Origin of the sequence: Isoptericola sp. NPDC058082 (assembly GCF_042885055.1) — a bacterium.
GTDB lineage: Bacteria > Actinomycetota > Actinomycetes > Actinomycetales > Cellulomonadaceae > Isoptericola.
Map to the genome: position 1 here is coordinate 285410 of NZ_JBHVSQ010000003.1, position 45176 is coordinate 330585.

Below are 45176 nucleotides of genomic sequence, written 5' to 3' on the forward strand. Positions count from 1 at the left end.
GGCCGGCACCGTGCGCGCCGCCCACGCCGCCGGGGAGCTCCCCGCGGGGGCACCGCACGTCTTCCTGCACGGCGAGGCGGGCATGGTGCGCGACCTGCGCCGCTGGGTCCGCACCGCGCTGGACGTGCCGCGCGAGCTGCTGTCGGCGTCGGGCTACTGGCGCCGCGGCAGCGACGACGAGGACTGGCGCGCCCGCAAGGGCGAGTGGAAGGCCGCCGTCGACCAGGACGATGCCGCTCTGGTCGGTGGAGCGGTCGGCTGACCGTTCAGAGCCCCAGCGCGGCCCGGAGGTCGGCCTTGATCCGGTCGAGCTTCTTGTACGCCGCGACGCGCAGCCGGCCGACGTCGACCGCCGACGCGTCCGCGGCCACGGGCTCCACGACCTCCAGGTAGCACTTGACCTTCGGCTCGGTCCCGCTGGGTCGCACCACGACGCGCGTGTCGTCGGCACCCAGGAGCACGACGCCGTCCGTGGGCGGCAGACCGTCGATGCCGTCGGACAGGTCGAGCACGTCGGCGACGCCGGCCCCCGCGAGCGTGCGCGGCGGCGACGTGCGCAGCCGCGCCATCGTGTCGGGGATGCGTGACAGGTCGTCGAACCGGACGGAGAGCTGGTCGGTGACGAACAGGCCGTTCTCGCGGGCGACGTCGTTGAGCGCGTCCACGAGCGTGCGCCCGGCGGCCTTCTCCCGGGCGGCGAGCAGGGCCACGAGCACCGCGGTGCTCAGGCCGTCCTTGTCGCGCACGCGGGCCGGGTCCACGCAGTAGCCCAGCGCCTCCTCGTACCCGAAGACCAGCCCGGGGGTGCGGGCGATCCACTTGAAGCCCGTGAGGGTCGTCGCGTGCCCGACCCCGTAGCGGACCGCGATCGAGGACAGCACCCGGGAGGACACGACCGAGGAGGCCACGACCGGGCCGACGCCGGAGCCGTCCGGCGCGGGCACCTCGCCGCGGGCGATGCGGCGCACCGCCTCCCGCCCGAGCAGGGCGCCCACCTCGTCGCCGTGCAGCATCCGCCAGCCGTGCGAGCGGGCCGTCTCCGCACCCTGGTGCGTGCCGTGGCTCGGGTCGTAGACGGCGACCGCGCACCGGTCGGCGTCGGGGTCGTTGGCGATCACCACGTCGGCGTGCGCCTCGGCGAGGGCGACCGCCATGTCGATCGCACCGGGCTCCTCGGGGTTGGGGAACCGGACCGTGGGGAACGCCGGGTCCGGGTCGAGCTGCTCCTCGACCGGCAGCACCCGCGTGAAGCCGGCGTCGGCCAGCACCCGGGCGAGGACGCGGCCGCCGACGCCGTGCAGGGAGGTCGTGACCACCCGCAGCGCCGCCCGCTCCTGCGGCCCGGTGGACGTGCCCGCCCGCTCGGCCAGGTCGTGCACCGACGCGACGTACGCGTCGACCACCTCGCGGCCGAGGACCCGCCAGCCCGACTCCACCCGCGGGACCCCCGACGGCGGACCGGCGGCGGAGATGGCCTCGGCGATGCGGGCGTCGTGGGGCGGCACGATCTGCGCCCCCTGGCCGGCGTCGGTGACGACGCGGCCGCCGAGGTACACCTTGTAGCCGTTGTCCTGCGCCGGGTTGTGGCTCGCGGTGACCATGACGCCCGCGTCGGCGTCGAGATGGCGCACCGCGAACGCGAGCACCGGGGTGGGCAGGGCGGAGGGGAGCAGCAGCACCTCGTGGCCGGCGGCGGTGAGCACCGCGGCGGTGTCGGTCGCGAACGTCGACGAGCGGTCCCGGGCGTCGTAGCCGACCACCACGCGCGCCGTCACGCCCCGGCCCAGCACCGACGTGAGGTACGTGCCGAGGCCGGACGCCGCCGTCGTGACGACCGCGCGGTTCATCCGGTTCGGGCCCGGCGCCATCGCGCCGCGCAGCCCCGCCGTGCCGAACTGGAGCGAACCCGCGAACCGGTCGCGCAGGAGCGCGACGGCGTGCTCGCGCGTGCTCGGCCGCTCGGACGACGTCTGCTGGGCGAGCCGGGACAGCTCCGCCTTGTCGTCGTCGTCGACGTCGTAGCGGATCCAGCGCTCCACCTCGTCGAGCAGGGTGGACAGGGCGGTCGCCGTCGCGGCCGGCTCGAAGGCCGGGTCGTCGGTGTCCAGGCTCATGGCGGATCCCTCCGTCGGGTGCTCGGCTTACAGGGCGGTGACGATGCGGGCGAGGAGCTCGCTGATGCGCGGGCCGGCGGCCTGGCCGGCCTCCAGCACCTCCTCGTGCGACAACGGCTGCGGGCTGATGCCCGCGGCGAGGTTGGTCACGAGGGACACGCCGAGCACCTCCATGCCGGCGTGCCGGGCGGCGATGGCCTCGAGCGTGGTCGACATGCCGACCAGGTCCGCGCCCATGAGGCCGGCCATCTTCACCTCGGCGGGCGTCTCGTAGTGCGGCCCGGGGAACTGCGCGTACACGCCCTCGGGCAGCTCCGGGTCGACGGTGCGGGCGATCTCGCGCAGGCGCGGCGAGTACAGGTCGGTGAGGTCGACGAACGTCGCGCCCTCGAGGGGGGACGTGGCCGTGAGATTGAGGTGGTCGCGGATGAGGACCGGCTGGCCCGGGCGCCACGCGATGTGCAGGCCGCCGCAGCCGTTGGTGAGCACGACGCTCTCGCATCCGGTGGCCGCCGCGGTGCGCACCCCGTGGGCGACGCGCCGCACCCCCTTGCCCTCGTACAGGTGAGTGCGCCCGCCGATGACGAGCGCGTGCCGCACCGCGCCGTCGGGCCGCTCCACGCGGATCGAGCGGGTCGTCGCCGCGTGGCCCGCCACGGCGGGCCGGGCGAAGCCGGGGATCTCGTGGGTCGGGATCTCCGCCACGACGTCGCCGACCAGCTCGGCGGCGCCGCCCCAGCCGGAGCCCAGGACGAGGGCGACGTCGTGCCCCGGCACCCCGGTCGCCTCGGCGATGTGGTCGGCCGCGGCGCGGGCGACGTCGAACGGGTCGGTGGTCGGGTCGTCGAGGTCCCCGACGCTGCGGCTCGTGGTGCTCATGGTCCCGAGGGTAGTCCGGGCGGGGGCACGCCGCCGCGCCGGCACCGGGGGCCCGGCGGCCTGACACAATGGCCCCCGTGCCCTCCGTGAACACCCCTTCCCCGGACACCTCGGCCTCCACCGGCGCCGCCACCCGCGGCATCCCCGAGGCCGACCCGCGCCCCCCGCACGTCGTCGTCGTCGGCGGCGGACCGGGCGGCTACGAGGCCGCCCTCGTCGCCCGCCGCCTCGGAGCCCGCGTCACCGTCGTCGAGCGGCACGGCCTCGGCGGTGCCGCCGTGCTCACCGACGTCGTGCCCTCCAAGACGCTCATCGCCACCGCCGAGTGGTTCACCACGGCCGAGCAGGGGCCCGAGCTCGGCGTCCGCGGGGAGGCACCGGCGGGCGAGCGCCGCGACCTGGTCGACCTCGAGGCCGTGAACGCCCGCGTGCTCGCGCTCGCCGACGCGCAGTCGCGCGACATCCACTCCCGCCTCGAGCGCGAGGGCGTCGAGATCGTCGTCGGCGAGGGTCGGCTCGACGGTCCGTCGCGGGTCGTCGTCGACACGGGCACGGACACCGACCCGGGCACGACGACGCTCCACGCCGACACCGTGCTGCTCGCCGTCGGCGCCACGCCGCGCACGCTGCCCACCGCCGTCCCCGACGGGGAGCGCATCCTCACGTGGACGCAGCTCTACGGCCTCGCCGAGCTGCCCGAGAAGCTGATCGTCGTCGGGTCCGGCGTCACCGGCGCCGAGTTCGCGGGCGCCTACCAGGCTCTCGGCTCGCAGGTCGTGCTCGTCTCCTCCCGCGACCGGGTGCTGCCCGGCGAGGACATGGACGCCGCCGAGCTGCTCGAGGGCGTCTTCCGTGCCCGCGGCATGACCGTCATGTCGCGCTCGCGCGCGGCGTCCGCGGTGCGCACCGAGGACGGCGTCGCCGTCACGCTCACCGACGGCCGCGTCGTCGAGGGCTCGCACGTGCTCATCGCCGTCGGCGGGGTGCCCTCCACCGCCGGGATCGGCCTCGAGGAGGCGGGCGTGCGCCTGGCGGCGAGCGGGCACGTCGAGGTGGACCGCGTGTCGCGCACCTCCGTGCCCGGCGTCTACGCCGCGGGCGACTGCACCGGCGTGCTGCCGCTCGCGTCCGTCGCGGCCATGCAGGGCCGCATCGCGATGTCGCACGCCCTCGGCGACGCCGTCGCGCCGCTCAAGCCGGGCCGCGTCGCCGCCAACATCTTCACCGCGCCGGAGATCGCCACGGTCGGCCTCAGCGAGTCGACGCTCCGCGAGCGGGGCTACCGCTACGTCACGACGACGCTGCCGCTGGCGCGCAACCCGCGCGCCAAGATGCTGGGCATGCGCGACGGCTTCGTGAAGCTCTTCGCCCACCCGGACGCCGGCGTCGTGCTCGGGGGCGTCGTCGTGGCCCCGCGTGCCAGCGAGCTGATCTTCCCGATCACCCTCGCCGTCGCGCACCGCCTCACCGTGGACGACGTCGCCGACTCCTTCACCGTCTACCCGTCGCTGTCCGGGTCGGTGGCCGAGGCCGCGCGCGTGCTGCACGGGCAGTCGGGGGAGGGCGCCGCCGTCTGACGGTCGCGCCTGGCCCCGCCGAGAGGCTGGTGGTCAGGGGCGGCCGTCGAGCCGCGCCCGCAGCGCGGGCCACGCCACGGCGAACGCGGGCAGCAGCGGGAGGGTCGCCACGTCGTCCACGGCGACCCACCGCACCTCGAGGCTCTCCGGGTCGGCCGCGCCGGGCGTCACGCGGGCACCCGGGGCGACGTCCGCGAGCACGGTGGTGTAGGCCCACGGGCCGTGGTCGAGCACGTGCGTGCCCAGCACGTGCACCGCGCGCGGCTCCACGGCCGCCTCCTCGAGGCTCTCGCGCAGAGCGCCGTCCACGGGCGTCTCGTCCGGGGCGAGCGCGCCGCCCGGGACGCCCCACGTGCCGCCCTGGTCCGACCAGACCGCGCGGTGCTGCAGCACGACGTCGGTCACCGGGCCCGGCGCGGTCGAGGACGGCGCGCGCCGCGCGAGCAGCAGCCCGGCCGCGCCGTACAGGCCCCAGTGCCGGTGGTCACCGCAGGCCACCCAACCGTCCCCGGGGTGCCGGTGGAGGGTCTCGCGCGGGGGAAATCGGCTGGGCACGCGGTCAGGCTACAGGCGACGATGGGACGGTGAGCGCGCACGGCACCGATGAGTTCCCCGACCCCGCACCGTCACCCACCACCATGGACGACCTGCCCGACGAGACACCCGACGAGATGCCCGGCTGGAAGCGCAACGTCGCGATCTTCCTCACCGGCCAGACGATCTCGCTGCTCGGGTCGATGCTCGTGCAGTTCGCCGTGATGTGGCACCTGACGATCGTCACGCAGTCGGGGTCCGTGCTCATGCTCAGCATCGTGTTCGGCATGCTGCCGCAGGCGTTCATGTCGATCTTCGGCGGTGTGTGGGCCGACCGGCACTCCCGCAAGCTGCTGATCATCGGCGCGGACAGCGCGATCGCGACGATCACGCTCGCGCTCGCGCTGCTGATGCTGTCCGGCGTCGACGACCTGTGGCTGATCTACGTGGCGCTCGCGGTCCGCTCCACGTTCGCCGGCATCCAGACGCCCGCCGTGAACGCGATGGTGCCGCAGATCGTGCCGGCGCCGCAGCTCATCCGCATCAACGGGATCAACCAGTCCATCCAGTCCGGGATGATGCTGCTCGCCCCCGTGGTGGCGGCCGCGATCTACGCGAGCTTCGACATCGTCGCGGTGTTCTTCGTGGACGTCGTCACCGCGGTGCTCGGCATCGGCATGCTGCTGCTGGTCACCGTGCCGCGCCTGGTCCGGCACGACGACGCCGCGCCCGAGGACGGGGCGCCGCAGAAGCCGAGCTACTTCGGGGACCTGGCCGCGGGTGTCCGCTACATCCGCGGCCACGGCACCGTGAAGTGGCTCATGACGATCTTCGCCACGACCATGGTGCTCATCGGCGCGCCGTCCTACCTCACGCCGCTCATGGTGACCCGGACGTTCGGCGAGGAGGTCTGGAAGCTCACCACGAACGAGGTGTTCTGGGCGGCCGGCATGCTCGCGGGCGGGCTCGCGATGGCGTTCCTCGGGACCCGCGTGACCAACCGTGTGGCGCTGATCGTCGGGAGCACCCTCGCGGCAGGGGTGTTCACCGCCGGGCTCGGCCTGTCCACGAACATGTGGGTCTTCTTCGTGCTGGGACTGCTGATCGGCGTCACGTTCACGCTGATGTCCGCCCCCAGCATGGCCATCCTGCAGGAGACGGTCGAGCCCGAGATGCAGGGCCGCGTCTTCGGCTTCGTCGGCATCGTCATGACCGTCGCCATGCCGCTGAGCATGGTCGTCTTCGGCCCGCTCGCCGACCGGTACTCGGTGCAGGTGCTGCTGGTCGTCGCCGGCGCGCTGCTCGTCGCCTTCGTCGCGGCCGTGCTGTCCGTCCCGTCCGCGCGGCGGTCGCTCGCCGCCATCGCACGACCGGCGACGGACGAACCCGCCGAGGTCGTACCGGATCCCGCGAGGTAGGACTACCTCGCGGGGACCCGTGCTACCTCGCGGGGACCCGTGCTACCTCGCGGGGACCCGTGCTACCTCGCCGAGGGGGTGCTCCCTCGGGTCAGTCGACGATCTCGCAGATGGCGGCTCCGGCGGTGACGCCGTCGCCGGGCGCGGCGGACAGCGAGCGCACGGTGCCGGCCTTGTGCGCCAGCAGCGGCTGCTCCATCTTCATGGCCTCGAGCACGACGACGAGGTCGCCCTCGGCCACCTGCGCGCCGTCCTCGACGGCGACCTTGACGATGGTGCCCTGCATCGGTGAGGCGAGGGTCGCGCCGCTCGCCGCGGAGGACGCGCGGCCGTTGCCGCGGCGGGCGGGACGGCGGGCGGCGCTCGCGCGGCGCGCGCGACCGGCGGCCACGCCCAGACCGGCGGGCAGCACGACCTCGAGGCGGCGGCCGCCGACCTCGACGACGACGCGCTCGGCCAGCTCCTCGGCCGGCTCCTCGGCGTCGGGCACCGGAGCCGCGGCGGCCGGGGCGAGCCTGCCCAGCTCGTCGGCGAAGTCCGTCTCGATCCAGCGGGTGTGCACGCGGAACGCCGATCCGTCGGTGGGGACGAAGTCCTCCGCCTCCATCACCGCGCGGTGGAACGGCACGACGGTGGGGATGCCCGCGACCTCGAGCTCGCGCAGCGCGCGGCGGGCGCGCTGCGCCGCCTGCTCGCGGGTGGCGCCCGTGACGATCAGCTTGGCGATCATCGAGTCGAAGGCGCCCGAGATCGTGTCGCCCTCGACGACGCCCGTGTCGACGCGCACGCCAGGGCCCGACGGCCAGCGCAGCGTGGAGACGGTGCCGGGGGAGGGCAGGAAGCCCGCGGCCGGGTCCTCGCCGTTGATGCGGAACTCGAAGGAGTGACCGCGCGGGGCGGTGCTGTCGTACCCGAGCGGCTCGCCCGCCGCGATGCGCAGCTGCTCGCGCACGAGGTCGATGCCGGTGATCTCCTCGGTGACCGGGTGCTCCACCTGGAGGCGGGTGTTGACCTCGAGGAACGACAGGGTGCCGTCCGTCCCGACGAGGAACTCGCAGGTCCCGGCGCCGACGTAGCCCGCCTCGGTGAGGATGGCCCGCGAGGCGCGGTCGAGCTCGGCCTCCTGCTCCGGGGTGAGGAACGGCGCGGGCGCCTCCTCGACCAGCTTCTGGTGGCGGCGCTGCAGCGAGCAGTCGCGGGTGGAGACCACCACGACGTTGCCGTGCGCGTCGGCGAGGCACTGCGTCTCGACGTGCCGGGGGCGGTCGAGGAAGCGCTCCACGAAGCACTCGCCGCGACCGAACGCCGCCACGGCCTCGCGCACCGCGGACTCGTACAGCTCGTCGATCTCGTCGGCGCTGCGGGCGACCTTGAGGCCGCGGCCGCCGCCGCCGAACGCCGCCTTGATCGCGATCGGCAGGCCGTGCTCCGCGGCGAAGGCGTGGACCTCGTCCGCGCCGTTCACGGGGTCGGACGTGCCCGGGACCAGCGGCGCGCCCGCGGCCTTCGCGATGTGCCGCGCGCTCACCTTGTCGCCGAGGGACTCGATCGCCGCGGGCGGCGGGCCGATCCACACCAGGCCGGCGTCGAGGACCGCCTGGGCGAACTGGGCGTTCTCCGACAGGAACCCGTAGCCGGGGTGCACCGCGTCCGCGCCCGAGCGGCGCGCGACGTCGAGCAGCTTCTCGACGTCGAGGTAGGTGTCGGCCGCGCGCTGGCCCTGCAGCGCGAACGCCTCGTCGGCGAGCCGCACGTGCAGCGCGTCACGGTCGGAGTCGGCGTAGACGGCGACGGAGGCGATCCCGGCGTCGGTGCAGGCACGGGCGATGCGGACGGCGATCTCGCCGCGGTTCGCGACGAGGACCTTGCTGATGGTGGGCACGGCTCACGGTAACGCGTGCGCCGCCGTCCTCCGGCACCTGCGGGACGCCCGCGCCGAAGTCTGTGCCGGGTACCAACGACGATCCGGGCCGTTTGGAGGGATCCCACATGGACCCGGGCGGTAGGTGGTGCCGGATGCTCCCGGAGTTGGTGGTTTCGACAGTGGATTCGACAGGCTCAGCGGGGGTCGCGGAGCGAGCGCCAGGGGACCTCCAGCTCGCCCAGCAGCTCGCGCAGCAGGGGCAGGCTCAGCCCGACGACGCCGTGGTGGTCGCCCTCGATCCGGTCCACGTACGGGCCGCCGAGGCCGTCGATCGTGAACGCGCCCGCCACGTGCAGGGGCTCGCCCGTCGCGACGTAGGCGTCGATCTCGTCGTCGTCGACGTCGGCGAAGTGCACGGTGGTGGACGACGAGGCGCCGAGCGTGCCGCCCGTGCCGCCGTCCTCGGGCGCGCGGAGGTCCACGAGCCAGTGGCCGGTGTGCAGCACGGCCGCGCGGCCGCGCATCGCGCGCCAGCGGCGGCGGGCGTCCGCGGCGTCGGCCGGCTTGCCCAGCACCTCGCCGTCCAGCTCGAGCATCGAGTCGCAGCCGAGCACGAGGGCGGACACCTCGTCGTCGTCGTCCTCCTCCAGGCGCGCGCTCACGTCCTCCGCCTTGGCCTGGGCCAGGACGAGGACGGCGTCCGCGGGCTCGAGGTCGCCGCCGAACCCTGCGCGCGCGGCGTCGAGCACGGCGGGCTCGTCGACGGCGGAGACGACGACCCGGGGCGTGACGCCGGCCGCGGCCAGCGTGGCCAGGCGGGCGGGGGACTGGGAGGCGAGGACGAGGCTCACGGAAGGCACGGGTCGCACCCTACCGATCGGACGGCGGCCGGACCGGCGACCGGACCGGCGACCGGACCGGCGACCGGACCGGCTCAGCCCGTGTGCAGCAGCAGGGACGACACCAGCAGGACGACCGGCGAGGCGACGGTCGTGACCAGGATCGTGTCGCGCGCCAGCAGCTCGCCGGTCCGGAAGCGCGCCGCGTAGTTGTACACGTTCTGCGCCACGGGCAGCGCGGCGAGGGTCACGGCCGAGGCGACCTGCGCGGCGTCCAGCCCGAACGCGTACCGCGCGAGGACGAACGCGACCGTCGGCATGACCGCGGCCTTGAGCACGGACGCCACCACGACGGCCGTCCGCCCGCCGGGCTGCTGGAACGGGCGCGACCCGTGCAGCGACATCCCGAACGCGAGCAGGATCATCGGCACCGCCGCGCCGCCGAGGATCTCCAGCGGCGCGAGCACGGGCGCCGGGACGTCCCACCCGGTCAGCGAGACGACGGCGCCCGCGAGCGACCCGAGGATGATCGGGTTGCGCACCGGCTGCGCGAGCACGAACCGCACCGACACCCGCCCGGACGTCTGGGCGTCCAGCACCAGCAGCGTCACGGGGGCGAGGATCAGCAGCTGCAGCAGGATCACCGGCACGACGACGGCCGGGTCGCCCAGCACGTACACGGCCACGGGGAGGCCGATGTTGTTGGCGTTCACATAGCCGGCCGAGACGGCGCCGATCGTCGCCTCCGCGGCGGGCCGGCGCAGCCACAGCAGGTTGGCGACGACGAAGAGCCCGGCGACCGCCACCGCGGAGAGCGCCTGCACCAGCAGGGGCGCCTGGAAGAGCTCGCCGACGTCGGCGTCCGCGATGACAGTGAACAGCAGCGCGGGGCTGGCGACGAAGAACCCGATGCGGTTGAGCGCGGTCCGGGCGTCGGGGCCGCCGAGGCGCAGGCGCGCCGCGACGTACCCGACGGCGATGACCACGCCGATGATCGCGAAGCCGGTGAGGATGCCTTCCATGCCGGTCGACCTGCGGGGCGGGGGCGCGCCGCGTCAGCGGGCGTCGCGCAGGGCGCCGGTCAGCACGTCGAGGCCCACCGAGCCGAGGCTCAGCGCCCGGGCGTGGAACGCCCGCAGGTCGAACTCCTCGCCGCGCGCCCGCGCCGCGGTCCGGGCGTCGTCGCGGGCCTGCTCCCACAGGCGCTGGCCCACCTTGTACGACGGTGCCTGGCCGGGCCAGCCCAGGTAGCGGTTGAGCTCGAACCGCACGAACGACTCGGGCATGTTGACGTTCGCCTGGAGGAACGGCCACGCCTTGTCCGCGTCCCACACGCCCCCGCCCCAGCGCTCGGGGGCGGGCTTGCCGAGGTGCACGCCGATGTCGAGCACCACGCGGGCGGCGCGCATCCGCTGCGCGTCGAGCATGCCGAACCGGTCGCCCGGGTCGTCGAGGTGGCCGAGGTCGGCCATGAGCCGCTCGGCGTACAGGGCCCAGCCCTCGCCGTGCCCGGAGACCCAGCACATGAGGCGGCGCCACGAGTTCAGGGTGTCGCGCGCGACGACGGCGGCCGCGCACTGCAGGTGGTGGCCGGGGACGCCCTCGTGGTAGACGGTCGTCTTCTCGCGCCAGGTGTTGAACTCCGTGACGTCGGCGGGCACGGACCACCACATGCGGCCCGGCCGCGAGAAGTCGTCGCTCGGGGGCGTGTAGTAGATGCCGCCGGTCTGGGTGGGGGCGATGCGGCACTCGATGGTGCGCACGGGGCCCTCGATGTCGAAGTGCGTGCCCGCGAGGTCCTCGATCGCGGCGTCGGCGGTCTCCTGCATCCAGCGGCGCAGCGCGTCCGTGCCGTGCAGCGTGCGGGCCGGGTCGGCGTCCAGAGCGGCGACCGCGTCCTCGACGCTCGCGCCCGGGCCCGCGATCTGCCGGGCCACGGCCTCCTGCTCGGCGACGATGCGGGCGAGCTCGTCGAGACCCCACTCGTACGTCTCGTCGAGGTCCACCTCGGCGCCGAGGAACTCGCGGGAGAAGCGCGCGTAGCGCTCGCGGCCCACGGCGTCGCGCTCCGGCGCCTGCGGCGCGAGGTCGCGCTCGAGGAACTCGGCGAGGCGGGCGTAGGCACCGCGCGCGGCCGTCGCGCCACGCTCCAGCTCGGCGCGCACGAGGCTGCACGCGGCCGACTCGTCGAGCACCGCGGCGGCGTCCTCGCCGCGCACGAGGCCCAGGAAGAAGGAGTCCTCGCCGGCGAGCTCGCGCGACTGGGACACGCCCTCGCGCACCTGCCGGATCGCGGCGACCTGGCCGCGCCGCGCCGCCTCGGTGAGCGACGCGACGTAGCCGTCGATCGCGTCGGGCACCGCGTTGAGCCGCGCGGCGACGTTCTCCCAGGCCTCGACCGAGCCGGTGGGCATGAGGTCGAAGACGTCGCGCAGCTGCTGCACCGGCGACTCGATGTTGTTGAGGCTCGCCAGCGGCTCGCCCGCGTCGTGCAGCTCGAGCGCCAGGCCCACGCGCTCGCGCATCGCGGCCAGGGTGACCTGGTCGACGGCGTCGAGCCGGCCGCCGTCGCGCTCGGCCGCGTCCAGCTCGCGCAGCACGGCGCGGTCGGACTCGGCCCGGGCCTCGTGCCCGGCGGGGGACAGATCGGTCATGCGGTGGTCGTGACCCGGCAGGCCGATCGCCGTGGCGAGCAGCGGGTCGAGCTCGGCGGACCGGGCGACGTACGCGTCGGCGACGGCGTCGACCGCGGATGGGGTGCGGGGCGGGAGGGGGGTGCTCGAGGTCACAGGACGCACCCTATCGACCCGGCCCGAGACGGCGCGCCGCCTTTCCACCCCGCCGGGTACGGTCTGTCCTCGTGCACGAGGACGTGAAGAACACCCCCGGCCCCCGGACCCGACCCCTGAACGTGGTGGTCGCCCCCGACTCGTTCAAGGGCAGCGCCACGGCGACGCAGGTGGCCGCGGCGCTCGCGGCCGGGGCCCGCGCCGCCCTGGGCGCCGACGCCGACGTGCTCGCCGTGCCGTTCGCCGACGGCGGCGAGGGCACCCTGGACGCGATCCTCGGGGCGTGGGGCGAGGACCCGCGCACCTGTGCCACGACCGACGCGCTGGGCCGGCCCACGACGGCGCGCTACGGCGTCTCGCCCGACGGCCGCACCCTCGCGGTCGAGGCGGCGGAGGCCTACGGGCTGCCGAAGGTGTCGGACGTCGCGCTGCGTCCGCTGGACGCGACCAGCCACGGCGTCGGCACCGTGGTGCTCGCCGCTCTCGACGCCGCGCCGGAGGCCGAGGAGGTCGTGCTGTTCGTCGGCGGCTCCGCCACGACCGACGGCGGCGCGGGCGTGCTCGAGGCGCTCGGCGCGGTGCTGCTCGACGCCGACGGCTCGGCGGTGGCGCCGGGCGGCGGCGGGCTGCGCTCGCTGGCGCGGATCGACCTGGACGGCCTCGACCCCCGCGCCCGCGCGCTGCGGTGGCGCATCGCGTGCGACGTCGACAACCCGCTGCTCGGGCCGCGCGGCGCGGCCGCCGTCTTCGGGCCGCAGAAGGGCGCGACGGCCGGCGACGTCGTGGTGCTCGACGACGGGCTCGCGCACCTCGCCGACGCGCTCGCCGCCGCGACCGGTCACGACGCCCGCGACCTGCCCGGCGCCGGAGCCTCCGGCGGGCTGCCGGTCGGCCTGTCCGCCGCGCTCGGGGCCGAGCTGGTGCCCGGCGGGGAGCTCGTCGCCGAGGCGGTGGGGCTGGCCGAGGCACTGGCGGGGGCCGACCTCGTGCTCACCGGGGAGGGCCGCCTCGACGAGCAGTCCCTGCACGGCAAGGTCGTGGACACCGTGGTGCGGCTCGTGGCCGGCCGGGCGGCGGTCGTCGTCGTGGCGGGCGGCGTGGAGCTCACGCCCGCGCAGGTCGCGGACGCCGGGATCGCGGCGGCGTTCTCCCTCGCACCGGGGCCGCGCACGCTCGCCGAGCTCTCCCGCGACGCCGTGGTCGAGCTGGAGCGCACGGCGGCGCACGCGTGCCGGCTGTTCGCGGCGGGCCGCGCCTCGCGCTGACGCGTCAGCGCTTGCGGGTGCGCCGACGCACGGCGTCGGCCCAGCCGCGGTGGTACCGCACCACGACGGTCTCGGTGCCCGGCGCCCACCAGACGGCGACGGGGTCGCCGTCGCGCGGCGGCGGGAGCTGCTCCACCTCGTCCCGGCGCACCAGGTGCGAGAAGGCGCGGTCGGCGGTGCCGTCGTCCGTCGGGTAGGACACGAGGCCGCTGAGCAGGAGGCCGGAGCTCGTGCGGCGCTCGTTCACCGAGACCGTCCCCGTGGCCGCCCGGGGGGCCGCGCCGAACGCCGCAGCGTCGCGCCCCTCGGCGGCCTGGCGCTGGTCGTCCCGGTAGCGGACCAGGGCGGCGACGGCGGTGATCATGAGGCCGGCGAGCATGGCCATGAACAGCCAGAGCTCGACCTCGCCGGACGGGTCCTCGATCGTGCGTCGCAGCACGTAGAGGGCCGCGGTCACGACCAGGGCGGGCGCCCACAGCCACCGCCGCAGCCAGCCCGGGCGCGGAGGAACGGGCAGCTCCGCCAGCGGGGCGTCGACGTCGTCGGGGCTCTCGACCTGCTGCCAGACGACGCTCACGAGTGCAGGCTCCAGCGCCACGCGTCGGCGTTGTGCCGTCCCCAGCGACCGCCGAAGCTCTTCGCCGTCACGCCCGCGCCGTTGCCGCGCACCGTGCGGGCGCGGTTGGTCCATTCCTCGACCGGCGTCTCGTCGTCCGGCAGTCCGCTCGCCGACGCGACCGCCGCGAGCCCGGCCACCAGGGCGGCGACCTCGACGTCGTCGGGCCGCCCGCGCACCACGCGCACCTCGTTGCTCATCGGGCACCTCCGAGCGGGTCGTCGCCGTCCTCGTCGTCCAGCTCGTCGTCCAGGTCGTCGTCGCCGAACTCGACGGCCGCCCCGCGCGACGTCGCCCACTCCGCGACCTCGTAGCCACCGTCGAACAGCCGCTGCGCGACGTCGCCGCCGGCCTCGTCCAGCAGCTCGACGACGCCGTCCAGGGTGCCGGGCGAGCCCGGCGCCGGGTCGGCCACGACGAAGCCGAGGTAGAACACCTCGGCCGGCACGGCGCCCTCCGGGGCGTCGTGCGCGTGCTCGGGCTCCTCGTCGTCGCCCTCCCACACCGAGCTCGTGAGGTCGGGGTGCATGCCGAGGCCGTCGTGCAGCGCGTCGAAGACGGCGGCGTTGAGCTGGCCCACCCGGTTCTCCAGCGCGAGCACCCGCGGGTCCTCGTCCGCCTCGGAGGCGCCGAACTCGGCGCGAACGCCGACCGCGGTCTGCACGTACTCGTGCAGGGCGGCGGCCAGCGCGTCGACGGCGTGGTGCATGGGCTCGGGGTCGACCGACCCCAGCGGGGCGGGTCCGTGCGTGGCGTCCTCGTGGCTCATCTGCTCATTCTTCCCGGTTTCGACGGTGCTCAACCACCGGCGGCGTCACAGGGGGATGTTGCCGTGCTTCTTGGGCGGCAGGCTCGCGCGCTTGGTGCGCAGCGCCCGCAGCGCGCGCACCACCTGGACCCGCGTCTCGGACGGCCGGATGACGGCGTCCACGTAGCCGCGCTCGGCCGCGTCCCACGGGTTGACGATCGCCTCGGTGTACTCGTCCGTGAGGCGCTGCCGCTCCGCCTCGACGTCGCCGCCGGACTCCGCGACCTCCTTGAGCGCCGAGCGCTGCAGGATGTTCACCGCCCCCGACGCGCCCATGACCGCGACCTGCGCCGTCGGCCAGGCGAGGTTGACGTCCGCCCCGAGCTGCTTGGAGCCCATGACGATGTACGCGCCGCCGTAGGCCTTGCGCGTGATGACGGTGACCAGCGGCACGGTGGCCTCGGCGTACGCGTAGATGAGCTTGGCGCCGCGGCGGATGATGCCCTGGTGCTCCTGGCCGACGCCGGGCAGGAAGCCGGGCACGTCGACGAACGTCAGCACGGGCAGGTTGAACGCGTCGCACGTGCGCACGAACCGGGCCGCCTTCTCCGCGGCGTCGATGTCGAGCGTGCCCGCCATGGACAGCGGCTGGTTGGCGATGATGCCCACCGACTGCCCCTCCACGTGGCCGAAGCCGATCAGCACGTTCTGCGCGAACAGCGGCTGCACCTCGAGGAACGACTCCGGGTCGAGGACGGCCTCCACGACGGCCCGCATGTCGTAGGGCTGGTTGTCGCTGTCGGGGACGAGGACGTCGAGCGCCTCGTCGTCCTCGGTGACCTCCAGAGGCGTCTCGTCCTCGGGCGGGAACGACGGCGCGTCGCCCAGGTTGTTCTGCGGCAGGTAGCCCACGAGGTGGCGCACGTAGTCGATCGCGTCGTCCTCGTCCGCGCCCAGGTAGTGCGCCACGCCGGACTTGGCGTTGTGGGTGCGGGCGCCCCCCAGGGTCTCGAAGTCGACGTCCTCGCCCGTCACCGTGCGGATCACGTCCGGGCCGGTGATGAACATGTTGGACGTGCCGTCCGCCATGACGATGAAGTCGGTCAGGGCGGGGGAGTAGACGGCGCCGCCCGCGCTGGGGCCGAGGATGAGCGAGATCTGCGGGATCACGCCGGAGGCCGCGACGTTGCGCCGGAACATCTCGGCGAACTGCGTGAGCGCGGCCACGCCCTCCTGGATGCGCGCGCCGCCGCCGTCCGAGATGCCGATGATCGGCACGCCGGTGCGCAGCGCGAGGTCCTGCACCTTGGCGATCTTCTCGCCGTGCACCTCGCCCAGCGAGCCGCCGAAGACCGTGAAGTCCTGGCTGAACACGCACACCTGGCGCCCGTCGATCGTGCCGTGGCCCGTCACGACGCCGTCGCCCGCCACGCGCCGCTTGTCGAGGCCGAAGTTGCGGCTGCGGTGCACGGCGAGGGCGTCGAGCTCGACGAAGCTGCCCTCGTCCAGCAGCGCCTCGATGCGCTCGCGGGCCGTCTTCTTGCCGCGCGGGTGCTGCCTGGCCTTCGCCTTCTCCTCGGCGTCGGTCACGGCCTGGGACCGGCGGCGCTCCAGGTCGGCGAGCTTGGCGGCGGTGCCGGAGAGGGCGGGCGGCTCGATGTCGGTCGTGGGGCCGGTCGAGGGGGTGGCATCGTTCACCCGACCGACCCTAGTTGGTGGGTTGCCACGCATCGATGCGCGACAGGCTGCGGCCCGCCCGGATTCTTTGGAGGGACCCCACAAAGGGTCGGTGGCCGGCCGATGGGGCACGATCGGACCGTGACCAGTGCTCCTCGCCGTGACCCCCTCGACGTCCCCGCGCTGCGCCGCGCCCTGCTCGCGCCGGCGGGCCCCCTCGCCCGCCTCGACGTCGTCGAGGTCTCCGGGTCCACGAACGCCGACCTCGTCGCGGCCGTGCGGCGGGCGCCGGGGGAGTGGCCGGCGCCCGCGGCCCTCGTCGCCGAGCACCAGGTCGCCGGGCGGGGCCGCGCGGGGCGCGCCTGGGAGACGCCGGCACGCGCCGCGCTCACCGTCTCGGTGCTGCTGCGTCCGCGGCTCGGTCCCGCCCGGCTGGGCTGGCTGCCCCTGCTCGCCGGGCTCGCGGTCGCCCGGGCCGTCGACGCCGCCGGGGTGCCCGGCGCCGCGGTGAAGTGGCCCAACGACGTGCTGCTGCCGGCCGCTGACGACGTAGCCGGGCTGGGGCCGTTCCGCAAGGTCGCGGGGGTGCTCGCGGAGGTGGTGCCGGCCGTCGGGGTCCCGGGCGTCGTCGTCGGCGTCGGGCTGAACGTCGACCAGGCCGCGGCCGAGCTGCCCGTGCCGACCGCGACGTCGCTGGCGCTCGCGGGGGCGCGGGTCTCCCGCGAGGCACTGCTCGAGGCGCTCGTGCGGGGGCTGGTCGAGGCCGTCGGCGCGCTGGAGGACGCCGGGGGCGACGCGGGCGCGGCGGGCCTCGCGGCGGCGTACGCGGCGCGGTCGGCCACGCTCGGTCACCCGGTGCGCGCCGAGCTGGCCGGTGGCACCGACGTCGTCGAGGGCGAGGCGCTGCGGGTCGACGCGGACGGCAGCCTCGTGCTCGCGACGGGCGCGGGCGAGCGGGCCGTCACCGCCGGCGACGTGCACCACGTGCGCCGCTCCCAGCCGGGGCACAGCCCGCGCTGACTACAGTGGGGGCGTGACGAGCGACACCACGACGGGACCCGGCCTGCCGACGGACGACGACGCCCGGCGGGCGGGGGACACCGCGGCGCGGCTGGACGAGGCGATCCTCGGTGGTCCCCGCCGGTACACGCTGTCGGACCTCGTGGAGGGCACCGGTCTGTCGCGGGAGTTCATCGAGAACTACTGGCGCTGGCTGGGGCTGCCGGTCACCCACCCCACCGAGGTGGGGTTCACCGACGCGGACATGCGGGCGCTGCGCGAGATCGGCGAGCTCGTGGACACGGAGCGGCTGGACGAGCAGGCCCAGATGACGCTCATCCGCTCCCTCGGGCACACCACCGACCGGCTGGCGCTGTGGCAGGTGGAGGCGTTCGTGGAGCACCTCAGCCGCCGCGACGGCCTCGACGACGTGAGCGCGCGGCTCGCCGCCATCGACCGCATGCCGGACCTCACCTCGCAGCTCTCCCGTCAGCTCGAGCACGCCTGGCGACGCCAGCTCGCCGCGCTCACGGGGCGGCTGGCCACCGAGTTCGGGGGCGCGCGGCGCGGCACGCAGGAGGCCCACGGCGACGAGCTGCCGCTGCCGCGCGCCGTCGGGTTCGCGGACATCGTGTCGTTCACCAAGCGCACCGCGGGCCTCGGGTCGCAGGAGCTGTCGGAGTTCGTGCAGCTCTTCGAGTCCCGGGCCCGCGACGTCATCACCGAGGCCGGCGGACGCGTGGTCAAGACCATCGGCGACGCGGTGCTGTTCGTGGCCGACGACGTGACGACCGGCGCCGAGGTGGCGCTCGGCCTGGCGGCCCCGCACGCGACCGAGCCCGAGATCCCCGTGCGCGTCGGGTTCGTGTGGGGGCGGGTGCTGTCCCGGTTCGGCGACGTGTTCGGCTCCGACGTCAACCTGGCCTCCCGCATCACGGAGCTCGCGGAGCCGGCCACCGTGCTGGTGGACCCGCACACCGCGTCGCTGCTCGCGTCGTCGTCCCGCTACGCCCTGACGGCGCAGCCGCCGCAGGAGGTGCAGGGCATCGGCGAGATCACGCCGGTGCGGCTGCAGCGCGCCTACACCGGGGCCTGACGGCCGCGCGGCGGCAGACCGCCGTCAGGAGGCGTCCGAGCGCACCACGCGGAGGGTGCGGTCGCCGACGGCCAGGTCGTCCAGCGCCCGCTCGGTCGCCGCGTCCGCCGGGAGCAGCAACTCGATCCGCAGGTGCTCGCCGCCGCCGGGGACCAGCACCTGCGGCACCACGCGCAGGGCGCCGGCCTGCGCGTGGGTCAGCCGCAGCACGGCGTCCCGTCCCCGGTCGGCGACCGGGCGGGCCCAGCGCTCGGTGAACGCGGCTCCCGCCAGCACCGTGAGAGCGTCCACCAGCTCGCCCAGGATCGGGTCGGACGGGACCGACTCGCGCTGCAGGTCGGCCACCACGCGGTCCGCGACGGCGTCCCAGTCGGGGAAGAGGTCGTGGGCCCGCGGGTCGGTGAGGACGACGGGCGCCAGCCGCGGCTCCCCGTCGTCGAACAGGCCGGCGGGCGCGAGGAGCGCCCGGTAGGCGGGGGTGCACGCGAGCACGGTGCCGAACCGGTCGAGCAGGACGGCAGGGGCCGGGGCGAGCCGGTCGAGCACGGCGCGGGTGGTGGCCGGGACGTCGTCGTCCGGCGCGGTCGCCAGGCAGACGCCCGACCCCTGGACGTCCTTGGCGGCGAGCAGCAGCACGCGCCGTTCGTCGTGGCCGAGCCGGAGCGCGTCGGCGAGCGCGCCCATCACGGCGGGTGACGGGTGCCGGTCACGCCCCTGCTCCAGGCGGGTGAGGTACTCCACGCTCACGCCGGCGAGCACCGCCAGCTCCGCTCGCCGCAGGCCCGGGGTGCGGCGGCGCCCGCCCTCGGGCATCCCGACGTCCCGCGGGCGCACGTCTTCGCGGTACGCGCGCAGCAACGAGCCGAGGTCGCGGTCGGTCATGCGGCCAGGGTAGGCGCGCCGCGGCGTCGGAGAGTGGCCCTGGCGCGGCCAGCATGGCGGCGGCCTCCATGTGCCGTGCCGGCCGCGCGACGGTGGACGGCGTCGGCACCGACCGGTGGCCGACGCACATCCGTCGCGAGGAGAGCAGCATGGACCTGGGACTGCAGGGGCGCACCGTCGTCGTCACGGGGGCGTCCGGGGGGATCGGGCGGCACGTCGCCGCCCTGTTCGGCGCGGAGGGCGCCGACGTCGTCGTCACGTACCGCGAGTCGAAGGACGACGCCGCGCGGGTCGCGGAGGAGATCGGTGGACGCGCGCTCGTCGTCCGCTACGACCAGACCGAGGACGGCGCGGCCGAGGGGCTGCGCGACGCCGCCCTCGCGTGGACCGGCCGCGTCGACGTGCTGATCAACAACGCGGTGAGCTGGAGCCCGCCGGGGGCGGACGGTCCGCGTGACTTCGAGGACGTGCCCGACGACGCCTGGCTGGAGCCCGTGCGCGCGAACGTCGAGGGGGCCGTGCGGCTGACCCGCGCGGTCGCGCCGACGATGCGCGCGCAGCGGTGGGGACGCCTCGTGCACCTGTCGTCCATCCTGGTGCGCGACGGCGACGAGGGCACGACGTACTACGCCACGGCCAAGGCGGCGCTGCACGGGTTCAGCCGGTCGGTCGCGTTCGCGCTCGGGCGCGAGGGCGACATCCTGTCGAACGTGGTGCTGCCCGGCCTCACCCGGACGGTGCGCAACGCGGGGATCGTCGAGGCGTTCGGCGAGGCCTCGGCGGCGCGCGCCCCGCTCGGCCGGCTGCTCGACGCCCGCGAGGTGGCGAACGCCGTCGCCTACCTGGGTTCCGCGGCGAACACCGGCATCACCGGGCAGGAGGTCGCGGTGACCGGCGGCGCCTGACCGCGCTCACGACCGACCCGTCGCGACGACGTCCGGGTCCCGCGGGTCGGGGTCGACGTCGATGAGCGAGGGCCGGTTGTTCTGCACCGACCCGACGGCGTCGCCCACCGGGCGGGTGGCCATGCCGACCTGCGGTCCCGTGACGATGCCCATCGCCTGCTCGGCCCCGACGGCGGGGTCGAGCCAGGCGTCCCACGACGCGCGCGGCAGCACCACGGGCATGCGGTCGTGGATGCGCTCCAGGTCCTGCGACGCCGCCGTGGTGATCACGGTCGCGGAGACGAGCCAGCGGTCGGGGTCGTCGTCCGCCTTCGTCCGGTCCCGCCAGAACTCGTACAGGCCGGCGAGCGCCGCGACGCCGCCGTCGTCCGGGTGGATCCAGTAGGGCTGCTTCGGCACCTTGCCCTTCGACCCGCCCTTCGACCCGCCCTTCGACCCGCCACGCTCGGGGGCGCCGGGCGGCAGCTCGAGCTTGCGCCACTCGTAGTAGCCGTCGGCCGGCAGCAGGCAGCGCCGGACGCCGAGCGGCTTCGCGAACGCCGACTTGTCGAGGAGGGTCTCGGTGCGCGCGTTGATCATGCGCGCGCCGATCGACGGGTCCTTGGCCCACGACGGCACGAGACCCCAGCGCGCCAGCCGCAGCGAGCGCGTGATCTCCCCGGTCTGTCCGCCCTCGAGCCGCTGCGGGCGCTCGACGACGATGCGCACGGCATCGGTGGGGGCGACGTTCCACGACGGGGGCAGGAGGCGCGCGTCCTCCGCGATCTCGGCGACGGCGAGGTCGTCGGCGATGTCCTGGGCGTCGCGGAAGGACGCGTAGCGGCCGCACATGGGTCCATCGTGACGCATCCCACCGACACCCGTGCGGGTGGCCGCGGGATTCTCCCTGGGCTCGGTCGTAACGATTCGATAGGATCGGGGTCATGCCCTCCGACTCCGCGAGACTTCCGCGCGCCCGCTCTCCGTACCGTTGGGTCATCATGCTCGGGGCGCTCGCAGCGCTGCCGGCGTTCACCGTCGACATGTACCTGCCGTCGCTGCCCGAGGTGGCGGCCGACCTGGGCTCCTCGGCGTCGTTCGCGCAGCTGTCCGTCTCCGTGATGCTCATCGGCGGCGCCCTGGGGCAGCTCACCATCGGGCCGCTGTCGGACCGCTTCGGGCGGCGGGCGCCCCTCATGTGGGGCCTGGCGCTGCACGTGGTCACGTCGGTCCTGTGCGCGTTCGCGCCCAACATGACGATCCTCGTGGGCCTGCGCCTGATGCAGGGCTTCTTCAACGCCGCCTGCGGCGTCGCGGCGATGGCGGTCGTGCGCGACCGGTTCGTCGGTGCCGAGGCTGCGCGCATCCTGTCCCGGCTGATGCTCGTCATCGGCGTCGCGCCGATGCTGGCGCCGACCTTCGGTTCGGCGGTCGCGGCCGCGGCGGGCTGGCGCTGGGTGTTCGGCTTCCTCGCGCTCGCGGGCGTGGCGATGGGTCTGGTCGTGTGGCGGTTCATGCCGGAGACGCTCCCGGCCGGGCGCCGGCAGGCCGGCGGCGCGCGCGGCGTCTTCGCGGGCTACCGCACCCTCGTCAAGGACCGGCAGTTCATGGCGCTCGCCGTCATCCCCGGGCTCGGGCAGGCCGTGCTGATGAGCTACGTGGTCGGCTCGCCGTTCATCTTCCAGGAGGGCTACGGGCTGAGCCACGGGCAGTTCTCCGTGCTGTTCGCCGTCAACGGCCTGGGCCTGGTGCTGTCCGCGCAGGTGAACGCCGCCCTGGTGCGGCGCGTGGCGCCCATCCGGCTGCTGCGGGCTGCGCTCGCGATCCAGGGCGTCGTCGGGGTCGGGCTGCTGGTCGTGGCGCTCACCGGGGCGGGCGGGCTGATCGGGCTCCTCGCGATGCTCTGGCTCGTGCTCGCGTTCCAGGGCCTCATCCCCGCCAACGCGTCGGCCATCGCCCTGTCCCGGCACGGCGAGCGCGCGGGCACCGCGGCCGCCGTCATCGGCGCCGTCCAGTCCGGCGTCGCGGGCCTCGTCTCCCCGCTGGTGGGCGTGCTCGGCGGCGACGCCGTCGCGATGTCCTGGGTGATGCTCGCCGCGCTGGCCTGCGCGCTCGCCGTCCTCGCGTTCGCGACGCCGGCCTACCGCAAGGACGGCTGGGTCAAGCTGGCGTGATCGCTCGACGGCCCGACGTCGGACGAGCTCAGGCGAAGCCGAACACCGGCCCGAACGCGACCACCACGAACGCCGCCCACACCGCGTAGACGGGCAGGAAGCGCGTCTGCCACCGGACCAGCGCGCCGAACGGCTGCCGCTCGCGCAGGAAGCCGAGCAGGAGCAGCCCGGACCGGGCCAGGTGCACCAGCAGCAGCAGGTTGAGCCCCAGCGCGGCCACCTTGTTGGGGCTGAAGCCGAACTCGGCGATGCGGGTGAGCATCGCCGTGAGCGCGACGGCGTCCACGGCGAGCGCCGCACCGACGAGCACGAGCTGGAGCCCGTCGAACCAGCCCGGCCGGGCGAGCGAGTCGCGTGCCGACACCGAGTACAGCAGCAGGCAGAGCACGAGCACGAGGATCGCGTCCATGAGGATGAGCAGCTCGCGCTCGACGTCCGCGAGCCCGCCGGCGCCGAGGAGCACGACCAGCGTCACGAGCAGCATCACGGTCGTCAGCGGCGTGAAGACGCGCGTGAGGACGGGGGCGATGTTCTCCACCACGTCCTGCTTGGCCTCGACGAGCCACGCCCCGACGACGACGGCGCCCGGCACCGCGAACGGCATGATCCAGTCCTCCATCGCGGGCTCGATGTCCACGCCGACGAGGCTCTGCGTCGCGGCCGTGAGTCCCAGCAGGACCCCGCCTCCGATCGCGAGGAGCGTGACGTACACGACGAGCTCGCCGGTGAAGCGCGCGAAGTCCATCCGCGGGTCCTGGTCCCGCCACCGGCCGCCCACGTAGACCACGCCGACCAGCGCCCACAGCACGACGGGGGCGTGCAGGGCGGCGAGCACGACCGTCGAGCCCGTGTCGACGTACGGGTAGACGTTGAGCACGACGGCGAGCAGCGCGTACGGGACCAGCAGCGCGGCGACCACACGCCACGCGACGCGGCGCTTCCACACGAAGTAGGCGGCCAGGAACGGCGCCGTCATCAGGGGGACGTTGCGCAGCAGCGCCGAGTCCGTGTCGAACACGGCGAGCGCGACCTTGAGGGCGATGCCCGCGCCGACGGCGAGCGCGAGGACGACGGCGAGCTCGCGCCAGGCCGGGCCGGACGCCTGCGCGGGGTCGTCGTCCGGGACGAGGACGAGCTGCTTCCACAGCCGTTCCGAGTGCTCGCGCGCGAACTCGTGCGAGACGGCGTCGAGGTTGCCCATGCGGCGCACCGCGACGAGGAAGGCTTCGTCGTCGTCGAGACCCGTCGCGGTGAGGTCGTCGACCCGGCCGCGCAGGTGGTCCTCCATCTCGTCCACGTCGGCGGGCGCGATGGCGCGGTGGCGCTGCACGTACGACCGCCACTGGTCGATCTGCGCCTCGAGGCGCTCGTGCTCGCCCATCATGCCCAGCCGTCCGCGACGGCCGGCCGGGCCGGGGCCTGGGCCGCCTGCTGCGCGGACCGCCAGACCTGGTGCAGCACGTCCGCGACGACGGACCACTGCTCCTGGCGCTCGGCGAGCGCGTCGCGCCCTGCCGGGGTGAGCGCGTAGTGCTTGCGGCGCCGGCCGGCCTCGGAGGTGCCCCAGGTCGCGACGACCAGGCCCAGGCGCTCGAGCCGGTGCAGGAGGGGGTAGAGCATCCCGTCGGTCCACTGCATCCGGCCGCCCGAGAGCTCCGTGACCCGCTTGAGGATGGCGTACCCGTACGACTCGCCCTCCGCGAGGATGCCGAGCACCAGCGGGGTGGCGGACGCCGCCACCAGGTCCTTGTCGAAGCGCACCTCGGGCTCCTATGTCTAGATCTGCTAGGGGTGTTGAACCTAGCAGATCTAGGCATTGCTCGGGAGGGGGCGACCGGGTGGTCCGGCGCCGGGCTCCTCAGGCGCCACGGGATCGTCGCCCGGCGTTCATCCAGGGTTCGTCCAGCCGTCGCGGAGCGCCGGTGGGATCAAGCCATGACTCGCTCTCCGAACCAGGCTCGCGCCCTGCGCCTCGTCGCGGCCGGCGCCGCCGCGGCGGTCGCGCTCATCACCGCGGGCGGCACCGCCGCCCTCGCGGACGGGCGCCCCGGCGACCACGGCGCGCATCACGCGGCGCCCGGCCACGGGCGACCGGGCGCCGTCACGACCCACCTCGTCCCGACGCTCGAGGGCCGCGCGACGCTGTCCGCGGACTTCCTCGCCGAGGGCCCGCCGTCCGGCGCCCAGGCCTCGGCCGCCAACGGCCGGCAGGGCCCCTGGGACGGTCAGGTGATCCCCGGCTTCTCGGCGATGGTCGACAACGGCGACGGCACGTTCTGGGCGCAGCCGGACAACGGCTTCGGCAGCCAGGGCAACTCCGCGGACTTCCTGCTGCGCAGCTACCTCGTGAAGCCCGACTGGGACACGGGGCGCACGGGCTCCGGCTCGGGCGAGATCGAGGTGCTCGACCACGTCTCCTACAACGACGAGAACGAGGTGCTGGACTTCGGCATCGTTCACGGGGACACGGACGAGCGGCTGCTGACCGGCGCCGACTTCGACGTCGAGTCCGTGGTGCGGGCCGACGACGGCACGCTGTGGGTGGGCGAGGAGTTCGGCCCGTTCCTGCTGCACTTCGACGCCGACGGGACGCTGCTCGAGAAGCCCTACCCGCTGCCGGGCGGGCTGCGGTCGCCGCAGAACCCGTACCTGGCCGACGGCGAGGAGCCCACCGTGCGTGCCAGCCGCGGCTTCGAGGCGATGGCGGGCGTGCGCGGCGGGCGCTACCTGTACCCCGTGCTCGAGGGCGCCCTGGTCGGTGACGCCGACCAGCGCCGCCGCGTGATCCACGAGTTCGACACCCGGCGCGGGGAGTACACCGGCCGCACCTGGGACTACCAGGCCGACCAGGAGGCGAACGTGCTCGGCGACGCCTTCGCCGTGGGCAAGGACTCGTTCTGGCTGGTGGAGCGCGACGACTTCGAGGGGCCCGCGTCGGTCACCAAGCGCGTCTACGAGATCGACCTGAGCAGGACGGACCGCGACGGGTTCGTCCGCAAGGAGCTGGTCCTCGACGCGCTGCGCGTCGAGAACCCGCGCGGGATCGACGCGGGGGAGGGCTACGGCCTCGGCGAGACGTACGCCCTGCCCGTGCAGTCCTTCGAGACGGTGCTGCGCCTGCGCGACGGCCGCGTCCTCATCGGCAACGACAACAACTACCCGGGCAACTCCGCCCGCCACCCGGGCACGCCCGACGACACCGAGATGGTCGTGATCGACCTCGAGAAGCAGCGCACCCGCGACGACGGCGTGACCGTCATCGGGCACCGCGGCGCGTCCGGCGACCGGCCCGAGCACACGCTCGCCGCCTACGAGCAGGCGATCCTGCAGTGCGCGGACGTCATCGAGCCGGACGTCGTGCCGACCAAGGACGGCGTGCTCGTCGCCCGGCACGAGAACGAGATCGGCGGCACCACCGACGTCGCCGAGCACCCGGAGTTCGCCGACCGTCGCACCACGAGGACGATCGACGGGACGGCGGTCACGGGCTGGTTCACCGAGGACTTCACGCTCGCCGAGCTGCGGACGCTGCGTGCCACGGAGCGGCTGCCCGAGCTGCGCCCGGGCAACACGGCCTTCGACGGGCTGTACCAGGTGCCCACCCTCGACGAGGTGCTCGACCTCGCCCGGCACTCGGAGACCTGCGACGGCGAGCCGGTCGGCGTGGCGCCGGAGACCAAGCACCCCACGTACTTCGCGTCGATCGGCCTGCCGCTGACGGACCCGCTCGTGGCGGAGCTCGCCGCGAACGGCCTCGACTCGCGGCGCGCCCCCGTCGTCGTGCAGTCCTTCGAGACCACCAACCTGCGCGAGCTCGACCGGCGGACCGACGTGCGCCTCGCGCTCAACGTCTCCGCCGCCGGCGCGCCGTACGACCTGGTGGCGGCCGGCGACCCGCGCACCTACGCCGACCTCGTCACCCCGCGCGGCCTGCGCGACCTCGCCCGGTACGCCGACATCGTGAGCCTGGAGAAGAACGTCGTCGTGCCGCGCGCCGCCGACGGGACGCTCGGCCGGCCGACCTCGGTCGTCCGCGACGCGCACCGCGCGGGGCTGGAGGCCTACTCATGGACGTTCCGCGCCGAGAACCAGTTCCTGCCGGCGGAGCACCGCTCGTCCGCGGACCCCGCCGCGCACGGCGACCTGGCGGCCGAGCTCGACACGTTCCTCGACACCGGCCTGGACGGCATCTTCTCGGACCAGCCGGGCCTCGCGGTCGACGCCGTCGCAGCCCGGCGATGACCGGTCGCGCGGGGGGGTGAACCTGTGGTTGCACGGGGCACCCCTCGCGCGAACGCGCTGCTCAGGCCCTAGGATCGCGCTTGTGCGGACCCTGCCACGGCACGCGTCAAGCCTCGCCTCGCACCGGGTCGTCCGCACGATCGCCCTCGTCGTCACCGCGGTGGTGGCGTTCGTGGCGGCGACCGCGGTCGCGTCGTTCGTCGACCTGCGCTCCCAGATCGGCGTCTCCGACGTCGACGACCTCCTCGCCGGCGACGACCGGCCGCCGGAGGTGCCGGTCGAGCAGGACCCCAGCGACCCCTTCGCGGGCAAGGACCTCAACATCCTGGTGATGGGGACGGACTTCCGCGACGAGGCCAACGCGGAGATCGCCGGGGCGGGCGACGAGTTCCACTCCGACACCACCCTGCTGGTCCACATCTCCGGCGACCGCAGCCGGATCGAGGCCGTCTCCATCCCGCGCGACTCCCTCGTGGACATCCCGTCCTGCAAGCTGCCCGGCGGCGGTGAGACCGCGCCGCAGTCGAACGCCATGTTCAACACGGCCTTCGCGCTCGGCGGGGGGCCCGAGAAGGACGTCACGGGTGCCGCGGCCTGCACGATCCGGACCGTCGAGAAGCTCACCGGGGTGCGGATCGCCGACCACATGGTGGTGCAGATGGCCGGCGTGATCGGCGTCGTCGACGCGATCGGCGGCGTCACGATGTGCCTGCCCGAGCCGGTGAAGGGCCAGCGCGTGGACCTCGACCTGCCGGAGGGGAAGCAGAAGCTCGACGGGTACACGGCCATCAACTTCCTGCGCGCCCGCAAGGGCGAGGGCATGGGCCTGGAGATCGGCAGCGACCTCAAGCGCATCGAGCGGCAGCAGGCGTTCTTCGACGCCGCGATGCGCGAGATCCTGTCGCAGAACGTCATCACCGACTCGCCACGCCTGTACCGGATGGTGCGCGAGGTCCTCGGCTCCATCTCCACGGATCCGGAGCTCGCCAGCCCGACGGCGCTCGCGGGTCTGGCGTGGAGCATCCGCGACCTCGACCCGTCGCGGATCGTGTTCACCTCGGTGCCGGTCGTCGACTCGGTGAGCCAGCCCGGCCGGGTCGAGTGGACGTCCGAGGCCGACGCGATCTGGGAGCGGATCCGCGCCGACGAGGCTCCGCCCGGCACCCCCGAGCCGGACCGCGACGCCGGCGCGACCCCGTCCGGCGCGACCGCCGTCGACGACGACGTCGCGTCCCCGGACGCCGGTGGCGACACGGGTGACGACAAGGACGGCGAGGGCGCGTCGCCCGACCCGTCGCCCAGCCCGTCCGTGCTGCCGGGCGTCTGCGCCTGATCGCCGCCGCGCCCGGAGGTCACTGCTGGGGCAGGGCGCGGCGTGCCTCGAGCCGCAGGGCCTCGGCGACCCGGTCGAGGACCGTCGAGCGCAGCTTCCACTGCTGCAGGTAGACCGGGACGTCGACGACGGCGTCGTCCTGCAGCAGCACGACCTGGCTGCCGGCGTCGCCCGGACCGCCGTCGAGCATGCCGAAGCGCGCCCCCGGGCCGGGGAGCGGGCCCCACATGCCCCACCCCAGGCCGCGGCGGATGCCGTCCACGTACTCGGGGGTGCTCGGCACGTGGTGCCGCGGCGGGTCGGGGACGGCGGCGCCCGCCGCGGCGGCGCGCTCGCGCAGCCAGGCGTCCTGGAGGTCGTCGGCCCGGTTGAACACGAGCATCGGGGCGCGGCCCAGCGCCTCGACCGTGGGGCCGTCCGGGAACCAGCGGTCGACCACCGCCCGGGTGGCGGCCGGGCGGTAGCGCGTGATGCCGAGGAACGTCGTGGTGCAGCCCTGCACCGGGTCGCGTTGCGACGTGATCGCGGCCATCACGACGCCGGCCGGCAGCAGGTCGACCGTGCGGTCCTGGTCGTCGCGGTGCAGGTCGAAGCACACGCCCTCGACGCGGGCGAGCGCCGGCATCACCCAGGTCGCGAGGGAGTCCGCGTTGACGGCGACCGGCACCGTGACCGGGCGGGGAGGGCTGCCGGTGCCGTCGTCGTCGGCGTCCCGGGGGCCGAGCTCGCGGCTCGCCTCCGCGCCGAGCAGCTCGACCTGGCGCGCCAGGCGCAGCAGGGTGCGCCCCGGCTCGGTGGCTGCGACCGGGCGGGTGCGGCGCACCAGCACCGAGCCGGCGGCGTTCTCCAGCGCGCGGACGCGCTGGCTGACCGCCGACGGCGTGACGTGCAGCGCGCGGGCAGCGGCCTCGAACGAACCCTCGGTGACGACGGCGCCGAGCGCCTCGAGCTGGCGGGGGTCCCATCGCATGCGCCGAGCCTAGATGAAGGAACGCTTCGCCAGATGAAGAAACCGTAGATGGACTTCATGACATTGCCGACCTAGCGTCGAGGGGTGCTCACCCTCCTCGCCGGCCTCGGCCTCGGCCTGTCCCTCATCGTCGCCATCGGCGCCCAGAACGCCTTCGTGCTGCGCCAGGGCGTGCGCCGCGAGCACGTGGGCCTCGTCGTCGCCGTGTGCGCGGCGTCCGACGTCGTGCTGTATCTCGCCGGGACGGCCGGGCTCGGCGCGCTGGTCGTGAGCCACCCCGCCGTCGTGGAGGTGGCGCGGTGGGCGGGCGCCGTCGTCGTGCTCGGGTACGGCGCGCTGGCCGCGCGCCGGGCGTGGCGCGGTGACGAGACCGGGCTGGCCGCCGCGTCGGACGGCGCGGTGCCCGACGCCGGACGGCGCGCGCGGCCGGTGCTGCTCACGGCGCTCGCGCTCACCTGGCTGAACCCGCACGTGTACCTCGACACGGTCGTGCTGCAGGGCTCGCTGGCCGCGTCGTACGGCGACGGGCGCTGGCTCTTCACCGCCGGCGCGATCGTCTCCAGCATCCTGTGGTTCGTCGGCCTCGGCTACGGCGCGCGGCTGCTCGCGCCCGTGCTCGAGCGGCCCGGTGCCTGGCGCGTTGTCGACGGCGTCGTCGCCGCGATCATGCTGGTCGTCGCCGTGAGCCTGGTGCTGCCGGCGCTCATGCCGTAGATCCCGTCAGTTCGGCAGCTCCTGCATCTGTTCGGCATGGCCTCGTGCCGAACAGATCGACGCGGTGCCGAACAGATCGGGGCCGACGTGGTGGGGTCAGCGCGTCAGACGGTGCAGACGGTCGACCGCGTCGCGCAGCACGTCCTCGCGCTTGACGAACGTGAAGCGCACGCGAGAGGCGAGCGCCTCGGCCGTCGTCGAACCGGCGCGGCAGAAGGCGGAGACGGGGACGCCGACGACGCCCGCGAGCTCGGGCAGGCGGCGGCACAGCCCGTGACCGTCGGCGACGCCGAGCCGCTCGAGCAGGTGCGCGCCGTCCGCCACGACGAAGTACGTGCCCCGGGGGACGACGACGTCGAACCCGGCGGCGGTCAGCCCCTCGCACAGCAGGTCCCGGCGGGTGGCGAGCGACGTCGCCAGCGCGCGCGGCGCGTCGTCGTCGGCGAGCGCCTTCGCGATGGCCGGCTGGAAGGGTGCGCCGGAGGTGTACGTGAGGAACTGCTTCACCGTGCGCACGGCCGTGACGAGCTCCGCGGGGCCGTGCGTCCAGCCGACCTTCCAGCCCGTGAGGCTGAACGTCTTGCCGCTGGAGGAGACGGTGAGGGTGCGCTCCGCCATGCCGGGCAGGGTCGCGATCGGCACGTGCACGGCGTCGTCGAAGGTGAGGTGCTCGTAGACCTCGTCGGTGAGGACGACGACGTCGGCCTCGCGCGCGACGGCCGCGACCTGCTCCAGCTCGGCCCGCGTGAGCACCGTGCCCGTGGGGTTGTGCGGGGTGTTCACCACGATGAGCCGCGTGCGGGGGGTGACCGCGGCGCGCAGGGCCGCGGCGTCGAGCCGGAAGCCCTCCGCGGTGAGCGGCACCGGCACGTGCGTCGCGCCCGCCAGGGCGATGCTCGCGGCGTGCGAGTCGTAGTACGGCTCGAGGGTGATCACCTCGTCTCCCGGTCCCGCGAGCGCGAGGATCGACGCGGCGAGCGCCTCCGTGGCGCCGGTGGTGACCAGCACCTCGCCGTCCGGGTCGACGTCGAGCCCGTAGCGGCGCCGCTGGTGGTCGGCGATCGCGCGCCGCAGCTCGGGTACGCCGTCGCCGGGCGGGTACTGGTTGCGGCCCGCGTCGATCGCGTCCTTGGCGGCGTCCCGGATGAACGCCGGACCGTCGACGTCGGGGAAGCCCTGGCCCAGGTTGATCGCGCCCGTGCGGGCGGCGAGCGCCGTCATCTCCGCGAAGATCGTCTGCGCGACGGCGCCGTCCGCCCCGAGCAGTCCCGTCGCGCGGGCGACGTCGTTCCAGCGGCCGGGCGGGGGAGAGGTCGGCATGGTCCTCGACCCTAGCCCCGGCCGGTGGCGGGCGCGGCCGCTGTCCGGCTACCGTAGTGACCAGGTTTGATGATTGGGTCACTACGGAGGTCCTGATGCCCCGCCCGCTCGTCCCCGACCGCCGTGCGCGCATCCTCGACGCCGCCCGCGCCCTGATCCTCGAGCACGGCTGGCCCCGCACCACGGTCGCCGACGTCGCGGCGCGAGCCGGCATCGGCAAGGGCGCCGTCTACCTCGAGCTCCCCGACAAGGCCGCGATCCTCGACGCCGTCCTGCGGCGCAGCACCCGGGACCTCACCGCCGAGGTGCGCCGACGCGTCGTCGAGGCCGCCGGCGTGGTCGACCTGCCCGCCGTCTACCGGTTCGGCACGGAGGCGCTGCTGGGCGACCCGCTGATGCGGGCCCTCTACGTCGGCGACGAGACGCTCCTGGGCGACCACGTGCGCGACGTGGCCGGAGGTGCCGGCGGCGACCGGTACGGGGGGCGGCTCGGGTGGCTGTCCGAGTACGTCGCACGGCTGCAGGACGCGGGGGTGGTGGACCCCGCCGTGCCCACGGAGTCGGTGGTGCGGGTCCTCGGCATCTTCAGCGTCGGCCTGGTGCACGCGCCGGGCACGATCGGCGCGACGTCGGACGACGAGCTGCGCGCCGCCGTCGCGCTCTTCGCCGACCTCGTCGGCCGCGGCCTCGCCGTCGACCGGCCCTCCGACCACGCCGCCGACGTCCCCGCCGACGTCGAGGCCGCCCGTGCCGCGCAGCTCGGCCTCCTCGCCCGGCTCGACCACCAGCTCGACCTCCTGGAGGAACCGTGACCGACCGTGCCGTGGCGGGCGTCTTCGCCACCTGGACCGACCTCACCGTGGCCGGCGGCCCCGTGCGGCACTACCGTGCCGGCGACACCGGCCCGCCCGTCCTGCTGCTGCACGGCGGCATGCTCGACACGGCGGCGGGGGTGTGGCGCCACGTCGCGGGCGACCTCGCCGCCGACCACCGCGTGCACGTCGTCGACCTGCCGCGGCACGGCGGGAGCAGGCCGTGGGAGGGACTGCTCGACGACGCGTTCTACCGCACGTTCCTCGGCGAGCTGCTCGACGCCCTCGGGTTGGAGCGGGTCGCGCTGGTCGGGCTCTCCCTGGGGGCCGGCGTGTCGGTGGGGTTCGCCCTGGACCACCCGGAGCGCGTCGACGCGCTCGTGGCGATCGGGCCGGGCGGCATCGGCCGGCGGCGCCCGGCACAGCTGCTCACCTGGCTCGCCCTGCGCACGCCCGGCCTGCTGCGGCTCACCAGCCGCTGGCTGGCACGGCGACCCGCCGTGGTGCGCCGGTCGATGGTGGACAACCTCGCGGCCGGAGAGGCCACGGACGGCTTCGAGGAGATCGTCGCGCTCGTCCAGCAGGAGGCGCGGGCGAAGGCGACCCACCGGGAGCCCGCGCTCGACGACTGGATGGTCCGCGCCTACGGGCCGTTCGCCATGGCGCTCGACCACCTGCCCCACCTCTCCGGGCTGCGGGTGCGGTCGCTGTGGGTGCGCGGCGACCGCGACCCGCTGGTCGGGCACGAGGAGCTCGCCGCGGCCGCCGCGGCGGCACCGGGCGCCCGCCTGACCACCATCCGAGACGCCGGCCACATCGTCACCTACGACCAGCCGGAGGCAGCGTCGGCGCTGGTCAGAGAATTCTTGGCAGCCTCCCGCGGAGGCGGTCCCGGGTAGCGGTACGAGACCTTCGCCCGGGTTGTCCACAGGGCGGACCCGGGCGATTGCCCGGGTCCCCTACTCTGGTGCCGCTTTCGCCGCCGATGAGGGCACCGACGAGAGGACAGATCAGTGTCGATCGACACGACGGCGCCTGCCGACGCCGCCGCACTGCTCGAGCACGAGGTGCGCGAGCTCGTGCGCCGCCGCGCCCTCGACCCCGTCCGCGACCGGCCGGGCCTGGAGCGCCTCGTCGCGGAGGCCTCCGCCGACTACACCGAGCGCGCCACCCGCGGCGTCGTCCCGGCGCTCGCGGACCCGCAGGGCACCGCTCGCGCCGTCGTCGACGCGCTCGGCGGCCTGGGCCCGTTGCAGCGCTACCTCGACGACCCCGAGGTCGAGGAGATCTGGATCAACGCGCCCGCCAAGGTGTTCGTCGCGCGACGCGGGGTCCCCGAGCTCACGACGACGATCCTCACCGCTGCGCAGGTGCGCGACCTCGTGGAGCGGATGCTCAAGGCGTCCGGCCGCCGCCTCGACCTCTCAAAACCATAGAATTTACATATGGTCACCAGCCCCGAATCCAGCCCTCTGCCAGCCGCGATCTACGTCCGGATCAGCCGTGACAAGGCGGGTGCCGGGCTCGGCGTAGACCGCCAGGAAGCCGACTGCCGCGCCCTCGCGGAGCGTCTGGGCTGGAACGTGGTGGCCGTGTACGCCGACAACGACATCTCGGCGTACAGCGGCAAGCCCCGGCCCCAGTACCGCGCGATGCTCGACGCGGTGAAGACCGGGAAGGTGCGCGGCGTCGTGGCGTGGCACACCGACCGCCTGCACCGCCGGACCCTCGAACTGGAGGAGTTCGTGACGCTGGCAGAGACGCACCACCTGCAGGTGCAGACGGTCACCGCCGGGACCCTCGACCTCTCGACCGCCTCGGGACGGATGGTGGCCCGGATGCTCGGCGCGGCTGCTCAGCACGAGGTGGATCACGCCCGGGAGCGGATGCAGCGGAAGCGGGCGCAGATGGCCGCCAACGGCGAGTACCGAGGTGGGCCGCGCCCGTTCGGCTACGAGAAGGACGGGTACACCGTCCGCGAGTCCGAGGCCGAGGTGATCCGCCAGGCGACGGAGGCCATCCTCGCGGGCCGAACGCTCGCCGCCGTCGCCCGGGACCTGAACGCGCAGGGCTCCACCACCTCCACTGGCAACGCGTGGTCGTACATGCGGCTGCGGGACATGCTGGCGCGCCCTCGGAACGCCGGGCTGCTGCACCGGGGCAAGGTCGGCCGCCAGGACATGCAGATCGTCGGCCCCGCGCTCTGGCCCGCGGTGGTGGACGAGGACACGTGGCGGGCACTGCACGCCCGGCTGATCGACCCCTCGCGGCGGAAGCAGGACGGCAACGACACCCGGTGGCTCGGCTCGGGCATCTACCGGTGCGGCCGGTGCGGCAGTTCGATGCGGGTCACGGCCATCGGCGGGACCGGCGCGAAGCGTGGCGGGAAGCGCGTCTACCACTACCGCTGCCAGGCGGCGGCGCACCTGACGATCGCCCAGGGGCTCACCGACCGGCACATCGTCGATGTCGTGGCCCGGCACCTGCAGGACCCCCGCGTGGTCGCCGCGATGACCCCCGACACCGAGGACGGGACGCTGGCCGAGGCCCGCGAGCAGCGGGCCGTCCTCGTGGCCCGGCTGGAGGGCACGGAGCGCGACTACGACGAGGACCTGATCGACGCTCGCCGGTACGCGGCAAAGCGCGACAAGATCACCGCCGAGTTGGCCGAGGTGGACGCCCGGCTGGTCGCCGCCACGCAGCAGACGATGGCGTCGCCCATCGCTGGCGCCGTCGACCCGGCGGAGGCGTTCCGGGCCGCGCCGGTGGACATCCAGCGCGCCGTCCTGCGGGAGATCCTCACGGTCGAGGTGCTGCCCTCGCCACGGCGGGGGATGCAGTGGTCCTCGGAACGGCTGAACCTGTCGCTCGTCAAGGACCCGGACGTCGAGCAGGGCGACGACGCCCGCCCGCCGTTCGACTGGGACGACGTCGCCTGACACGTCCGCCGACTCGCGGACCGGTCTTCTCGGCACCCCGGCTCCCCGGTAAACTGGGACACGGAGAAACTGAGGCCCGGACGCACGGGCACCGGCCCATGAGGCGAGAGAGCGGGCTCCCCGGACGGGAGTAGGCAGCAGCCACGAAGGCGCGCCCACCGTGAGTGCGAGGACAGCAGCGCGCAGCGCTGCGCACCCTCGTGGAGAACCCTCATGCGACTCGCCGTCGTCTCCGCCGCAGCCAGGTACTGCGGCCGTTCTGAGCGCACCGTGCGCTCGTACATCTACCGAGGTGCCCTGAGCGTCTTCAGGGTCCCCGGCGTCCGAGGTCAGGTCGTCGACCTCGACGAAGTGGACAAGGTCGTCCCTCGCCCGAAGGCCACGGCCAAGCTTCTCGACACCGCCCCCGAGGCGGTGATCCAGTGATGCGCCAGGCCCCCGCTCAGCCCGCCGCCGAGCCGCACCCCTCCCACCCCACCCCGGAGGATGCTCCGCCCGTCCTGGGCACGCTCAGCGACGCCCAGGCCATGCGGGTGGGTCACCTCCTCGCCCTCGCGGCGCGCTCGTCCTCGAAGCCGGAGGGCAGCCGGTGAGCGCCGACGTCGACACCACCGCCATGACCGAGGCCGAGGCCCGCGCCTCCGTCGACGAGGCGAAGCAGTCGATCACGCGGTTCGCGGAGTGCATCGTCGAGCAGGTCGAGCGGCGGGCCTGGCTCGCGCTCGGTCACGGCTCGTGGGCCGAGATGCGGGAGGCCGAGTACGGCGGCGAAGCGTCGTTCCTCGTGCCGACGGCCAAGCGTCGCGAACTCGTCGCCCGGCTGCGCGCCGCAGGGCTCACGCAGCGCGAGATCGCCGCGACGGCGGGCGTGGCCGAGCGAACCGTCCGCTACGACCTGAACGGCACCGGCAAGATTGCCGGTCCGGCTGTCGCTGACGAGCCGTGTGGGCGGTGCGTCCTGTGCACCGGCGAGCGGCCGAAGCGGGCCGACAGGCGGTCAACGCGGGAGGAGGCGTTGGCGACGCAGGACGCCATCCACCGCAACCTGACGTCCGGCGAGATCGCCTTGTGGTACCTCGCTGCGCTCTGCTCCGACGTGGCCGACCTCGACCATGACCTCGACGACATCGGTCTCTCCGAGCACGACGTCACGATGTACGCCGCCACGTGGCTCGCGCACCGAGCACGGCCGAGGCCCGGCGAGCGGGTCGACATCGCGGACCTGCCGCGATGGCCGTACGAGACGATGGTGCTCGGTGACGAGGGCGACGACCCGCCCGTCGTCGTCCTCGCGTTCACGTCGCTCCAGTGGCGCTACCGCCGCGAGCCGACCGACGAGCGGATGCGGGACCTGCCCGGGTTCGCCTGCGCGGTGGCCGCCCACGAACGCGACGACGAGGACGCCTCGTGATCGCCACGGCCTCGCACAGCGCCTCGGTGCCCCAGGGCACCACATCCACCCCGCCCCGCCCTCCGGGGCCGTCCTGGGGGCGGCTGGCCACCGATCTGGAGCCAATTGGTTCCATCCCGACGACGGAGGTGCAGCGGTGACGGCTGAGCGCACCGACCCGCTGCCTGACGGCTGGCTCGAACTGCCCTACGACGAGACGCCGGACCGCGACGAGTACGTCCAGGCCCACTTCGAGGACAGCATCGTCGACTTGACCGGCTGGTGGGCGAGGACGGGGCACACGGTCCGGTGGCGACCGTTCACCGAGGCCGAGAAGCGCCAGCGTCGTGCCCGTCAGGACCAGGAGGCGGCCGAGCAGCGGGAGCGGGAGCGGCAGGCCGCCGAGCGTGAACGGCAGCGGGAGGAGGAGGCGGCTCGTCAAGCACGGGTCGCTGCAGCGGTCCGCGCCGTCAGCCCTCGTGAGCGGACCGAGGCGCTCCGCCGGCATCTCGTCGAGCAGAAGCCCGACGCACGCACCGACGAAGCGCTGGTGGCCTGGGAGTGCGGCCACACCACCGACCGTGGCCGGTACGCCCGTGTCGAGTGGATGGTCGGCTACGACGGGATGGCGGAGCGGCGGTACGACTACGACGAGGAGGGGCGCTCGGGCGGGGGCTCGACCTGCAACGAGAAGCACGACGGCGAGCCGACCGTCTCTGCTGCCGCGCTCGTCGCGGAGTACCAGCGCGTGGCCAAGCTTGGACCGGCCGAGCGCTCGAAGTACGTGCCGTCCCGACGTGGCCGGTCGACGAAGTCGAAGGCCCCGAAGGTCACGTTCACGCGGCAGCAGGTCTGGGACCTCCTCGTCGAGCACGGCGTGCCGACGTCGGGGCCCGGCTCGGGCCAGAACGCGGCGGAGCAGGCGCTACGGCACCTCGATCCCCGTCCGCCCCAGGGGCTGATCCGTGAGGTGCAGCGTGCACGGAAGGAGGCAACGGCGGAGCAGCCCGGCACCTGACCCCGCCAGGTGTGGGTGAGCCATGTGTGTGGGCCCCTCCCTCTAGGAGGGGCCCTCCCACACATACATGCCGCACCCGCACCCGTCGGTGGTCAGGCCCCCGGGCTGCGGAGCCTGCCAGCACCTACACCTCGACCGTCCACGGGGCGGTGTTGGGGTTGGTGTCCGAGAGGCAGTCGCGGCCGAAGTAGAACCGGGTCTCCTCGGCCGTCAGGCGGTGGCCGTCCTCGTCGATCGGCGTCGCCGGGAGGGGGAAGCCCAGGACGAACGCGCGCTGCCAGTGCAGGACGTCGCGCACGGCCTCGTGCAGCGGCCGGGGGACGGCGACGAACTCGGTGTGGGTGTGGGACTGGCGGGGGCACCGCGAGGAGCACAGCGCGCTCGCCCCGTCGGTCTGGTGGTCGAACGACCGGAGCCGGTCGGCCAGCGTGACGCGGGGGCCGAACATCGGGCTCTGGACGACCGTCCCGGCGGTCGCGGGGGCGGCGGTGGCGGTGACGGACATGGCTGCTCCTCCTCGTGCTACGGCTAGACCCACAGTGTAGCGCCACTGGACGAAGCGCCGTGCATTGTGTAGCACCGCTGAACTGAGATCGTGGGTCTATCCGTAGCACGGCGGCTGGTTAAGGCCAGGTTGGGGCAGAAGTTAAGGACCCGACGCGCTGCTGGCCGTAGTACGGCGGCGGTTCAACGCGGTCTCAACCACGGTTCCAGCGTGTCGCGGCTGTCTCGAAGACGCAGAAGTGCCCGCTCACCTGGGCATTCGCCGCCCGAGCCGCTGCCGTGCCGGTTCGCTGCCGGTTTCACCGTGGATTCACGCTGGATTCACACCCGGAGCCGCCCTGAAGTTGAGGCAGATGGCTCAGTTCGAGGTCTCCCGTGGGAGGCGTCGACCGGGCTCGACGGCCCGTCTCCGATCCGGGAGGATGGAGCCAGGCGATACCCCCAGGGGGTGTGCCACCATTCGCAGCACTAGAGCACCTGGACCGCCATGACGACGACCAGCATCGGCATCGTCTCCTCCCCGACGCCCGCGTGGACCGACGCCCTCGGCATCGGCTGTCTCCGGCACCGCGCCGCACGCGGGGAGCCCTGCTGGACGCTCCCCGGCGACGTCGTCCGCCGCAGCCACGCCGCCGTGTGCGCCGAGCGGGTCCGCGTCGCGCAGGCCGTGCACGCCAACCAGGCCCGGACCGCCGCGCACCGGCTGCACCCGAACCGGAAGCGGCCGTGACCCCCGCCGTCGAGCCCGAGACGTTCCGGCTGCTGCTGGAACTGGGGGACACGTGGAGCGACACGTACGAGCCCAGCATGTGGCTCCGGCTCCGCGCCCAGGCCGCTGCCCTGGCGCTCGCGGCCGACGGCCCGATGCCTCGGGGCCGGTACGTCGTCCCCCTCGTGCCGCACCTGCCGTCGGGGCAGTGCTCGCGCTGCGAGTTCCCGGCCGAGTTCCACGCCGGGTTCGAGGCCACCTCGGACGCCTTGCCCGGCGTCACCCTCGTCTTCACCTTCAGGCTCTGCCGTCGCCACAGGGCCGCCGAGTACCCGGAGCACACCTGATGCCGAAGAAGCCGCCGCCCACGCCGACCCTGCCGAAGAAGGGCCGCCCCGCTCGCAGGACCAAGCCCGCCGCGCCCACGCCGAAGGTGAAGCCCCAGAGGAGGAAGTCGTGAACCCCCGCTACGACCCCACCGCCCGGCTCCGCAGGGCCAGCGAGGACGTGCAGGCCGCCGCCGAGGCGAGCCGCCCGCGCGCCCTCCGCCAGACCGTCCACCGCCGTCGCGCGCCCACGCCGGTGCCCGGCGGCGCGAAGAAGCGGACGGCGACGAAGCCCGTGCCGCCGAAGCCCGCTCCCGCCGTCGAGCCCGGAGGGGCGATCCTCACGGCCGCCGAGATGTCGGCCGTCGACCACCTGCTGGCCACGCACCCCGAGACCCGCCACTTCTTCCAGGGACAGCGCCGATGACGACCGAGACCACGACCGCCGCGAGCGCCGTCGAGCCGACCCCTGACGGGCACCTGCCCTGTGCCGCGTGCGGCGTCGCCGTGGCCGTCGAGGATGCCGGCGAGCGCATCCAGGTCGGGCAGTCGTCGAGGTACCGGGTCTCGCCGCTGGACGCCGAGCCCTCGGAGCGCGGCAAGCCGTACCGGGTCACCGAGCCCGGGGACATGACGAGGTGCCCCTCGTGCGCCGACCGGCTCGCTCTCGCCCGTCTGCTGGTGGAGGCCCACCCCGGCGCCGTCCGCCGGATCGGCAGCCCTGCCGTCGCCACCGAGCGGGTCGTCGCCGCCCTCGACGGGCTCGCCGCGCTCGGCGCGCCGCTCCCTGACGCGGCCAAGTTGACCGGAGCCAAGCTTGGACGGCTCGTGAACCGCCTCACCCTCCACGGCGGCATCGTCCAGTGGGCGTCGCACCGGCGCGGGCAGCCCTCTCCCGCCGCCGAGGTCACGACGGCACCGTGGGCGCACGTGACGGACAACGCCGACCTCCGCGACGACTACGCCGGGTACCTGTCCGACGCGATCGGCCCGCGCCCGACCCCGCCGCCGGACGGCGGCCCGCGCGGCTGCCTCATGTGCGGCGTCGCGCAGCAGACGGGGACGTGGGAGCAGGTCAACGTCCGCGCGTCCACGCTCGGCATGAAGCAGCAGGGCGACCCGCGCGTGAGCGGCTACCTGTGCACCGGGTGCGGCACCGCCGTGCAGGACGTCGGCTCGGTCGGCCCGACGGCGCTGTCGAGGGCGCTCCTCGCCCATCTCGGCGTCGCGCACAACCCGCTGAACCCGATCCAGGTCGACGGCGTCGAGATGTGGTTCGCGACCGGCCGCCCGCCGACCCGCACCCGGTGGGCGCACGTCGCTCTCGACGCCGACACCAGGGCCGTGCTCGGGATCGAGTGACGGTGGCTGGTCCCTCGCACGCGCCGAAGCGACCTCGCTTCGACGAGAGCAGCGAGAGCGTCGTCGTGATCTGCGGCAGGTGCGGGCACCGAGAGGTGGCTCTGACCGCCTCGGGAGCCCACGCCGTCTACGCCGCGCACGAGATCGAGGACCACTACGACACTCGGCGCCGTCGCGGTCAGCGGACCTCGTCGTCGCCAGGCGTGGAGCCGCCGGAACGCTCCTCGTCGCCGCTGCCGATGCCGCCGTCGCTGCTCGGGATGTCCACCGGGTCCTTCATGCGGAGGAAGAAGTAGTCGGTGCTGCTCGGCAGCGGTGGGCGACGCCTGCCTCTCGTGTACCCGCTGCGCAAGGCCGCCTCGACCTCGTCGAGCCAGGCCAGCACCTCCGCGCGGCCGACCTCTCCGATAGCCTCGCCAGAGCCCCCAGCGAGGAACCGCCCGGCGCGGGCCTCCGGGTCGCGCTCCCTCGCCTTCTTGAACGACGCGCCCTCCTCCTCCCAGTGCTCCTCCAGGTTCCGCACCTCGCGGATCGGAGCCAGGCCGGGGAACGGCGGACAGTTGTCCTGGGGGAGGGCCTCGGCCACCTTCTCGACCTGGGCGAGCGCGACGTACACGAGGTAGTACTCAGTGTGGAGGGCCCAGTTGTCCCCGACGCGCAGCCGCCGACCGCGCAGCGAGTTGTAGTACTCGCGCCAGCCTTCGGGGCTGCCCTGGTCGCGGTAGTCCTGCTTGAACATCTCCTCACCGAGACGCTTCTCGTACCGCGCGAACGCCGTCTGGAACCGGTCGACTTCGAGACGTGCGAGGTCGATGAACTGGAGCCCGCGTATCCGAAGCGTGCGGTCGTCGGCGGTGACCTTGCGTTTCATGCCTGATCCTCGGGGCCGCCAGGCTCAGGACGCGCCAGTGCCGGTGCCACCGAGCAGATCTGGAGGGAGCGGGAGGCTGTCGACCCGCTCCAGGACGCCGCGCAACTTCAGGTTCTCGTGCTCCAGCGCTGTCACCGCCCTGGCCGTCGCCTGCATTCCGGCGACGAACATCTCCCCGAGGAGGCCGAACTTGTCGTCGGGATCGGTGAGGACACCGGCCTCCGAGACCTTCTTCAGCATCTCGTCCATCTCGGCAAGCAGGCGTTCGGTGATCGGGTGCGGGATGTCGGTCATGGTCGCTCCTTCTCGTGGTGCCGGGCGGCGGTGCACGGCTGCCCTGGACGGTAGCGGGGGACGTGACGGAGAGGCAGGGCGCCCGGAGCAATTCACCCTCCCGTGTGGGACCAAATGTGCTGCAGCGGAAGTACGTTCGCGCTCTACCCGTCGCGACGGTGCGGCGGCCGACAGGGGAGAAGCGAACGATGGCAGAGGTCATCCGGCGCGTGATCCACGCTCAGGGAATCGACTTCGTCGACGACGCATCGACGATCGACGGCAAGTACGGGGAGATCAGCGAGACGGTCGAGGTCGGCATGGTCAACGGCGACACCCACATCTTCGTCGCGACGCAGCACTCAACCCTCTCGGCGCGGCTGGTCTCGGGCGGTGCGCTCGAAGTCAGGTACGGGCTGGAGGCGCGGACCTACAGCCCGACGGGATGGGCCTACGTCGAGGGGGCGACGCAGGAAAGGCGGTAGCCGGGGTCCAGTTCCGTAGGCCCGCTGAACCTCGCTGGACCCCCGGCTACCTCGGTCCACCCGCCTACATGTTCCGAACCTCACACATATGTCAAACCCTTGGCTTCTACCTCAGCAGCCCATTCGTCGACGCCTCGCTCCCCGGCGGCGAGCGCCTCCACGTCGTGATCCCCGGCGTCACACGCGACCACATGGCCGTCAACATCCGCAAGCACCTGGTGCGCGCGGACCACCTCGACCACTTGGTGCGGCTGGGCTCCCTCACCGCCCATGCCGCCGCGTTCCTCGACGCCGCGGTGCGCGCCGGGCTGAACGTGCTCGTGTCCGGGGCGACGCAGGCGGGCAAGACCACGATGCTCAACGCCCTCGCCGGCTCGATCCCCGCGGGGCAGCGGGTGATCTCCTGCGAGGAGGTGTTCGAGGTCCGCTTCGCGGCCCGTGACCACGTCGCCATGCAGTGCCGCCAGCCCAGCCTCGAGGGCACGGGCGAGATCCCGCTGCGCCGGCTGGTCAAGGAGGCGCTGCGGATGCGACCGGACCGGATCGTCATCGGGGAGGTGCGCGAGGCCGAGAGCTTCGACATGCTCGTCGCCCTCAACGCCGGCATCCCCGGGATGTGCACCGTGCACGCGAACTCGGCGCGCGAGGCCGTCACGAAGATGTGCACGCTGCCGCTGCTCGCGGGGGAGAACGTGTCCGACCGCTTCGTCGTGCCGACCGTCGCGTCGGCGATCGACCTGGTGGTGCACCTCGACGTGGCCTCGGACGGCTCCAGGCAGGTGCGGGAGGTCGTGGCCGTGACGGGACGTGTCGAGGGGGACCGGGTCGAGACCGCTGGCATCTTCCACCGGCTGCCGGCCGAGCAGGGTGGCGACCTGGTGCGCGGCGACGGCTTCCCGCCCGGTGAGGAGCGCTTCGCGCGCGCCGGCGTCGACGTCCGTGCGCTGCTGGCCGGGGGCCGCTGATGGGCGTCGTCGTGGGGCTCCTGCTCGGCGCCGGCCTGGCGTGCGTGTGGTTGTCGTGCTGGGAGGCGCCCGCGCGCCCGCGCCGTCGCGCCGGTCGTTCGGCCGCCGTCCAGGACCTGCTCGTCCAGGCCGGTGCGCCCTCGGTGACCCCCGCAGCCCTGTGGTGGCTCAGCGCGACGGCGGGCGTCGTCGTGCTGCTCGCCGGGCTGGCGCTGACCCGCTCGCCCGCCATCGCCGCCTGCTTCGCGCTGATGGCGGCGGCCGCGCCCGAGCTGCTGGTGCGGGTGCGGGCCAGGAAGCGTCGGCGGGACCTGCGCGAGGTCTGGCCGGAGGTGGTCGACCACCTCGCGTCGGGCGTGCGGGCCGGGCTCTCGCTGCCGGAGGCCGTGGCGCAGCTGAGCGAGCGCGGCCCGGTGGAGCTCCGTGAGCCGTTCGCCCGGTTCGCGGCGGACTACCGGGCGACCGGGCGCTTCGGGGAGTGCCTCGACCTGCTCAAGGCGCGGCTCGCCGACCCGGTGGCGGACCGGATCGTGGAGGCCCTCCGGCTGACGCGCGAGGTGGGCGGCACCGACCTGGGGCGCCTGCTGCGCACCCTGTCGTCGTTCCTGCGCGAGGACGCGCGGACGCGGGGCGAGCTCGAGGCGCGGCAGTCCTGGACCGTCAACGGCGCGCGGCTCGCGGCCGCCGGGCCCTGGGTGGTCCTGGCGTTCCTCGCGACCCGGCCGGAGACGGCGCAGGCGTACAACTCGGCGGCGGGGGTCGCGGTCCTCGCCGCCGGGGCGGCCACGTCGGCGCTCGCGTACTGGTCGATGCGCCGGATCGGGCGGTTGCCCGAGGAAGGCCGGGTGCTGCGATGACGGTTCCGGGGATCTCCGGCGCCGGCGCCCTCGTCGGGCTGCTCGGCGGGCTCGGCCTGCTGCTCGTGATCGCGCGTCTCCGCGCCCGCCGGACGACCCTCGACCAACGGCTGGCCCCGGCGCTGCGCCCGCGCGACGCGACGTCCGGGCTGCTGCGGGAGCAGCCCACCCACACCCCGTTCCCCGTGATCGAGCGGCTGCTCGCCCCCTGGGTCGCGGACACCGCGCACTGGTTCGAGCGGCTCGGGTCCTCCCGCGCGGACGTGCGTCGACGGCTCGACCGCGCCGGCTGGCACGAGAGCGTCGAGGCGTTCCGGGCACGGCAGGTCGTCTCGACGGCCCTGGGTCTGGCGGCCGGGCTCGTGCTCGCGCTGCTCCTCGCCGCCACGCGCGGGTCCGCACCGGTCCCGCTGGCGGCGCTCGTGCTGCTGTGCGGCGCCGGCGGGTTCGTCCTGTGCGACCAGTGGCTGAGCCGCGCCGTCCACCGTCGGGAGGAGCGGATGCTCGCCGAGTTCCCGACCGTCGCCGAGCTGCTCGCCCTCGCCGTCACGGCAGGCGAGGGGCCGGTGCCCGCCCTCGAGCGTGTCGCCGCCACCGCCCGCGGTGAGCTGTCCGGCGAGATCTCCGTGATGCTCGCCGACGTCCGCGCCGGGGCGCCCATCGCCGCCGCCCTCACGGCCATGGCCGACCGGACCGGCCTGCCGTCGCTCACCCGCTTCGCCGAGGGCGTCGCCGTCGCGCTGGAGCGCGGCACGCCGCTCGCCGACGTGCTGCGCGCGCAGGCGCAGGACGTGCGTGAGTCGGGGCGCCGGGCCCTCATGGAAGCGGGGGGCAAGAAGGAGGTCGCGATGCTCGTGCCCGTGGTCTTCCTCATCCTGCCGATCACCGTCGTCTTCGCCGTCTTCCCGTCCCTCGCCACCCTGCAGATCGGCTTGTGAACGTGCGTGCCGACATCCGAACCCGCCGCCCCCGCGCGGTGCCACCGAAAGGACCGACCATGCACGACGAGACCGAGAACCTGACGGAGCGCCCCGACGCGGACGACCCGGAACGCGGGGACGTGCCCGGCTGGGTGCTCGTGACGTTGATGACGGCGGGGCTGGTCGTCGCGCTGTGGGCGATCGCCGGCCCGCTGCTCGAGGACACGTTCACGCGGGCGATCACGAGCGTCACGGGTCCGTGACATGGCCATCGGCAGGCTGCACCACCTGGTGATCGACTGCCCGGACCCGCGGGGCCTCGCGGAGTTCTGGTCGGCCGTGCTCGGCCAGGACGTGACGTACGCGGACGACGACTTCGTCGTGGTGGCGCGCAGCGACCGGCACTCCGGCCTCGCGTTCCAGCGCGCCCCCGACCATCAGGCACCGGACTGGGGCGATCCGGCACGGCCGCAGCAGATGCACCTGGACGTCATGGTCGACGACGTGGCGGAGGCCCACGCGCGCGTGCTGGCGCTCGGCGCCCGCCGGTTGACGGCCGCGGCGCCGGGCTCGGGGGAGGGCGACGTGTACGCCGACCCTGCCGGCCACCCGTTCTGCCTCGTCCCGCGGCCCGGCTGGGCGCCGCCGGTCGAGGCGGGCCGGGCGTGACGGGACCGGCCGGGCCTGTCCAGACCGGGCCCGTCCAGACCGGGCCTGTCCAGACCGGGCCTGTCCAGACCGGGCCTGTCCAGACCGGGCCTGTCCAGACCGGGCCTGTCCAGACCGGGCCTGTCCAGACCGGGCCTGTCCA

The 45176-nt window shown here is 74.4% G+C and carries 48 protein-coding genes and 1 pseudogene (1 of these 49 cut by a window edge); 29 read left to right on the plus strand and 20 right to left on the minus strand.

The window, feature by feature from the left end; all coding sequences use genetic code 11:
• Nucleotides 1-262: the final stretch of a siderophore-interacting protein gene (locus ACFVS0_RS06295; protein ID WP_430587468.1), read on the plus strand. It extends 581 nt beyond the left edge of the window; the window shows 262 of its 843 coding nt (coding positions 582-843); its start codon lies off the left edge, out of view; it ends in the stop codon at nt 260-262.
• A gap of 4 nt (nt 263-266) precedes the next feature.
• On the opposite strand, the gene ACFVS0_RS06300 is transcribed toward ACFVS0_RS06295, so the two are convergent.
• The gene (locus tag ACFVS0_RS06300) at nt 267-2114 is read right to left on the minus strand and encodes a phospho-sugar mutase (RefSeq protein WP_430587469.1); all 1848 of its coding nucleotides are present in this window, start codon (nt 2112-2114) and stop codon (nt 267-269) included.
• Between the two features lie 27 nt (nt 2115-2141).
• Nucleotides 2142-2993, minus strand: a complete 852-nt coding sequence (locus ACFVS0_RS06305) for a purine-nucleoside phosphorylase (RefSeq protein WP_430549699.1) — start codon at nt 2991-2993, stop codon at nt 2142-2144.
• A gap of 68 nt (nt 2994-3061) precedes the next feature.
• Here ACFVS0_RS06305 and ACFVS0_RS06310 point away from each other — a divergent pair, with 68 nt between their 5' ends.
• Complete coding sequence (locus ACFVS0_RS06310) at nt 3062-4570, plus strand: NAD(P)H-quinone dehydrogenase (protein ID WP_430562704.1); 1509 nt, start codon at nt 3062-3064, stop codon at nt 4568-4570.
• A 33-nt stretch (nt 4571-4603) separates the two neighbouring features.
• Here ACFVS0_RS06310 and ACFVS0_RS06315 read toward each other — a convergent pair whose 3' ends face one another.
• On the minus strand, nt 4604-5125 hold the full coding sequence (locus ACFVS0_RS06315) for an NUDIX domain-containing protein (protein ID WP_430549701.1): 522 nt from the start codon (nt 5123-5125) through the stop codon (nt 4604-4606).
• A gap of 29 nt (nt 5126-5154) precedes the next feature.
• Between ACFVS0_RS06315 and ACFVS0_RS06320 the strand changes: the two genes are divergently transcribed.
• Complete coding sequence (locus ACFVS0_RS06320; protein WP_430562702.1) at nt 5155-6522, plus strand: MFS transporter; 1368 nt, start codon at nt 5155-5157, stop codon at nt 6520-6522.
• A 91-nt stretch (nt 6523-6613) separates the two neighbouring features.
• Here ACFVS0_RS06320 and ACFVS0_RS06325 read toward each other — a convergent pair whose 3' ends face one another.
• From ACFVS0_RS06325 to ACFVS0_RS06340, 4 genes are all read right to left on the minus strand, one after another.
• Entirely contained in the window at nt 6614-8404 is a 1791-nt protein-coding gene (locus ACFVS0_RS06325; protein WP_430585058.1) for an acetyl/propionyl/methylcrotonyl-CoA carboxylase subunit alpha, read from the minus strand.
• 176 nt (nt 8405-8580) lie between these two features.
• Nucleotides 8581-9246, minus strand: coding sequence for a nucleoside triphosphate pyrophosphatase (locus tag ACFVS0_RS06330; RefSeq protein ID WP_430585059.1), 666 nt, complete (start codon nt 9244-9246; stop codon nt 8581-8583).
• 74 nt (nt 9247-9320) lie between these two features.
• Complete coding sequence (locus tag ACFVS0_RS06335; RefSeq protein ID WP_430587470.1) at nt 9321-10247, minus strand: AEC family transporter; 927 nt, start codon at nt 10245-10247, stop codon at nt 9321-9323.
• A 33-nt stretch (nt 10248-10280) separates the two neighbouring features.
• Complete coding sequence (locus ACFVS0_RS06340; RefSeq protein WP_430549706.1) at nt 10281-12014, minus strand: DUF885 domain-containing protein; 1734 nt, start codon at nt 12012-12014, stop codon at nt 10281-10283.
• Nucleotides 12015-12085: 71 nt separating this feature from the next.
• Between ACFVS0_RS06340 and ACFVS0_RS06345 the strand changes: the two genes are divergently transcribed.
• A complete protein-coding gene (locus ACFVS0_RS06345; RefSeq protein ID WP_430587471.1) occupies nt 12086-13279 on the plus strand; it encodes a glycerate kinase in 1194 nt (397 codons plus the stop codon).
• A 4-nt stretch (nt 13280-13283) separates the two neighbouring features.
• Here ACFVS0_RS06345 and ACFVS0_RS06350 read toward each other — a convergent pair whose 3' ends face one another.
• From ACFVS0_RS06350 to ACFVS0_RS06365, 4 genes are read right to left on the minus strand one after another with little or no spacing between them, the layout of a single operon-like run.
• Nucleotides 13284-13856 (minus strand): hypothetical protein, encoded by a 573-nt coding sequence (locus ACFVS0_RS06350; RefSeq protein WP_430587472.1) that lies wholly within the window; start codon nt 13854-13856, stop codon nt 13284-13286.
• Nucleotides 13853-14095, minus strand: a complete 243-nt coding sequence (locus ACFVS0_RS06355) for an acyl-CoA carboxylase epsilon subunit (RefSeq protein WP_430549709.1) — start codon at nt 14093-14095, stop codon at nt 13853-13855. Before ACFVS0_RS06355 ends, ACFVS0_RS06350 begins: the two co-directional genes overlap by 4 nt.
• A complete protein-coding gene (locus tag ACFVS0_RS06360; RefSeq protein ID WP_430562696.1) occupies nt 14092-14664 on the minus strand; it encodes a hypothetical protein in 573 nt (190 codons plus the stop codon). The genes ACFVS0_RS06355 and ACFVS0_RS06360 overlap by 4 nt, the downstream gene beginning before the upstream one ends.
• A 45-nt stretch (nt 14665-14709) precedes the next feature.
• The gene (locus ACFVS0_RS06365) at nt 14710-16341 is read right to left on the minus strand and encodes an acyl-CoA carboxylase subunit beta (RefSeq protein WP_430587473.1); all 1632 of its coding nucleotides are present in this window, start codon (nt 16339-16341) and stop codon (nt 14710-14712) included.
• A 120-nt stretch (nt 16342-16461) separates the two neighbouring features.
• Between ACFVS0_RS06365 and ACFVS0_RS06370 the strand changes: the two genes are divergently transcribed.
• Both ACFVS0_RS06370 and ACFVS0_RS06375 read left to right on the plus strand, forming a co-directional pair.
• On the plus strand, nt 16462-17340 hold the full coding sequence (locus tag ACFVS0_RS06370; protein WP_430587474.1) for a biotin--[acetyl-CoA-carboxylase] ligase: 879 nt from the start codon (nt 16462-16464) through the stop codon (nt 17338-17340).
• Nucleotides 17341-17353: 13 nt separating this feature from the next.
• On the plus strand, nt 17354-18415 hold the full coding sequence (locus ACFVS0_RS06375) for an adenylate/guanylate cyclase domain-containing protein (protein ID WP_430587475.1): 1062 nt from the start codon (nt 17354-17356) through the stop codon (nt 18413-18415).
• A 24-nt stretch (nt 18416-18439) separates the two neighbouring features.
• On the opposite strand, the gene ACFVS0_RS06380 is transcribed toward ACFVS0_RS06375, so the two are convergent.
• The gene (locus tag ACFVS0_RS06380) at nt 18440-19297 is read right to left on the minus strand and encodes a helix-turn-helix transcriptional regulator (RefSeq protein WP_430587476.1); all 858 of its coding nucleotides are present in this window, start codon (nt 19295-19297) and stop codon (nt 18440-18442) included.
• Nucleotides 19298-19446: 149 nt separating this feature from the next.
• On the opposite strand from ACFVS0_RS06380, the gene ACFVS0_RS06385 reads away from it, so the two are divergent.
• On the plus strand, nt 19447-20202 hold the full coding sequence (locus ACFVS0_RS06385) for an SDR family NAD(P)-dependent oxidoreductase (protein ID WP_430562692.1): 756 nt from the start codon (nt 19447-19449) through the stop codon (nt 20200-20202).
• Nucleotides 20203-20208: 6 nt separating this feature from the next.
• Here the strand turns inward: ACFVS0_RS06385 and ACFVS0_RS06390 are convergent, their stop codons facing one another.
• Nucleotides 20209-21033 carry an SOS response-associated peptidase gene (locus ACFVS0_RS06390; protein WP_430587477.1) on the minus strand — a complete coding sequence of 275 codons (825 nt, stop codon included), beginning with the start codon at nt 21031-21033 and terminating at the stop codon, nt 20209-20211.
• Nucleotides 21034-21125: 92 nt separating this feature from the next.
• Between ACFVS0_RS06390 and ACFVS0_RS06395 the strand changes: the two genes are divergently transcribed.
• Nucleotides 21126-22355 carry a multidrug effflux MFS transporter gene (locus ACFVS0_RS06395; protein WP_430585065.1) on the plus strand — a complete coding sequence of 410 codons (1230 nt, stop codon included), beginning with the start codon at nt 21126-21128 and terminating at the stop codon, nt 22353-22355.
• 28 nt (nt 22356-22383) lie between these two features.
• Here ACFVS0_RS06395 and ACFVS0_RS06400 read toward each other — a convergent pair whose 3' ends face one another.
• Nucleotides 22384-23739, minus strand: coding sequence for a permease prefix domain 1-containing protein (locus ACFVS0_RS06400; protein ID WP_430587478.1), 1356 nt, complete (start codon nt 23737-23739; stop codon nt 22384-22386).
• Nucleotides 23736-24116, minus strand: coding sequence for a PadR family transcriptional regulator (locus tag ACFVS0_RS06405; RefSeq protein ID WP_430587479.1), 381 nt, complete (start codon nt 24114-24116; stop codon nt 23736-23738). Before ACFVS0_RS06405 ends, ACFVS0_RS06400 begins: the two co-directional genes overlap by 4 nt.
• A gap of 174 nt (nt 24117-24290) precedes the next feature.
• On the opposite strand from ACFVS0_RS06405, the gene ACFVS0_RS06410 reads away from it, so the two are divergent.
• Complete coding sequence (locus tag ACFVS0_RS06410; protein ID WP_430587480.1) at nt 24291-26597, plus strand: esterase-like activity of phytase family protein; 2307 nt, start codon at nt 24291-24293, stop codon at nt 26595-26597.
• An 82-nt stretch (nt 26598-26679) separates the two neighbouring features.
• On the plus strand, nt 26680-27930 hold the full coding sequence (locus ACFVS0_RS06415; RefSeq protein WP_430587481.1) for an LCP family protein: 1251 nt from the start codon (nt 26680-26682) through the stop codon (nt 27928-27930).
• Nucleotides 27931-27949: 19 nt separating this feature from the next.
• Here ACFVS0_RS06415 and ACFVS0_RS06420 read toward each other — a convergent pair whose 3' ends face one another.
• Nucleotides 27950-28900: a LysR family transcriptional regulator ArgP gene (locus tag ACFVS0_RS06420; RefSeq protein ID WP_430587482.1), complete on the minus strand. Its 951-nt coding sequence runs from the start codon at nt 28898-28900 to the stop codon at nt 27950-27952.
• 84 nt (nt 28901-28984) lie between these two features.
• Between ACFVS0_RS06420 and ACFVS0_RS06425 the strand changes: the two genes are divergently transcribed.
• Nucleotides 28985-29614: a LysE/ArgO family amino acid transporter gene (locus ACFVS0_RS06425; RefSeq protein WP_430562684.1), complete on the plus strand. Its 630-nt coding sequence runs from the start codon at nt 28985-28987 to the stop codon at nt 29612-29614.
• A gap of 96 nt (nt 29615-29710) precedes the next feature.
• Here ACFVS0_RS06425 and ACFVS0_RS06430 read toward each other — a convergent pair whose 3' ends face one another.
• Nucleotides 29711-30934, minus strand: a complete 1224-nt coding sequence (locus ACFVS0_RS06430; protein WP_430587483.1) for a pyridoxal phosphate-dependent aminotransferase — start codon at nt 30932-30934, stop codon at nt 29711-29713.
• A 95-nt stretch (nt 30935-31029) separates the two neighbouring features.
• Between ACFVS0_RS06430 and ACFVS0_RS06435 the strand changes: the two genes are divergently transcribed.
• The 8 genes from ACFVS0_RS06435 to ACFVS0_RS06470 all read left to right on the plus strand — a co-directional run bounded on the left by ACFVS0_RS06435 (nt 31030) and on the right by ACFVS0_RS06470 (nt 37093).
• A complete protein-coding gene (locus tag ACFVS0_RS06435; protein ID WP_430587484.1) occupies nt 31030-31746 on the plus strand; it encodes a TetR/AcrR family transcriptional regulator in 717 nt (238 codons plus the stop codon).
• Entirely contained in the window at nt 31743-32645 is a 903-nt protein-coding gene (locus tag ACFVS0_RS06440) for an alpha/beta fold hydrolase (RefSeq protein ID WP_430562681.1), read from the plus strand. The genes ACFVS0_RS06435 and ACFVS0_RS06440 overlap by 4 nt, the downstream gene beginning before the upstream one ends.
• Nucleotides 32646-32759: 114 nt before the next feature.
• The gene (locus ACFVS0_RS06445; RefSeq protein WP_430587485.1) at nt 32760-33182 is read left to right on the plus strand and encodes a hypothetical protein; all 423 of its coding nucleotides are present in this window, start codon (nt 32760-32762) and stop codon (nt 33180-33182) included.
• Between the two features lie 9 nt (nt 33183-33191).
• Nucleotides 33192-34685, plus strand: coding sequence for a recombinase family protein (locus ACFVS0_RS06450; protein WP_430587486.1), 1494 nt, complete (start codon nt 33192-33194; stop codon nt 34683-34685).
• A gap of 213 nt (nt 34686-34898) precedes the next feature.
• On the plus strand, nt 34899-35111 hold the full coding sequence (locus ACFVS0_RS06455) for a hypothetical protein (RefSeq protein WP_430587487.1): 213 nt from the start codon (nt 34899-34901) through the stop codon (nt 35109-35111).
• Nucleotides 35111-35278, plus strand: coding sequence for a hypothetical protein (locus ACFVS0_RS06460; RefSeq protein ID WP_430587488.1), 168 nt, complete (start codon nt 35111-35113; stop codon nt 35276-35278). Before ACFVS0_RS06455 ends, ACFVS0_RS06460 begins: the two co-directional genes overlap by 1 nt.
• Nucleotides 35275-36096: a hypothetical protein gene (locus ACFVS0_RS06465; RefSeq protein WP_430587489.1), complete on the plus strand. Its 822-nt coding sequence runs from the start codon at nt 35275-35277 to the stop codon at nt 36094-36096. Before ACFVS0_RS06460 ends, ACFVS0_RS06465 begins: the two co-directional genes overlap by 4 nt.
• Before the next feature lie 136 nt (nt 36097-36232).
• Nucleotides 36233-37093 carry a hypothetical protein gene (locus tag ACFVS0_RS06470; RefSeq protein ID WP_430587490.1) on the plus strand — a complete coding sequence of 287 codons (861 nt, stop codon included), beginning with the start codon at nt 36233-36235 and terminating at the stop codon, nt 37091-37093.
• A 124-nt stretch (nt 37094-37217) separates the two neighbouring features.
• On the opposite strand, the gene ACFVS0_RS06475 is transcribed toward ACFVS0_RS06470, so the two are convergent.
• Nucleotides 37218-37598: a hypothetical protein gene (locus tag ACFVS0_RS06475; protein ID WP_430587491.1), complete on the minus strand. Its 381-nt coding sequence runs from the start codon at nt 37596-37598 to the stop codon at nt 37218-37220.
• A gap of 486 nt (nt 37599-38084) precedes the next feature.
• Here ACFVS0_RS06475 and ACFVS0_RS06480 point away from each other — a divergent pair, with 486 nt between their 5' ends.
• The 4 genes from ACFVS0_RS06480 to ACFVS0_RS06495 all read left to right on the plus strand — a co-directional run bounded on the left by ACFVS0_RS06480 (nt 38085) and on the right by ACFVS0_RS06495 (nt 39994).
• Nucleotides 38085-38327, plus strand: coding sequence for a hypothetical protein (locus ACFVS0_RS06480; protein ID WP_430587492.1), 243 nt, complete (start codon nt 38085-38087; stop codon nt 38325-38327).
• Entirely contained in the window at nt 38324-38653 is a 330-nt protein-coding gene (locus ACFVS0_RS06485) for a hypothetical protein (RefSeq protein WP_430587493.1), read from the plus strand. Before ACFVS0_RS06480 ends, ACFVS0_RS06485 begins: the two co-directional genes overlap by 4 nt.
• A gap of 109 nt (nt 38654-38762) precedes the next feature.
• Nucleotides 38763-39059: a hypothetical protein gene (locus ACFVS0_RS06490; protein WP_430587494.1), complete on the plus strand. Its 297-nt coding sequence runs from the start codon at nt 38763-38765 to the stop codon at nt 39057-39059.
• Complete coding sequence (locus ACFVS0_RS06495) at nt 39056-39994, plus strand: hypothetical protein (protein WP_430587495.1); 939 nt, start codon at nt 39056-39058, stop codon at nt 39992-39994. The genes ACFVS0_RS06490 and ACFVS0_RS06495 overlap by 4 nt, the downstream gene beginning before the upstream one ends.
• A 178-nt stretch (nt 39995-40172) precedes the next feature.
• Here ACFVS0_RS06495 and ACFVS0_RS06500 read toward each other — a convergent pair whose 3' ends face one another.
• Entirely contained in the window at nt 40173-40865 is a 693-nt protein-coding gene (locus tag ACFVS0_RS06500; RefSeq protein WP_430587496.1) for a hypothetical protein, read from the minus strand.
• A gap of 24 nt (nt 40866-40889) precedes the next feature.
• Complete coding sequence (locus ACFVS0_RS06505; protein WP_430587497.1) at nt 40890-41159, minus strand: hypothetical protein; 270 nt, start codon at nt 41157-41159, stop codon at nt 40890-40892.
• Nucleotides 41160-41347: 188 nt separating this feature from the next.
• Between ACFVS0_RS06505 and ACFVS0_RS06510 the strand changes: the two genes are divergently transcribed.
• The 6 genes and pseudogenes from ACFVS0_RS06510 to ACFVS0_RS06535 all read left to right on the plus strand — a co-directional run bounded on the left by ACFVS0_RS06510 (nt 41348) and on the right by ACFVS0_RS06535 (nt 45034).
• Nucleotides 41348-41623 (plus strand): hypothetical protein, encoded by a 276-nt coding sequence (locus ACFVS0_RS06510; RefSeq protein ID WP_430587498.1) that lies wholly within the window; start codon nt 41348-41350, stop codon nt 41621-41623.
• Between the two features lie 110 nt (nt 41624-41733).
• Nucleotides 41734-42588 (plus strand): annotated as a pseudogene (locus tag ACFVS0_RS06515) (CpaF family protein); the annotation flags it as partial.
• Complete coding sequence (locus ACFVS0_RS06520; protein WP_430562679.1) at nt 42588-43445, plus strand: type II secretion system F family protein; 858 nt, start codon at nt 42588-42590, stop codon at nt 43443-43445. The pseudogene ACFVS0_RS06515 and the gene ACFVS0_RS06520, both read left to right, overlap by 1 nt.
• Nucleotides 43442-44383, plus strand: a complete 942-nt coding sequence (locus ACFVS0_RS06525) for a type II secretion system F family protein (RefSeq protein ID WP_430549729.1) — start codon at nt 43442-43444, stop codon at nt 44381-44383. Before ACFVS0_RS06520 ends, ACFVS0_RS06525 begins: the two co-directional genes overlap by 4 nt.
• 59 nt (nt 44384-44442) lie before the next feature.
• Nucleotides 44443-44628, plus strand: coding sequence for a hypothetical protein (locus ACFVS0_RS06530; protein ID WP_430562678.1), 186 nt, complete (start codon nt 44443-44445; stop codon nt 44626-44628).
• A gap of 1 nt (nt 44629) precedes the next feature.
• Nucleotides 44630-45034, plus strand: a complete 405-nt coding sequence (locus tag ACFVS0_RS06535) for a VOC family protein (protein ID WP_430585077.1) — start codon at nt 44630-44632, stop codon at nt 45032-45034.
• The last annotated feature ends 142 nt before the right edge of the window (nt 45035-45176 follow it).

Bases quoted from the DNA above. Each gene is read 5' to 3' on its own strand.
- ACFVS0_RS06300 (WP_430587469.1), bottom strand. From the start codon at position 2,114: ATGAGCCTGGACACCGACGACCCGGCCTTCGAGCCGGCCGCGACGGCG.
- ACFVS0_RS06305 (WP_430549699.1), bottom strand. From the start codon at position 2,993: ATGAGCACCACGAGCCGCAGCGTCGGGGACCTCGACGACCCGACCACC.
- ACFVS0_RS06310 (WP_430562704.1), top strand. From the start codon at position 3,062: ATGGCCCCCGTGCCCTCCGTGAACACCCCTTCCCCGGACACCTCGGCC.
- ACFVS0_RS06335 (WP_430587470.1), bottom strand. From the start codon at position 10,247: ATGGAAGGCATCCTCACCGGCTTCGCGATCATCGGCGTGGTCATCGCC.
- ACFVS0_RS06355 (WP_430549709.1), bottom strand. From the start codon at position 14,095: ATGAGCAACGAGGTGCGCGTGGTGCGCGGGCGGCCCGACGACGTCGAG.
- ACFVS0_RS06360 (WP_430562696.1), bottom strand. From the start codon at position 14,664: ATGAGCCACGAGGACGCCACGCACGGACCCGCCCCGCTGGGGTCGGTC.
- ACFVS0_RS06380 (WP_430587476.1), bottom strand. From the start codon at position 19,297: ATGACCGACCGCGACCTCGGCTCGTTGCTGCGCGCGTACCGCGAAGAC.
- ACFVS0_RS06385 (WP_430562692.1), top strand. From the start codon at position 19,447: ATGGACCTGGGACTGCAGGGGCGCACCGTCGTCGTCACGGGGGCGTCC.
- ACFVS0_RS06390 (WP_430587477.1), bottom strand. From the start codon at position 21,033: ATGTGCGGCCGCTACGCGTCCTTCCGCGACGCCCAGGACATCGCCGAC.
- ACFVS0_RS06395 (WP_430585065.1), top strand. From the start codon at position 21,126: ATGCCCTCCGACTCCGCGAGACTTCCGCGCGCCCGCTCTCCGTACCGT.
- ACFVS0_RS06400 (WP_430587478.1), bottom strand. From the start codon at position 23,739: ATGATGGGCGAGCACGAGCGCCTCGAGGCGCAGATCGACCAGTGGCGG.
- ACFVS0_RS06410 (WP_430587480.1), top strand. From the start codon at position 24,291: ATGACTCGCTCTCCGAACCAGGCTCGCGCCCTGCGCCTCGTCGCGGCC.
- ACFVS0_RS06420 (WP_430587482.1), bottom strand. From the start codon at position 28,900: ATGCGATGGGACCCCCGCCAGCTCGAGGCGCTCGGCGCCGTCGTCACC.
- ACFVS0_RS06430 (WP_430587483.1), bottom strand. From the start codon at position 30,934: ATGCCGACCTCTCCCCCGCCCGGCCGCTGGAACGACGTCGCCCGCGCG.
- ACFVS0_RS06435 (WP_430587484.1), top strand. From the start codon at position 31,030: ATGCCCCGCCCGCTCGTCCCCGACCGCCGTGCGCGCATCCTCGACGCC.
- ACFVS0_RS06450 (WP_430587486.1), top strand. From the start codon at position 33,192: ATGGTCACCAGCCCCGAATCCAGCCCTCTGCCAGCCGCGATCTACGTC.
- ACFVS0_RS06455 (WP_430587487.1), top strand. From the start codon at position 34,899: ATGCGACTCGCCGTCGTCTCCGCCGCAGCCAGGTACTGCGGCCGTTCT.
- ACFVS0_RS06460 (WP_430587488.1), top strand. From the start codon at position 35,111: ATGCGCCAGGCCCCCGCTCAGCCCGCCGCCGAGCCGCACCCCTCCCAC.
- ACFVS0_RS06475 (WP_430587491.1), bottom strand. From the start codon at position 37,598: ATGTCCGTCACCGCCACCGCCGCCCCCGCGACCGCCGGGACGGTCGTC.
- ACFVS0_RS06480 (WP_430587492.1), top strand. From the start codon at position 38,085: ATGACGACGACCAGCATCGGCATCGTCTCCTCCCCGACGCCCGCGTGG.
- ACFVS0_RS06495 (WP_430587495.1), top strand. From the start codon at position 39,056: ATGACGACCGAGACCACGACCGCCGCGAGCGCCGTCGAGCCGACCCCT.
- ACFVS0_RS06500 (WP_430587496.1), bottom strand. From the start codon at position 40,865: ATGAAACGCAAGGTCACCGCCGACGACCGCACGCTTCGGATACGCGGG.
- ACFVS0_RS06505 (WP_430587497.1), bottom strand. From the start codon at position 41,159: ATGACCGACATCCCGCACCCGATCACCGAACGCCTGCTTGCCGAGATG.
- ACFVS0_RS06510 (WP_430587498.1), top strand. From the start codon at position 41,348: ATGGCAGAGGTCATCCGGCGCGTGATCCACGCTCAGGGAATCGACTTC.
- ACFVS0_RS06520 (WP_430562679.1), top strand. From the start codon at position 42,588: ATGGGCGTCGTCGTGGGGCTCCTGCTCGGCGCCGGCCTGGCGTGCGTG.
- ACFVS0_RS06525 (WP_430549729.1), top strand. From the start codon at position 43,442: ATGACGGTTCCGGGGATCTCCGGCGCCGGCGCCCTCGTCGGGCTGCTC.
- ACFVS0_RS06530 (WP_430562678.1), top strand. From the start codon at position 44,443: ATGCACGACGAGACCGAGAACCTGACGGAGCGCCCCGACGCGGACGAC.
- ACFVS0_RS06535 (WP_430585077.1), top strand. From the start codon at position 44,630: ATGGCCATCGGCAGGCTGCACCACCTGGTGATCGACTGCCCGGACCCG.